A 57,069-nucleotide genomic window follows, 5' to 3' on the forward strand; every position below is an offset into this window, starting at 1 on the left:
AGAATGGTCTGGGAATGCCGAAACGGGGCCACGACTGTGTCGTGACCCCGTTTCGGGAATGATGTCCGGCGGCGTCCTACTCTCCCACCCAGTCCCCCGGGCAGTACCATCGGCGCTGAGAGGCTTAGCTTCCGGGTTCGGAATGAGACCGGGCGTTTCCCTCTCGCCATGACCGCCGTAACGCTGTGAAAGTTTCCACCCACACACCCGGTCAAAGGGGTGTGGGGCGGGGGAATGCTGGTTCCGCACTTTCAGAACCGCACAGTGGACGCGAGACAGTAGATCAATCAAAGCAAGATGTGTTGGTCAAGTCCTCGGCCTATTAGTACCGGTCAGCTGCACACCTTGCGGTGCTTCCACTTCCGGCCTATCAACCCGCTGGTCTGGGCGGGGGCCTTACCCGGTCAACCCGGTGAGAGACCTCATCTTGAAGCGAGCTTCCCGCTTAGATGCTTTCAGCGGTTATCCCTGCCGAACGTAGCCAACCAGCAATGCTCCTGGCGGAACAACTGGCACACCAGAGGTTCGTCCGTCCCGGTCCTCTCGTACTAGGGACAGCTCTTCTCAAGTCTCTTACGCGCACGGCGGATAGGGACCGAACTGTCTCACGACGTTCTAAACCCAGCTCGCGTGCCGCTTTAATGGGCGAACAGCCCAACCCTTGGGACCTACTCCAGCCCCAGGATGCGACGAGCCGACATCGAGGTGCCAAACCATCCCGTCGATATGGACTCTTGGGGAAGATCAGCCTGTTATCCCCGGGGTACCTTTTATCCGTTGAGCGACACCGCTTCCACATGCCGGTGCCGGGTCACTAGTCCCAGCTTTCGCTCCTGCTCGACCCGTCGGTCTCACAGTCAAGCTCCCTTGTGCACTTGCACTCAACACCTGATTGCCAACCAGGCTGAGGGAACCTTTGGGCGCCTCCGTTACATTTTGGGAGGCAACCGCCCCAGTTAAACTACCCACCTGACACTGTCCCTGATCCGGATCACGGACCGAGGTTAGACATCCAATTCGACCAGAGTGGTATTTCAACGACGACTCCACGAACACTGGCGTGCCCGCTTCACAGTCTCCCACCTATCCTACACAAACCGAACCGAACACCAATATCAAGCTGTAGTGAAGGTCCCGGGGTCTTTCCGTCCTGCCGCGCGTAACGAGCATCTTTACTCGTAGTGCAATTTCGCCGAGCCTGTGGTTGAGACAGCTGAGAAGTCGTTACGCCATTCGTGCAGGTCGGAACTTACCCGACAAGGAATTTCGCTACCTTAGGATGGTTATAGTTACCACCGCCGTTTACTGGCGCTTGAGTTCTGAGCTTCGCCGTAAAGCTAACCCGTCCCCTTAACGTTCCAGCACCGGGCAGGCGTCAGTCCGTATACATCGTCTTTCGACTTCGCACGGACCTGTGTTTTTAGTAAACAGTCGCTTCTCACTGGTCTCTGCGGCCACCCACCGCTGCCCGAAGCAAGTTCGATGACAGTAGATGGCCCCCCTTCTCCCGAAGTTACGGGGGCATTTTGCCGAGTTCCTTAACCACAGTTCGCTCGATCGCCTTGGTATTCTCTACCTGACCACCTGAGTTGGTTTGGGGTACGGGCCGCTCAGAGCTCGCTAGAGGCTTTTCTCGGCAGCATAGGATCATCCAATTCGCCTCATTCGGCTATGCGTCAGGTCTCACCCTCATGGGATACGGATTTGCCTATATCCCGGGCCACACCCTTGCACCGGTACTACCACTCACCGGTAGGACTACCTTCCTGCGTCACCCCATCGCTTGCCTACTACCAGTCCGGGTCCCACGTTCCACCCACACGTCATCAACCCGAAGGTCAACGATCACGGAGCTTCAGATGGTTAGCATCGCTGGGTTCAGCATGGACGCTCTTTCGCGGGTACGGGAATATCAACCCGTTGTCCATCGACTACGCCTGTCGGCCTCGCCTTAGGTCCCGACTCACCCTGGGCGGATTARCCTGGCCCAGGAACCCTTGGTCATCCGGCGGGGGAGTTTCTCACTCCCCTTTCGCTACTCATGCCTGCATTCTCACTCGTGTGGCGTCCACGGCTGGATCACTCCGCCGCTTCCACCGCCACACGACGCTCCCCTACCCATCCACACACCTGGCCAACACTCCGTAGAGAGAAGGCAGGCTATTGCATGAATGCCAAAGCTTCGGCGGTGTGCTTGAGCCCCGCTACATTGTCGGCGCGGAATCACTTGACCAGTGAGCTATTACGCACTCTTTCAAGGGTGGCTGCTTCTAAGCCAACCTCCTGGTTGTCTCTGCGACTCCACATCCTTTTCCACTTAGCACACGCTTAGGGGCCTTAGCTGTTGATCTGGGCTGTTTCCCTCTCGACTACGAACCTTATCGCCCGCAGTCTCACTGCCACGCTCTCACTTACCGGCATTCGGAGTTTGGTTGATTTCAGTAACCTTGTGGGGCCCCTAGACCATCCAGTGCTCTACCTCCGGCAAGAAACACGTGACGCTGCACCTAAATGCATTTCGGGGAGAACCAGCTATCACCGAGTTTGATTGGCCTTTCACCCCTACCCACAGCTCATCCCCTCCATTTTCAACTGAAGTGGGTTCGGTCCTCCACGCCGTCTTACCGGCGCTTCAACCTGGCCATGGGTAGATCACTCGGCTTCGGGTCTAGAGCACGCGACTCAATCGCCCTATTCGGACTCGCTTTCGCTACGGCTACCCCACACGGGTTAACCTCGCCACGTACCGCTAACTCGCAGGCTCATTCTTCAAAAGGCACGCAGTCACCCCCACGTCCGAAGACGCATAAGGCTCCCACGGCTTGTAGGCACACGGTTTCAGGTACTATTTCACTCCCCTCCCGGGGTACTTTTCACCTTTCCCTCACGGTACTTGTCCGCTATCGGTCACCAGGGAGTATTTAGGCTTAGCGGGTGGTCCCGCCAGATTCACACCGGATTTCACGGGCCCGGTGCTACTTGGGATGAGCTCAAGAGAGAGTGCACGTTTTCGTGTACGGGGCTCTCACCCTCTATGGCGACCCCTTCCAGAGGCCTTCCACTAACGACACACTTTTCTGACTCTCCAGACCTTCGGCAGAAGATCTAAGAACGTCCCACGACCCCGACCACACAACGCCTGCCGGCTATCACATGTGATCGGTTTAGCCTCATCCGCTTTCGCTCGCCACTACTCACGGAATCACGGTTGTTTTCTCTTCCTGTGGGTACTGAGATGTTTCACTTCCCCACGTTCCCTCCACACGCCCTATGTGTTCAGGCGTGGGTCACACCACATGACTGGTGCGGGGTTCCCCCATTCGGAAATCCTCGGATCAACGCTCGGTTGACAGCTCCCCGAGGCTTATCGCAGCCTCCTACGTCCTTCATCGGCTCCTGGTGCCAAGGCATCCACCGTGTGCCCTTACTAACTTGAACACACACAAACCCACACCCACCACGACGAACCCCACCACCGCCACCAGAAGGCAACGACAACAAGACCACGCCGACGATCRGTGCAGGAGTCTTTGTTTCCTACAAGATGCTCGCGTCCACTGTGCAGTTCTCAAAGTGCGGGAAGTCGACCACCCCACTGCCGCCACCAGACCCCGCCCACCAAAGGGACAGACGATGTGACGAACAGGTGATCGCCCCGAGAAGGAGACACACCACCACCCCGACCCGACACCCCACACCCACCTCGCGGTGGCTCATGACGCGCCCGATCCGGGCAGACGATGTTCCGCTCCCTCAGGACCCAACAGCGTGCCTACGACCTCCACCCTCACACCATCCCCGTTCCCACCCTGAACCCCCACCGAAGCGAGGAGAGCTGTACTAGGAGCCGGCATGCGGCTTCAACCGAACTGGTCAGTGTTCCACCCGTGAGCGACACCCCAGACACCCGCAGCCACCCACAACTGGGCGACCATCACGGCCTGAGCGTGACTCTGGACCAACCACCGAGGAACTACCCCCAGACATGGCCGGCCAGTGCTCCTTAGAAAGGAGGTGATCCAGCCGCACCTTCCGGTACGGCTACCTTGTTACGACTTCGTCCCAATCGCCGATCCCGCCTTCGACGGCTCCCTCCCRCAAGGGGTTGGGCCACCGGCTTCGGGCGTTACCGACTTTCGTGACGTGACGGGCGGTGTGTACAAGGCCCGGGAACGTATTCACCGCAGCGTTGCTGATCTGCGATTACTAGCGACTCCAACTTCATGGGGTCGAGTTGCAGACCCCAATCCGAACTGAGACCGGCTTTTTGGGATTCGCTCCACCTCGCGGTATCGCAGCCCTTTGTACCGGCCATTGTAGCATGTTTGCAGCCCTAGACATAAGGGGCATGATGATTTGACGTCATCCCCACCTTCCTCCGAGTTGACCCCGGCAGTCTCCTATGAGTCCCCGCCATCACGCGCTGGCAACATAGAACGAGGGTTGCGCTCGTTGCGGGACTTAACCCAACATCTCACGACACGAGCTGACGACAACCATGCACCACCTGTGTGCGACCCTTACGGACCCACCATCTCTGGAGGATTTCCGCACATGTCAAGCCTAGGTAAGGTTCTTCGCGTTGCATCGAATTAAGCAACATGCTCCGCCGCTTGTGCGGGCCCCCGTCAATTCCTTTGAGTTTTAGCCTTGCGGCCGTACTCCCCAGGCGGGGCGCTTAATGCGTTAGCTGCGGCACAGAGACCGTGGAATGGCCCCCACACCTAGCGCCCACCGTTTACGGCGTGGACTACCAGGGTATCTAATCCTGTTCGCTCCCCACGCTTTCGCTCCTCAGCGTCAGTTGTTGCCCAGAGACCCGCCTTCGCCACCGGTGTTCCTCCTGATATCTGCGCATTTCACCGCTACACCAGGAATTCCAGTCTCCCCTGCAACACTCTAGTCTGCCCGTATCGACTGCAGACCCGGAGTTGAGCTCCGGGCTTTCACAGCCGACGCGACAAACCGCCTACGAGCTCTTTACGCCCAATAATTCCGGACAACGCTTGCACCCTACGTATTACCGCGGCTGCTGGCACGTAGTTGGCCGGTGCTTCTTCTGCAGGTACCGTCACTTTCGCTTCGTCCCTGCTGAAAGAGGTTTACAACCCGAAGGCCGTCATCCCTCACGCGGCGTCGCTGCGTCAGGCTTCCGCCCATTGCGCAATATTCCCCACTGCTGCCTCCCGTAGGAGTCTGGGCCGTGTCTCAGTCCCAGTGTGGCCGGTCACCCTCTCAGGCCGGCTACCCGTCGTCGCCTTGGTAGGCCATCACCCCACCAACAAGCTGATAGGCCGCGGGCCCATCCTCAGCCGATRAATCTTTCCACCACCAGACCATGCGGTCGGAAGTCGTATCCGGTATTAGCACCAATTTCTTGGAGTTATCCCAGAGCTGAGGGCAGGTTGCCCACGTGTTACTCACCCGTTCGCCGCTAGGGCACCACCCCGAAGAGTGGGCCTCGCTCGACTTGCATGTGTTAAGCACGCCGCCAGCGTTCGTCCTGAGCCAGGATCAAACTCTCCGTAGATGATTTGATCACGGCTGAGAACCAAGAGTTGGCACTCTCGATGTCAATCAACCAAAGGAACCCATCACGGCAAACCCGAAGGCACCCCGTGACTGGGGTTGAACATATGGCACTGACTTTCGGCACGCTGTTGAGTTCTCAAGGAGCGGACGCGCAAGAGCCCCGAGAGCGCAGTCTTGCTGGCGACGAAGGCGACTGCAGCCGTCGTGACCGCGGCGCCCAGNTCAACCAAAGGAACCCATCACGGCAAACCCGAAGGCACCCCGTGACTGGGGTTGAACATATGGCACTGACTTTCGGCACGCTGTTGAGTTCTCAAGGAGCGGACGCGCTCGAACCCCGGCCCTGTGGGCCTTCGATGTCGAGGCTGGTTTGTCCTGCTCGCGCCGGGCTCCGCATCTGGACTGACTTCGTGAGTCTGTCCGGCGGCCGTTTCCGTGTCGCTCGGCGCAAAGAGAAAGTTACGTGCCCGGACACCTCCCGTCAAACAGCTCGCCACCCCGATCGGGGCATCCAGTGCCGTAGAGCGACCAGGAAGCAGTGAAACCGCTGGTCAGCGAGTTGCGAGTCTGACCATTCTGCGAGGCAGGTCACGTGTCGGCCGTGTGTCAGCCCGGTGTGTCCCGCCCCAGGGACCTCACGCGCCACACCCGCACCGCCCGGGAACGGGCGAGAGACGGCCGCGGCCCGGCCGCGCACCTCGAGAGGGCGGGGCCGGGCCGGGAAGACGACGGGTCAGGGGGTCAGGAGGAGGGGTGTCAGAGACCCAGGAGGGAGTCGATCCCGATGGTGAGCCCAGGACGGCGGGACACCTCTCGCACCGCGAGCAGGACACCGGGCATGAACGAGGCACGGTCGTAGGAGTCGTGGCGCAGGGTCAGCGTCTCCCCCGGCGAACCCATCAGGACCTCCTCGTGCGCGACCAGCCCGGCCAGGCGCACCGAGTGGACGGGCACCCCCTCCACGTCGGCACCCCGGGCACCCGGGAGGGACGACCCCTCCTCCGTGGCGTCGGGAGCCGGCGCCATGCCGGCGGCGCGGCGGGCCTCGGCGACCAGGCGGGCGGTGCGGGCCGCCGTCCCGGAGGGGGCGTCCACCTTGGCCGGGTGGTGCAGTTCCACGACCTCCACCGAGGGGAAGAACCGCGCGGCCTCGGCGGCGAAGCGCATGAGGAGCACTGCGCCGATGCCGAAGTTGGGCGCGATGACCACACCGAGCTCGGGCTTGGGGGCCAGCCACTCCCGGACGGTCGCGATCTTGTCCTCGTCGAAGCCCGTCGTCCCGACCACGCAGTGGATGTTCTGGTCGATGCAGAACCGGATGTTCTCCATGACCGACTCGGGACGGGTGAAGTCGACCGCCACGTCCGCGCCACCGTCGGCGACGTTGAACAGCCACTCGCTGCCCTCGACCATCGCGACCAGCTCGAGGTCGTCGGCGTCGTTCACGGCCTTGCACACCTCCACGCCCATCCGGCCGCGGGCCCCGAGGACGGCGACAGAGGTCAGGGGTTCCTCGGGGGTGGGGACCGGAGTGAGGGACGAGGTGCTGGTGGTCATGCCCGGCACTCTCACCAACGCAGGACCGGGATGCAAGCCGGTCAGCGTGCCGGGGCGACCCGGGTGGCCAGCCGCCACAGCAGCAGGCCCACCAGGAGTCCGCCCACGTCGGCGAGCCAGTCCCCCACCGAGGCGTCACGGCCCACCAGTGCCGTCCCCTGGACGACCTCGGACCCGGCGGCGTAGACGACCAGGGCGACGGCCACGACCCGTTCGCGGATCCCGGCCCAACGGCTGCTGAACGCCAGTGCGGCGAAGAGCACTGCGTGGACGACCTTGTCCACGCCGGGCGGGGAGGGAGGGACGTCCGAGGGCGGCGCGAAGAGCACGGCGAGCGACACCAGCACCACGACGACGAACGCGCCGCGGGCCAACGCCCCGTGCTCGACGAACCACTCCCTCATCCGGCCAGCCGCTCCAGGTCCTTCGCGCGGTACGGGCCGACGACCGCCAGCGCGGTGTCACGGGCGAAGAGGTCCGCGGCCACCGCCCGCACGGCAGCGGCGTCGACGGCGTCGAGACGGGCGAGGACGTGAGGCACCGGCGTGTACTCCCCGTAGGAGAGCTCGCTCTTGCCCAGTCGGGACATCCGGGACCCGGTGTCCTCCAGGCCCAGCACCAGACCGCCCTTGAGCTGGCCGATGCCGCGGGCCACCTCCTCGTCGGTGATGCCGTCAGCGGCGACCTCGGCGAGGGACTCACGGATCAGCCGGAGCACCTCGGGCACGCGCTTGGGCGAGCAGCCGGCGTACACCGAGAAGACACCGGTGCCGGCGTAGTGCGTGAGGGAGGAACCGACGCTGTAGACCAGACCGCGCTTCTCCCGCACCTCCTGGAAGAGCCTGGAGCTCATACCCCCACCGACGGCGGCGTCCAGGACGGCCGCGGCGTAGCGGGCCTCGTCGAGCCGGCCCATGCCGATGCTGCCCAGCAGCAGGTGGGTCTGCTCGGTCCTACGGTGGATGAGCCCGGTCCGGTTCGCCGGTGAGGTGAGGGGGACGTCGTCGCCGGAGCGGAGCGGGTCGGGGCGGGCTCCCCCGGCCAACCGGTCACCGAAGGCGCGGCGCACCAGCTCCAGCACCTGGCCGTGGTCCACCCGTCCAGCGGCCGAGACCACGATGGAGGGGGTGGCGTAGCGGCCCCGGTACCAACCGTCGACGTCGTCCCGGGTCAGGGACTCGATCGACTCCACGGTGCCCAGGACCGATCGGCCCAGCGGCGTGTCCCCGAAGAGGGTCTCGGCGAAGAGGTCGTGCACGGCGTCGGCGGGCTCGTCGTCGCGCATCGCGATCTCCTCGAGCACGACCGTCCGCTCGGACTCCAGGTCCGGCGCGGTGTTCAGCGCGTCGGTGACCAGGTCGCCCAGCAGTGTCACGGCCAGCGGGAGGTCGCTGGCGAGCACGTTGGCGTAGTAGCAGGTGTGCTCCTTCGCGGTGAAGGCGTTCATCTCACCGCCCACGGCGTCCATGGCCGTGGCGATCTCCAACGCGGTCCGGCTGCGGGTGCCCTTGAAGAGCAGGTGCTCCAGGAAGTGCGAGCTCCCGGCCAGCCCCGGCGTCTCGTCCCGGGAACCGACGCCGACCCAGATGCCGACCGTCGCCGACAGCACGCCGGGCATCAGCTCGGTGACGACCCGCAGGCCCCCGGGCAGCTCGGTGCGCTCCACGCGGCCGCCGAACTCGTCGACGTCGAGCAGTTCGGTGTGCCCGACGGCCACCGGGGTGGGCGCGGCCTCAGCCACGCCCACCCCGGGGCCGTTCGAGCTGGTGTCAGCCGTGGTCACTCACCCGCGGGTGCAGCGGCCTCGGCCGGCGCCTCTTCGGAGGCACCGCCCTCGACGACCGGGACCAGGCTGATCTTGCCGCGGGCGTCGATGTCGGTGATCTCGACCTGCAGCTTGTCGCCGACGTTGGCGACGTCCTCGACCTTGGCGATCCGCTTGCCGTTGCCCAGCTTGCTGATGTGCACCAGGCCGTCCCGGCCGGGCAGCAACGAGACGAAGGCACCGAAGGCGGTGGTCTTCACGACCGTGCCCAGGAACCGCTCGCCGACCTTGGGCAGGGTCGGGTTGGCGATCGCGTTGATCCGGTCCACGGCGGCCTGGGCCGAGGGCCCGTCGGAGGCACCGACGTAGATCGTGCCGTCGTCCTCGATGGTGATGTCGGCGCCGGTCTCGTCCTGGATCGCGTTGATCATCTGGCCCTTGGGCCCGATGACCGCGCCGATCTTGTCGACGGGGATGCGGACCGTGGTCACCCGGGGGGCGAACGGGCTCATCTCGTCGGGGCCGTCGATCGCCTCGAGCATGACGTCGAGGATGTGCAGCCGGGCCGCGCGGGCCTGGGTCAGCGCACCGGCGAGGACGTCGGAGGGGATGCCGTCCAGCTTGGTGTCCAGCTGGAGCGCCGTCACGAAGTCCTTGGTGCCGGCGACCTTGAAGTCCATGTCACCGAAGGCGTCCTCGGCACCGAGGATGTCGGTCAGCGCGACGTACTCCGTCTTGCCGTCGACCTCGTCGGAGACCAGGCCCATGGCGATGCCCGCGACCGGGGCGCGCAGCGGCACACCGGCGTTGAGCAGCGACAGGGTGGAGGCGCAGACCGAGCCCATCGAGGTCGAGCCGTTGGAGCCCAGCGCCTCGGAGACCTGGCGGATCGCGTAGGGGAACTCCTCGCGGTCGGGCAGCACGGGCAGCAGCGCCCGCTCGGCCAGCGCGCCGTGGCCGATCTCGCGGCGCTTGGGCGAACCCACGCGGCCGGTCTCACCGGTGGAGTACGGCGGGAAGTTGTAGTTGTGCATGTAGCGCTTGCGGGTCACCGGGTTCAGGGTGTCCAGCTGCTGCTCCATGCGGAGCATGTTCAGCGTGGTGACGCCCATGATCTGGGTCTCGCCACGCTCGAACAGGGCCGAGCCGTGCACCCGCGGGAGGACCTCGACCTCGGCGGACAGCGGCCGGATGTCGGTGACGCCGCGGCCGTCGATGCGGACCTTGTCGCGCAGGATGCGCTGGCGGACGACCTTCTTGGTCACCGCGCGGAAGGCACCGGAGACCTCCTTCTCGCGCCCCTCGAACTGCTCGGCCAGCGCGGCCTTGACCTCGTCCTTGAGGGCGTCGGTGGCGTCGTCGCGCTCGGCCTTGCCCGGGATGGCCTGGGTGGCAGCCAGCTTCTCGGCGGCCTGGGCCTCGACAGCGGCGTAGACGTCGTCCTGGTAGTCCAGGAAGCGGGGGAAGTGCGCCTCGGGCTTGGCGGCCTTGCCGGCCAGCGCCGACTGTGCGTCGCACAGGGCCTTGATGAAGGGCTTGGCGGCCTCGAGGCCCTGGGCCACGACCTCCTCGGTCGGGGCGGTCGCGCCACCGGCGATGAGCTCGATCGTCTTCTCGGTGGCCTCGGCCTCGACCATCATGATCGCGACGTCGCCGTCGGGCAGGACCCGGCCGGCCACGACCATGTCGAAGACGGCGTCCTCGAGCTCGGTGTGCGTCGGGAAGCCGACCCACTGGCCACCGATGAGGGCGACGCGGGTGGCGCCGACCGGGCCGGAGAAGGGCAGGCCCGACAGCTGGGTCGACGCGGAGGCCCCGTTGATCGCCAGCACGTCGTAGAGGTGGTCGGGGTCCAGCGACAGCACGCTGATGACGACCTGGACCTCGTTGCGCAGGCCCTTGGCGAAGGTCGGGCGCAGCGGGCGGTCGATCAGGCGGCAGGTGAGGATCGCGTCCTCGGAGGGACGCCCCTCACGGCGGAAGAACGAGCCGGGGATCTTCCCGATCGCGTACATCCGCTCCTCGACGTCCACCGTCAGGGGGAAGAAGTCGAAGTGGTCCTTGGGCTGGCGGCCGGCCGTGGTGGCCGACAGCAGCGTGGTGTCGCCCATGGTGGCGACGACGGAGCCGGCGGCCTGCTTGGCCAGCCGGCCGGTCTCGAAGGTGACGGTGCGCTGACCGCGCGCGCCGTTGTCGATCACCGCGGAGGCGGTGTAGACGCCGTCCTCGGCGTCGTAGTCGACGGTGTCGTTCGTGGGTGCGGACATCGGGGTCCTCTTCCTGCGCCGCATGCGGCGGCGCCCTCTTGGTTCGGCGGCTGTGCGCCGGTGGTCTGGGGAGACCGGTCTTCGATCGAAGCCCTCGGGTCGCGTCGTCCGCGGTCGGTCTGACCGGCGGCGGCGTCCCGGGGGCCACTACCGAGGACCGGGCCTGGGCGTCGGGTTCGACGCCGGGGCCACCGGTGGCTGGCCGCCTGTGGGGTGGTGCCGGGGTCGTGCTCTGGTGCTGTCGTGCTCTGGTGCCGTCGTGCCGTGGTGGAGCTGCCCCGACCCGGTGGGGGCCGGACGAGAGAGGGGACCGACTCCGCGGTGCGGAGCGGTCCCCTCGTCTGGCTAGCGGCGCAGGCCGAGCCGCTCGATGAGCGAGCGGTACCGGTTGATGTCGGTCTTCGCCAGGTAGTTCAGCAGCCGGCGACGCCGGCCGACCAGCAGGAGCAGGCCCCGCCGGCTGTGGTGGTCGTGCTTGTGCATCTTCAGGTGCTCGGTCAGGTCGCTGATCCGTCGGGTCAGCATCGCGACCTGCACCTCGGGGGAACCGGTGTCACCCTCGACCGTCGCGTACTCGGTCATGATCTGCTTCTTCGTCGCGCTCTCGAGCGCCATGTGGGCCTCCTGGGCAGGTCACGTGTGGCCCCCGGTCGGTGTCACGGGGGCAGCATGCACACGCGTCGGTCTCCCGACGCTGTGCCCAGGTTACACGGCGACGCCCGGGGCCCACACGGCGAGCGTGCTGGTGGGGACCACGCCGATCGGCGGGAGGACCCCCGGGGTCAGAGCCCGAGCACGGCCCGGGTGGCGACGACGTCGGCGTCCATCTGGGTGATCAGGGCCTCGATGCCGTCGAAGGTGGTCATCGGCCGCAGCCGCTCGACGAACTCGACGCCCACGTGCTCGCCGTAGAGGTCCCCCGACCAGTCCAGGCAGAAGGCCTCGACGGTGCGCCGGGTGCCCTGGAAGGTGGGGTTGGTGCCCACCGAGACAGCGGCCGGACGACGGTCCCGGCTGCGGCCGGCGGAGTCGCGCAGCACCAGGGTGCCGGCGTACACGCCGTCGGCGGGGACGGCGGTGTGCGCGGGGGACTCGACGTTGGCCGTCGGGTAGCCCAGCTCGCGCCCGCGCTGGTCACCGCGGACGACGATGCCGTCGACCCGGTGCGGGCGGCCCAGCGCGCGGGCCGCCGATCGGAGGTCCCCGGCGGCCACGCAGGCCCGGATGTAGGTGGAGGAGATGGTGACCTCTCCCCCGTCGGCGGCGTCGGCGGCCAGCGCCAGCCCCTCGACGGAGAACCCGAACCGCTTCCCCTCCCGGGTCAACGAGGCGACGTCACCGGCTCCGCGGTGGCCGTAGGAGAAGTTCTCGCCCACCACGACCGACGCCGCGTGCAGGTGCTCGACGAGCACGGTGTGCGTGAAGCCCTCCGGGGAGAGCCGGCTGAACTCGGCGGTGAAGGGCAGGACGCACATCGCGTCCACACCGAGCGCAGCGACCAGCTCGGCCTTGCGGTCCGGTGAGGTCAGGATGGCCGGGTGCGACCCGGGCCGCACGACCTCGGCCGGGTGCGGGTCGAACGTCAGCAGCAGGGCGGGGCGGCCCAGGGCGTGCGCCCGGGCCACCGCGGTACCGATGAGCTGCTGGTGCCCACGGTGCACCCCGTCGTACATGCCGACGGTGACCACCGTGCGACCCAGATCGCCCGGAGTCGACTCCAGGCCACGCCAGCGCAGCACGTCAGCCGGCTGCGACCGTGTGCCGCCAGCCGCGGTCGTCGGGGACCCGGCCGTGCTGCAGGTCCAGGAGCCGCTCACGCAACGCCATGGTGACGGCGCCGGGAGTGCCGTCACCCACGGTGAAGTCACCGGTGCGTGCCTTGACCTCGCCGACGGGGGTGATCACCGCAGCGGTGCCGCAGGCGAAGGTCTCGGTGACCGTGCCGTCGGCGACTCCGGCCCGCCACTCCTCGACGGTGAAGCGGCGCTCGGTGACCCGGTGGCCCGTCTCCTCGGCCACGGTGATCAGCGAGTCGCGGGTGATGCCGGGGAGCAGGGTGCCGGTGAGCTCGGGGGTGACCAGTTCGGCGTCGCTGCCCGTGCCCAGGACGAAGAACAGGTTCATCCCGCCCATCTCCTCGACGTACTTCTTCTCCGTCGCGTCCAGCCACACGACCTGGTCGCAACCGGCCGCGATGGCCTGCTCCTGGGCCAGCAGGCTCGCCGCGTAGTTGCCTGCGCACTTGACGTCGCCGGTGCCGCCGGGGGCGGCCCGGATGTAGTCCTCGGAGAGGTAGACCGACACCGGCTGGACGCCGCGCGGGAAGTACGCACCGGCCGGGCTGGCGATGACGACGAAGAGGTACTCCGAGGCCGGCCGGACGCCGAGGAAGGGCTCCACGGCCAGCTGGTAGGGCCGGATGTAGAGGGTCTGGTCCGGGCCGGTCGGCACCCAGTCGCGGTCGGCGTCGACGAGGGCGTCGACGGCGTTCACGAAGCCCTCGGCCGGGACCGGGGGCATCGCCATCCGGACGGCGCCACGGGCCATCCGGGCCGCGTTCTGCTCGGGCCGGAACACCGAGACCGAGCCGTCGGGCTGCGCGTAGGCCTTGAGGCCCTCGAAGATCGACTGTGCGTAGTGCAGGGCCGCGGTCGAGGGGTCCAGCTGCAGCGGCGCGTAGCCGGTCAGCGTGGCCTCGGTCCAGCCCTTCCCGGCGACGTAGCGGGCCACGACCATGTGGTCGGTGAAGACCTTGCCGAAGCCGGGGTCGGCCAGCAGCTGCTCCCGCTCGGCGGCCGGACGGCGGGGCGCGTCCTCCACCACGAGCGGCACACCCTCGGCGAAGGACCGGGAGGAGGTGCGGCTGTCGGCGAGCGTGTCGGTCATGGCTCCCACTTGCGTCTGAGGGGTGGTCCGCGGGCGCGTGCCCACGCCTGCACCCTAGCCGCGGCGGCCGGACCCCGGACGGCGCGGACCCACACCCCTCCCCCGACCCCGGGGTCGCCGTGTCAGGTCGCGTCGGTCTTCGGCGACGCCTGCGTCACGACCTCGAAGGACCACACGTTCGAGCCGGTGGCCGCCGGTGCCATCCCGGAGCCGCCGCCGGAGTGCCCGCGCGCGAAGTCCTGCCCGGACTGCCAGGCCTCGAAGTCTGCCTCGCTGCGCCAGCGGGTGTAGACGAGGTAGTCGTCGGTCCCCTCCACGGGGCGCAGCAGCTCGAACCACTCGAACCCGTCGGAGGCCTCCACGGACCCGGCGCGGTTGCTGAACCGCTCCTCCAGGCGCTCCCGGGCCTCGGCCGGCACGGTCAGGACGTTGATCTTCACGACGCTCATGCCCCCACCCTGCCCGACGCAGGCGGGGACGACACGGGGAGGACGACACGGGGAGGACGACACTGGCCGGGTGAGCACAGACCGGACCCACGACGTCGGCGTCGCGCGCCTGGACGTCGACCGCGAGGCCCGCACCGGCACCCCGGAGGTGGTCTATGCCGAGGGGAAGACCGCCGCCCAGACGGTGGCGTGCCTGGCCGGGCTGCTCGACGCCGGAGCCCCGCTGGCCTGGGCGACCCGGGTGCCGGCGGGCACCGTCGCCGCGGTGCGGGAGCGGTGGCCCGACGCGCACGTCGACGAGGCCGCCCGGGTGGTGTGGGTGGGCACGGTCGCCCCGCCGGTGGGTGAGGTGCTGGTGCTGACCGCCGGGACGTCGGACGACGCGGTGGCCGCCGAGGTGGCGGCGACGCTGGCCGCCAGCGGGGTCGGCTGCCGGCGGGTCGACGACGTCGGGGTGGCCGGGGTGCACCGGGTGCTGGCCGTGGCACCCGACCTGGCCCGTGCCGATGCCGTCGTGGTCGTCGCCGGCATGGACGGCGCGCTGCCCAGCGTCGTGGCCGGTCTGACCGACCGGCTGGTCGTCGCCGTCCCCACGTCGGTGGGGTACGGCGCCGCGTTCGAGGGCCTGGCCGCGCTGCTGACCATGCTGACGTCCTGCGCTCCCGGGGTGCTGGTGGTCAACATCGACAACGGGTTCGGCGCCGGGGTGGCCGCGGCCCGGATCGTGCGCTCGGCTCAGCGGTAGCGCACGGGGTCGGGCAGCAGCTCGTTCATCGACCCGGACCGGAAGCCCCGGGGGTCCAGCTCGACGTCGTCCCAGCCGCGGACGGCGGCCAGCAGCTCGGGTCCGACCCGCGGGACCAGCGCGGCGTCGACCTCGACCCGGGCCCGGTCGCCGAGGTCGCGCACCCGCAGGTCCCGCACCGGTAGACCGGCGGCGGCGAGAGCGCCCCGCAGCGCCACCTCGGCGGCCTCCACCCGGGCCAGCCGCTCCGCCGACACCGGCACGCCGTAGGCGATCCGGCTGGACAGGCAGGCGGCGGCCGGCTTGTCGGCCAGCGCGAGTCCCCAGGCCCGGGCGGCGGCCCGGACGTCGGCCTTGGTCATCCCGGCGTCGGCCAGTGGGGTGCGGGCGCCGCGCTCGGCGGCGGCCCGGATCCCGGGGCGGAAGCCGGCGAGCCGGTCGTCGGCGTTGGTGCCGGTGGCCACCGCGGCGATGCCCAGCCGGGCGGCGAGCGGGCCCAGGGTGTCCAGCAGCTCGGCCTTGCAGGAGAAGCACCGGGCACCGTCGTTGGCGACGTAGCCGGGCCGGGCGAGCTCGTGGGTGACCGGCTGCTCGTGCCGGACCCCCAGGTCCAGCGCGAAGGCGTGCGCGGCCTCCCGCTCCGCGGCCGGCAGCGAGGGCGACACCGCCGTGGCGGCGACCACCCGGTCGACCCCGAGCGCGCGGACGGCGGCAGCCAGCACCACCCCGGAGTCCACCCCGCCGGAGAAGGCGACCAGCACGGCGGGGAGGCCGGCCAGGTCGGCGTGCAGGACCGCGACCCGCTCGGCCGTGGTGGACGCCAGCACCTCGCTCATGTCACCGAGGGTGGCACAGCGCACACCGCTCAGGCAGGGAAGCCGACGCCGACCCGGGCGGTGGGACCGGCGTCCTCGACCAGGGCCACGAGCCGGCCGTCGGGGTCCACGGCCGCCTGCAGGCCCGGTCTGCCGCTGGCGGCGACGCGCTTGCCGTGCCCCAGGTCGACGGCCTCCTCGGCGGTGACCCGGCGCTCGGGGAACACGGCCGTGGCCGCGGTGGTCAGCGGCACGAAGCCCGGTCCCGCGCCGGCCAGCAACGCCTCAGCCGCCTCGGCGACCGGCCGGGCGTCGGCCTCGTCGAAGGGACCCGACCGGGTGCGGCGCAGCGCCGTGAGGTGCCCGCCGACAGCGAGGGCCGCGCCGGCGTCCCGGGCGATGGCCCGGACGTAGGTGCCCGTCGAGCAGGTGACGGTGACGTCGACGTCGACGACGTCGGGGGTGGACCGGTCGATGCGGTGCACGTCCAGGGCGCGCACGACGACCGACCGGGCGACCAGCTCGAACTCCTCACCGGCCCGCACCCGGTCGTAGGACCGGACGCCGTCGACCTTCACCGCACTCACCGAGGACGGCACCTGCTGCAGCGGCCCGGTCTGGGCGGCGAACGCGGCACGCACCTGCTCGTCGGTCAGGTGCCCCGCGGGGGTGCTCGTCAGCACGTCACCCTCCCGGTCGTCGGTGACGGTGGTGGCACCCAGCCGGACGGTGGCGGCGTAGGTCTTGTCGTTGCCCGACAGGTGGCCCAGCAGCCGGGTGGCGGCGCCGACCCCGAGCACCAGGACCCCGGTGGCCATCGGGTCCAGGGTGCCGGCGTGGCCGACCTTGCGGACGCTCAGCGCGCGCCGGGCGAGGGCGACCACGTCGTGGGAGGTCATGCCGGGGCCCTTGTCCACCAGCAGCAGACCGGGGGGCACGTCGGCGTCGACTCGCTTGGGGCTCACCGGGACACCGTGACAGACGCCGTCGTCCACCTGTCCCCCGCCACCCGGACCAGGACAGCCACCAGCCGCAGGGCGATGAAGAGCGTCAGCCCGGTCCACACCCCGGCCAGCCCCCAGCCCAGCGGCCCGGACAGCAGCGAGAGGGGGACGAAACCGACCAGCGCCGAGCCGATCGTGACCGTCCGCAGGTAGCCGACGTCCCCGGCGCCCATGAGCACGCCGTCCAGGGCGAAGACGACGCCGGCCAGCGGCTGCATCAGCGCCAGGAACCACCAGACGACCCCGGCCTGGGCCAGCACGGCCGGGTCGTCGGTGAACAGCCCGGGCAGCACCGGGCGCAGTGCCAGCAGGACGGCGGCGACCAGCAGCCCGGTGCCCAGCCCCCAGGCCGCGACCCGCCTCACCACCGCACGTGCGTCGTCGACCCGGCCGGCACCCAGGGCCTGGCCGACCAGGGTCTGCGCGGCGATGGCGTAGGCGTCGAGCACCAGGGCCAGGAACAGCCACAGCTGCAGGGCGATCTGGTGGGCACCCAGCTCGGCCGTCCCCGACCGGGCGACCACCCCGGCGGCCACGACGAACGCGGCCTGCAGCACGAAGGCCCGCAGCAGCAGGTCCCGGCCGATCACGAGCTGGCTGCCGATGGCGGTCCAGCGGGGACGCCAGGCCACCCGCTCGGAGGCCAGCGTGCGCAGGAAGAGCAGCGCGGTCACCGACTGGCCGGCGACGTTGGCCCAGGCCGAGCCGACCAGGCCCAGCTCGGCGGTGTAGACCAGCAGCGGGTTGAGCAGCAGGGACAGCAGGCTGCCGGCGACGACGTAGACCACCGGCCGCCGCAGCTCGGCGACCCCGCGCAGCCAGCCGTTGCCGGCCAGGGACACCAGCAGCAGCGGGACCCCCAGGCTGGCCACCCGCAGCCACTGCTCCCCCGCCGCGGCGACCGGGCCGGCACCCCCGGCCAGCGCCCGGGTCAACGGCCCGGCCAGCGCCTGGAAGGCCAGCGTGACCACCAGGCCCAGGCCCAGTGCCAGCCAGGTCGCCTGCACGCCCTCCCCCACGGCGCCGGTCCGGTCACCGGCCCCGGCGCGACGGGCGGCCCGGGCGGTGGTGCCGTAGGCCAGGAAGTTCAGCAGCGCCGCGGCCCAGGCCAGCAGTCCTCCACCGACGGCGAGCCCGCCCAGCGCCGTCGTCCCCAGGTTGCCGACGACGGCCGTGTCGACCAGCAGGTAGAGCGGTTCGGCGGCCAGCACCACCAGCGCGGGCAGTGCCAGCCCGGGGATGCTGCGCGTGGCCGGGGCGGTCACAGCAGCTCGCGGACGGCCGCGATGGTCCCCTCACGGTCGCGGTGCGAGGTGAAGCCGGCGGCCATCCGGTGACCGCCGCCGCCCAGCGCCTGCGCCACGGCGGACACGTCGGTGCTTCCGCGGGACCGCAGCGAGACCGACCAGCTGCCGTCGTCGGCGCCCTTGAGGACACACGCCACGTCGGCCTCCTGGGCCGCGCGGACGACGTCGACCAGGGCCTCCAGGTGGTCGGGGGCCAGGCCGTGCGCGGCGGCCTCGGACGTGGTCGCCCAGGTCCAGACCAGGCCGGCACCGGTGGCCGGCTCCAGGACGGCCCGGCCGGTGGCCGCGGACAGCAGACCCAGCCAGCCGAAGGGCGCGCTGTCGAACAGGCGCTGGCTGATCCGGGCGTGGTCGATCCCCGTCTCCAGGAGCCGGGCGGCGAGCAGGTGGGTGCCGGGCGCGGTGTTGCCGAAGCGGAAGGAGCCGGTGTCCGCGGCGAGCCCGGCGTAGAGGCAGGTGGCCAGCGTGCCATCGAGCGGCACGCCCAGGCCCTCGAGCAGGTCCGCGACCAGCGCCACGGTCGCCGCGGCGTCGGGGTCGATGAGCTGCACCGTGCCGAAGCCTGGGTTGGAGGCGTGGTGGTCGACCACCAGCGAGACGGGGGCGGATTCCAGCACCGCCGCGACGTCACCCAGCCGCCGGGTGTCCGCGGCGTCCAGGCTGACCACCAGGGCCGGGTCGGCGGGGAGCCGGTCGCTGGACACCAGTGCCCCGGCACCGGGCAACCAGGCCAGGGACTCCGGCAGCACGAACGGCCCCGGGAACGTCGCGGTGACCCGCGCGCCCCGGCGGCGGAGCCCCTCGGCCAACGCCAGGGTGCTGCCCAGGGCGTCCGCGTCGGGCTGGACGTGCCCGGAGAGCACCACCGTGGCGCCGTCGTCGGCCGCCCGGGCGAGGACGGCGACGGCGGCCTCGAGCGCGCCCACCGGGGCCACCGGGGTCAGCTGTCGCTGGGGCCGGGGTCGGCCACCGGCACCTCGTCGGGCTCCTCGCCCGGCCGACCGCCGGCGACCGGGATCGCCGGCCCGCCGTCGGAGGGCATGTCGGCGGCGATGGAGGCCGCGTTGGCGTCGGTCGCGGGGTCCGCGTCACCGGCCTGGCCCTGGCGACCACCGGCGGTGGGGTCGGCGTCGCCGGGGGTGCCGGCCTGGTCGCCGGGGACGGTGCGCCCGCCCAGGGTCGACTCCGGCTGGCCCTCGGCGGGCACGTTCGGGTCGGGGTCCACGGCCTCGGTGCCGGGCCGGTCGGTCTGCTCGGTCACGGGGCGCTCCTGGGGGCTGTGCTGTGGGCCTGGGGGTCGTGCTCGTCGTCGTCGGCGTCGGGGTCGGCGAACCGGGTGGCCCGACCGCCGTCCCCGTCGCCGGTGGCGTCGCTGTCGTCCTCGTCGAGGACGGGCTTCTTGTACGGGTCGGGCTCGCCGGCGTAGGCGGCGCCCTCCCGGGCCCGGGCCAGCTCGGCGTCGGCCTCGCGGGCCCGCTCCAGGGCCTCCTCGAGCTCGCGCGCGGTGTCCGGGACGATGTCGGCGATGAACTCCAGGGTCGGCACGAACTTGATGCCGGTCTGCTTGCCCACGGTGGAGCGCAGCACCCCGGTCGCGCTGGCCAGCGCGACGGCGGAGTCGGCGACGGCCTGGGCGTCGCCGTAGACGGTGTAGAACAGCGTGGCCTCGCGGAGGTCACTGGTCACCCGTGCGTCGGTCAGGGTCACCATCCCGAGGCGCGGGTCCTTGATCTGCGTCTCGATGGTGGCGGAGCAGATCTGGCGGATGCGCACTGCGAGCTTGCGCGCCCGTGCCGGGTCGGCCATCGGGTTCTCCTAAGTGAGGTCCTGGAACGGCCCCGTCGCGGGATCCCGGCCGGCGCGGAGCGCAGGACGGGGGGCGACGGGGTCCTTCTCAATCGGTGTCGCTGGTGAGCTGCCGGTGGGTGGACAACAGCGTCACCTCGGGGCGCTCGGCCAGCAACCGCTCGCAGGCGTCGAGCACGTCGGTGACCTGCCCGGCCTCGCCGGCGACGGTGGCGACCCCGACCTGCACGCGGCGGTGCAGGTCCTGGTCGCCGACCTCCGCGGCGGCGACCGCGTAGCGGCGCCGCAGTTCGGCCACGATCGGCTTCACCACGGCGCGCTTGCCCTTGAGCGAGTGCACGTCCCCCAGGAGCAGGTCAGCGGTCAGCGAACCCGTGAACACGTGCGCACCTCCCGCCGACCCGCTCGCTCAGGACTGGAACGGCCCCGCTGCCCCCGAGCCGTGCAGAGCACGGCGCTGGGGCAGCGGGGTCCTCGTTCAGTCGCGCGGCTTCTCGCGCAGCTCGAAGGTCTCGATGACGTCCTCGGGCTTGATGTCGTTGAACGACCCCAGCCCGATGCCGCACTCGTAGCCCTCGCGGACCTCGGTCGCGTCGTCCTTGAAGCGGCGCAGCGAGTCCACCGACAGGTTGTCGGCGACGACTGCACCGTCGCGGATGAGCCGGGCCTTGCTGTTGCGAACGATCGTGCCGCTGCGCACCAGCGAACCCGCGACGTTGCCGATCTTGGGCACCCGGAAGACCTCGCGGACCTCCGCGCGGCCCAGCTGGACCTCCTCGTAGATCGGCTTGAGCATGCCCTTGAGAGCGGCCTCGATCTCCTCGATGGCCTGGTAGATGACCGAGTAGTACCGGACGTCCACGCCTTCGCGGTTGGCGAGCTCGGTGGCCTGGCCCTCGGCCCGGACGTTGAAGCCCAGGACGATGACGTCGTCGGCCAGCGCCAGGTCGATGTCGCTCTTGGTGATGCCGCCGACGCCGCGGTGGATGACCCGCAGCGACAGGTCGTCGTCGACCTCGATCTTCATCAGCGCCTCTTCCAGCGCCTCGACGGTGCCGGAGTTGTCGCCCTTGATGATCAGGTTGAGCTCGCGGCTCTCCTTGAGGGCCGCGTCCAGGTCCTCGAGGCTGATCCGCTTGCGCGCCGAGGCGTTCTGCGCGTTGCGGATGCGGGCCTGACGGCGGTCGGCGATCTGCCGGGCCGTCCGGTCCTCCTCGACGACGAGGAACGTGTCGCCGGCGCGGGGCACAGAGGTGAGACCCACGACCTGCACGGGGCGGGCCGGCAGGGCCTCCTTGAGCTTGTTGCCGTGCTCGTCGAGCAGCGACCGCACACGCCCGTAGGCGTCACCGGCCACGATCGAGTCACCGACACGCAGCGTGCCGCGCTGGACCAGCACGGTGGCGACGGGGCCACGGCCCTTGTCCAGCTTGCCCTCGATGACGACACCCTGCGGGTCCTGCTCGGTGTTCGCGCGCAGGTCCAGCGAGGCATCGGCGGTCAGCAGCACCGCGGCCTCGAGCTCCTCGAGGCCCTGGCGCGTGGTGGCCGAGACGTCGACGAACATCGTCTCGCCGCCGTACTCCTCGGCGACCAGGCCGTACTCGGTGAGCTGCTGGCGGATCTTGGCGGGGTTGGCCCCCTCCTTGTCCACCTTGTTCACCGCGACCACGATCGGCACCTGGGCGGCCTGGGCGTGGTTGAGCGCCTCGATGGTCTGGGGCATGACGCCGTCGTCGGCGGCCACGACCAGCACCACGATGTCGGTCACCTTCGCGCCACGGGCACGCATCGCGGTGAACGACTCGTGACCCGGGGTGTCGATGAAGGTGATCGGACGCTCGTTGCCGTCCAGCTCGGTGACGATCTGGTAGGCGCCGATGTGCTGGGTGATGCCACCGGCCTCCTTCGCCACGACGTTCGTGTGGCGGAGGGCGTCCAGCAGCTTGGTCTTGCCGTGGTCGACGTGACCCATGACGGTGACGACCGGCGGACGCCAGTCCCAGTCGCTCTCGTCGCCCTCTTCATCACCGAAGGTGAGGTCGAAGGTCTCGAGCAGCTCGCGGTCCTCGTCCTCGGGGCTGACGACCTGGATGACCCAGTCGATCTCGGCACCGAGGAGCTGCAGCGTCTCGTCGTTGACCGACTGCGTGGCGGTGACCATCTCGCCCAGGTGGAACAGGGCGGTCACCAGCGCGGCCGGCTGGGCGTTGATGCGCTCGGCGAGGTCGGTCAGCGAGGCGCCGCGGGGCAGCCGGACGGTCTGTCCGTTGCCACGGGGCAGGCTGACGCCACCCATCGAGGGCGCCGCCATGGAGTCGAACTCCTGACGCCTCTGCTTCTTGCTCTTGCGCCCACGGACCGGACCGCGACCACCGGGACGCCCGAAGGCACCCGCGGTACCCGCACCGGAACCACCGCGACCACGGCCACGACCGCCGCCACCGCGGAAGCCGCCAGCCGGTGCGCCGCCACCGGCACCACCGGGGCGGAAACCGCCACCGGCACCACCGGGGCCACCGGGGCCGCCACCGGGACGGCCACGGCCGCCGGGAGCACCCGGACGACCGCCACCGGCAGCGCGGCCGGGCATCATGCCCGGGCTCGGGCGCTGCGGCATCATGCCCGGGTTGGGGCGGGGCCCACCAGGACCGGCAGCGGGACGGGGCCCACCGGGACCGGCCGCGGGACGCGGGCCACCGGCGCCCGGCGCGGGACGGGGACCGCCCGGACCGGGAGCACCCTGACCCGGGGCGCCGGCGCCGGGAGCGGCACCGCCGGGAGCCGCGCCGCCGGGACGGCCGGCGGCCGGACGGGGAGCGCTGCTGAAGGGGTTGTTGCCCGGCCGCGGGGCCGGGCGGGGGCCGGGACGCGGCGCGGCGCCACCGGGACGCGGGGCGCCCTGGGACGGAGCGGCCGAGCCACCGGCGGGCTGGCCCGGACGCGGGGCGCCCGGACGGGGCGCGCCCTGACCGGGACGGGCCTGGGTCGGGGCACCGGCCGAGGCGGCGGGGGCCTGGGCCGCCGGAGCCTGGGCGGCCGGCGCCTGGGCCGCCGGTGCCTGGGCCGCGGGGGCCTGGGCAGCCGGTGCCTGGGGCGCGGGGGCAGGCGTCTGCCGCGGACCCGGACGCGGGCCGGGAGCGGCCGCGGGACGGGACGGGGCACTCGGGGCGGCCGCTGCCGGGGAGGGCGCGGACTGCACCGAGGGGCTCGGGGTGGGCGTCGACGCCGGGGCGCTGGCGGCCGGGGCCTGCGGGGCAGGCGCGGCCGGACGGGGCCCGGGGCGCGGGCCGGGCGTCGGGGCACCGCTGCCGCTGCCGGTGGACCCGTAGGCCTCACGCAGGCGGCGGGCCACGGGGGCCTCGACGGTGGACGATGCGGACTTCACGAACTCGCCCTGCTCCTTGAGCTTGGCGAGTACGGCCTTGCTGTCGACACCGAGCTCTTTAGCGAGCTCGTGGACGCGGGCTTTGCCTGGCACGGGTCTCCTCAGTGGTGAGGCCGGCGGCTGGCCCGCTCGACCTCGGTATCAGTTGTGCATTGTCTTCTGCTCAGTCACAGGTGCGACTTCACGGGTGGGTCATCCGAGGACGTCCTGCTCTCGACGAGCGGACCGACCGGGTGTCGGTCCGACGGTGGTGCTGGTCTGCTCCGGTGCGGCTCATGCCCTGGCGCTGTCGGGTGACAGCGCCTGGACGTGGCTCTCGAGCAGGTCGGTCTCCAGCGGAGCGCTGCGTCGCAGTGCGCGCGGGAAGGCCCGACGACGGTCCGCGGCACGCAGGCACTCGGGGGTGGGGTGCACGGAGGCACCCCGGCCCGGGAGCCGGCGAGCGGGGTCCGGCGTGAGCCGGGACTCCCGCACGACGACGCGCAGCAGGTCCGTGACCGGAGCGCGTCGCCGGCACCCCACACAGGTGCGGACCGGGATCGGCGTTTCGGCCATCGCAGAGTCTAGCGCGCCGAGGGCCCGCGGTGTTCCGGGCGACGGACGACGGGGCGCTGACCACCCCGGGCGGGTCCCCCGCGGGGGGCGCCGGGCCCGCCGCGACCGGGCAGGCCGCCGGTCTCGCCGGCCGGACGGGGGGCCGAGCGCAGCGGCGCGCGACCGACGCCCGGGGAGACGGTGTCCTCGGACTCGGGCTGGGCGTCGCTGCGGATGTCGATGCGGCAGCCGGTGAGCCGGGCGGCCAAGCGGGCGTTCTGGCCCTCCTTGCCGATGGCCAGCGACAGCTGGTAGTCCGGCACGACGACCCGGACGGCGCGGGCGGCGGGGTCCACGACGCGCGCGCTGGTGACCCGCGCCGGGGAGAGGGCCGACGCCACGAACGTGGCCTCGTCGTCCGACCAGTCGACGATGTCGATCTTCTCGCCGTGCAGCTCGCTCATCACGTTGCGCACCCGCTGGCCCATCGGGCCGATGCAGGAGCCCTTGGCGTTCAGCCCGGGCACCGAGGTGCGGACGGCGATCTTGGAGCGGTGACCGGCCTCGCGGGCCACGGCGACGATCTCCACGCTGCCGTCGGCGATCTCGGGGACCTCGAGGGCGAAGAGCTTGCGCACCAGGTTGGGGTGCGAACGCGAGACGGTGACCTGCGGGCCGCGGAAGGTGCGGGCGACCGACACCACGTAGGCCTTCAGCCGGCTGCCGTGCGGGTACTCCTCGCCGGGGACCTGCTCGGCCGGGGGCAGGTTCGCCTCGACCTTGCCGATGTCCAGCAGCACGGTGCCCTCGCTGTTGCGGCGTTCGTGGGCCTGGACGACGCCGCCGACGACGTCGCCCTCCTTGCCGATGTACTCACCGAACGTCTGCTCGTGCTCGGCGTCGCGCAGCCGCTGCACGATGACCTGCTTGGCGGTGCTGGCCGCGATCCGGCCGAAGTCGGTGGGGGTGTCGTCGTACTCGTGCACGACCTCGCCGTCCTCGCCCAGCTCCTGGGCCAGCACGGCGACCTCGCCGCTCTTGCGGTCGATCTGCACGCGGACGTGCTTGGCGGCGCCGTCGGCGTGCCGGTAGGCGGTGACCAGGGCGCTCTCGATGGCCTGGAGCACCGTGTCGGCGGGGATGCCCTTCTCCCGCTCGACCGCCTTGAGGGCGGTCACGTCGATGTTCACTGGTCTCCTCTGTCCTGGACGCCGGCCGGGGTGGCCTGGCCGTCCTCGTGCTGGTCGTCCTCGTGCTGGTCGGGCTCGATCGCGTCGGTGCCGTCGAGCTCGTCGTCGACGTCGTCGGCGGTGAGCTCGGAGTCGTCGTCGGTGTCGTCCTCGGGGAACTCGGGCACCAGGCCCGCGTCCCGGTGGCCCTCGGGGCGGTTGAACTCCACCTGCACCCGGCCCTCGCCGACCTCGGCCCAGGTCAGCGTCCGGTCGCCGGCGGCCTTGCGGACCTGGCCCTTCTTGGCCCCGCCCTTCTCCACGGCCAGGGTGACGCCGTCCTCGTCGACGGAGAGCACCCGGCCGATCAGGTCGGCGCCGCCCACGGTCGCGGTGACCAGGCGCCCCACGTTGCGCCGCCAGTGCCGCGGCAGAGTCAGCGGGCGGTCGACCCCGGGGCTGGTGACCTCCAGGACGTAGGGCGTGGTGTCCGGGTCGTCGTCCTCGGTGTCGAGCACGTCGGACAGCGCGCGGCTGACCTCGGCGACGTCGTCCAGGCTGACCCCGCTGTCCCGGTCGACGACGACCCGGACGACGGAGCGGTTGCCCGCGGCCCGGACGACGAGCTCCTCGAGGTCGTACCCGGCGGCGTGCACGACGGGGGTGAACCAGCCGGTGAGCCGGTCGGTCGCGGCCGGGCCGGTACGCGGTCCTGTGCTGGACACCTGGTGCCTCCTCGGGCTGCGGTCGGTGGTGGTGCGGTGGGACGGGTGGCGGTCGGCGGCCGGGTCGGACACGGCCGTGCGCCGGCCGTGGCGCCCGTCGCGACGGCGGCGCGGCCGCGGCGGACGGGTGGCGGGAGGGGACTCGCCGCACCGGAGGGGCCCACGGTACCGCCCGCAGGGGGACGACGGCGCCCCGCCGGACGTGCCCACCGCCACGCCCGCAGGGCGGTGGGCTGCCAGGATGGGCCCGATGTCCGCGCCGGCCCCCCTCCCCCGCCCCGCCGGTGCCCTCACCCGGCGCACCGTGCTGACCGCGCTCGGGGTGGCTCCGGTGCTGCTCGCCGTCGGCTGTTCGGCCGACGAGCCGGCCGGTGCCGACGCCGTCACCCCGGCCCAGGTCGACCAGCTGGCCGGCCAGGTCGCGGTGCAGGAGGAGCTGGTCGCGGCCTACGAGGTCGCCCTGGTCTCGGCCCCCGAGGTCGCCGCTCTGGCCGACCAGGCCCGCGCGCAGCTGACCCGGCTCCGGGCGGCCGCGCCCTCGGCGTCGGGATCCCCGCCGTCCGGGGCCCCGTCTCCAGGGGCGTCGTCAGGGCCGTCGTCAGGGCCGTCCCCGGCTCCGGCAGCCGTTGCCGGGGACGCGGTGGCCGCCCGGGCGACGCTGCGCACCCAGGTCGCCACCGCAGCCACCTCGCACGCCACTGCGTGCGTGGGCTTCAGCGGTGCCCGGGCGGCCCTGCTCGGGAGCATCGCCGCGGGCCTGCGCGGCCAGGACGGACAGCTGACGTGACGGGCCCCGGCGACTCGACGGGCACACCGGCCACGACCTCCCCCACGACCTCCGCCGAGGCCGGGTCCGCGCGGGCCGAGGACGCGGCACTGCAGGACGCCCTGGCCGCCGAGCACGCCGCGGTCTGGGGCTACGGCACGGTCGGCGCGGCGCTCACCCCGGGGACCCGGGGCGAGGTCGTCGCGGCGCAGGAGGCGCACCGGGACCTGCGGGACCGGGTCGGCGCCCTCCTGCTGGACCGGGGGGCCGAGCCCGTCGCGGCGCGACCGGCCTACGCGCTGCCCTTCCCGCTGCTCTCCGAGGTCGACGCCTGCCGACTGGCCGCCGTGCTGGAGGAGGGCACGACCGCCGCCTGGGTCTGGGTGCTCGACCAGGCCGCGCAGCGCACCACCCGTGAGCTGGCGGTCGTCGAGGCCTCGGCCGCCGAGGTGCGCGCCGTCACCTGGCGGGCCCGCGCAGGGCTGAGCCCGGTCACCGCGGCCACCCCCGGCCTGCCCGCCTGAGGCACCCGCGGGCCACGACCTGCGAGAGGGCTGTGCGCCGTCCAGGATCGGCTGCATGTCCGCACGAGACGACGTCGGTCCCGCCGACCCACCCGCCGAGTCCGCCGCCGACCCGCTGGCCGCGCAGGAACCCGGGCGCACCTTCCCCACCGCCGGTGGCCGGCTGCCGATGCCCGGCACCGCCGACCTGCCCGAGCCCCGGCCGCTGCGCAAGGTGCTGGGTCCCGGCGTCATCGGTGCCGGGATCGGGCTGGCGTCGGGTGAGTTCGTGCTCTACCCCTACATCGCCAGCGAGGTGGGGCTGTCGTTCCTGTGGGCGGCGTTCGTGGGGGTCACCCTGCAGCTGTTCATCAACATGGAGATCGAGCGCTACACCCTGGCCACCGGGGAGACCGCGCTCACCGGGTTCTCCCGGCTGTGGCGGCACTGGGGCCTGGTCTTCGGGCTGTTGACGATCCTGGCCAACCTGTGGCCCGGGTGGGCGACCAGCTCGGCCACCGTGCTGACCTACGCCGTCGGCGGCGGTGACGTCACCCTCATCGCGCTGCTGATGCTCGGCTCGATCGGGCTGGTGCTGACCCTGTCCCCGGTGGTCTACACCGCAGTCGAGCGCATCGAGTTCGTCAAGGTGGGCGCGGTGCTGGCGTTCATCGTCATCGCCTTCGTCGCCGTCGTCGGCGCGGACGACGTCGCCGAGACCCGCCGGGTGGTGACCGACTTCGGCTCGGTGCCCAGCCAGCTCGGCCTGGCCCTGGTGCTGGGTGCGCTGGCCTTCGCCGGCGGTGGCGGCGGGCAGAACCTGGTGCAGAGCAACTGGATCAGGGACAAGGGCTTCGGCATGGGTGCCCGCATCCCGCGGCTGGTGTCCCCGGTGACCGGGGAGGACCAGGCCGAGCCCTCCACCGGGTTCCTCTTCCCGCCCACCCCGGACAACCTGCGCCGGTGGAAGGGCTGGTGGCGGGTCGCCAACACCGAGCAGATGGTCAGCTTCTGGTTCCTCACCTGGCTCACCATCTCGGCCACGTCCGTCATCGCCTACGCCACCGTCTTCGGTGCCGACACCCCCGGCAACGACATCAGCTTCCTGCAGACCGAGGGCCAGGTGCTGGCCGACACGGTGGGCAGCTGGTTCGGCACGTTCTTCTGGTGGATCGGGGCCGTGTCGCTCTACGCGGCCGCGCTGGGCATCTGCGACTACACCGCCCGACTGGTCGCCGACACCGTCAAGGTGACCTACCTGGCCGGCTCGGAGCGCTGGAGCGAGAGCCGCATCTACTCGACGGTCGTCTGGGGCCTGCTGGTGGTGGGCGCCGTCGTCCTGCTGTCCGGGTTCGACCAGCCACTGGTGCTGCTGGTGATCAGCTCCGTGGTCGGCGGCTTCATGATGTTCGTCTACTCGATCCTGCTCATCCGGCTCAACCGGACCGCCCTGCCCCAGGCCATCCGGGTCCGCGGCTACCGGCTGGTCGTCATGGTGGTCGCGATGCTGGTGTTCGGCGGGATCTCCGCGGTGATCATCGGCAACCAGGTGCTCAACCCCGGCGGCTGAGGGACCTCACTGGCCGAGGCCGGCCAGGAAGGCGTCGGCGACGCCGACCGCGACGCTGCTGGACTGGCCGGCCTCCACCAGGACCGCGAAGGCGAGGTCGCCCTGCGGGCCGCCGAGCTGGTACCCGACGAACCAGCCGTGCGAGTCCGGCGGGACGGCGGTGCCGAACTCGGCGGTCCCGGTCTTGCCGTAGACCTCGCCCCGGCCCGTCAGTGCAGTGGCTGTACCGGACAGCACCACCTCGCGCATCATCGGCCGGAGCTGGTCGAGCACCGCCTGCCCGGGGCCCGCGGGCGCCGCACCGGCGGGCTCGGCGCCGACCACCTCGACCGGCGCGGCCGGGGTGCCGCTGGCGATGCCGGCGGCGACGAGCGCCATCTGCGCGGGGCTCATCAGGACCTGGCCCTGGCCGATGGCGTCGGCGGCCTTGGTCGTCCCGGTGCTGGTGGCCGGGACCGTGCCGGAGAAGACCCCGACCGGCAGCTGCCACTCGGTGCCCACGCCGTAGGACGCCGCGGCCGCGGACAGCCCGTCGTCGGGCAGCGTCAGCCCCTGCTCGATGAAGGTCGTGTTGCAGGACTGGGCGAAGGCCTGCGTGAAGGGCACCGTGCCCAGGTCGAACTGGTCCTCGTTCTCGAACTCCCGCCCGTCGACGACGGTGGTGCCCGGGCAGGGCACGGCGGTGTCCGGGGTGAGCGTGCCCGCCGACAGCAGCGCGGTGGCGGTGATGGTCTTCATGCTCGACCCGGGCGGGAACTGCCCGGTGAGCGCGTTGGCGGCGTTGGCCGCCTCGTTGGAGCTGACCGCCAGCACCTCCCCGGTGCCGGGCCGGACGACGACCAGGTGGGTGGCCAGTGACTGGCCGGCGACGGCGGCGTCGGCCGCGCTCTGCACGGCGGGCACCAGCGGGGTCTGCACGGGGGTGCCGGGCACCGGGTCGACCGAGCCGACGACCGAACCGGTGTCCCCGGTGCTCTCGTCCAGGCTGATGACGGCGACGGTGAAGCCCGCCGTCCCGGTCAGCTGCTGCTGGTAGGCGCGCTGCAGGCCCGACAGCCCCAGTCGGTCGCCGGCGGCGTACAGCGGCCGGCCGTCCTCCTCGGTGGTCTCCTCGAGGACCTCCGCGGTGCCGTCACCCACCCGACCCAGCAGAGCGGCACCGAAACGCGCGGTGGGTGCCAGCAACCGGGTGCTGGTGGGGAACACCGCCCCGGGCAGGTCGAAGACCTGGGCCCGGACCGCCTCGAAGTCGGGACGGCGCAGGGTGATGACCGGGACGAACTGGCCGCTGGGCGCGGCCTGCACGTCAGCGGTGATCTCCTCGGCCGACACCCCGGTGGCCGCGGACAGCCCGGCGGCCAGGGCCGCCAGGTCGGTCACCTGGGCGGTGTCCACCCCGACGTCCACGACCTCGGTCTCGGTGAACAGCGGGGCGCCGGCCGCGTCGGTGATCGCGGCGCGCTCGGGGAGCGCCCGGGTCAGCTGCAGGTGCTGTCCCGTGGCGAGCTCGGGGTGCACGACCGTGGGTGCCGCGACCACCTGCCAGCTCGCGTCGTCCCCCTCGCCGGAACGGCGGAGGTCCAGGGTGGCGGTGTAGGTCCAGTCCGGGGCCGCGGCCAGGTCCCAGGTCGCGGTCCACCCGGCGGTGGCCGCGGCCTCGTCGGAGGCGGTGACCTCGACGTCGCCCAGTTCCGCGGCCAGGGTCGCCTCGGGCAGGTCGGTGGCGGTCTGCTCCAGCAGCGTCGTGGTGGCCGCGGCGTCCGTGGTCCCGCCGGCCGCGGCGGCCAGGTCGCCCCCGCTCCAGTCCTCCAGGAACGCCTGTGCGGCGTCCCGGGCCCCGTCCGCCGGGTCAGCCGAGGACGTGCAGGCCGCCAGCACCGGGCCACCCAGCAGGGCCGTCGTCACCAGCAGGACCGTTCCCCGTCGTCTGCGCACACCCCCACCCTGGCAGACGCCCCCGACGGTCCAGGGCGGACACGGGGCACGACAGGGGGTGGACCCCGCAGCTCAGAAGAGGATCGAGGCGTACGTGCCGACGTCGCGGAACCCGACCCGGGCGTAGGCCGCCCGGGCCGCGGTGTTGAAGTCGTTGACGTAGAGGCTGACCACGGGGGCGATGGCCCGCCGGGCGTACTCGACCACGGCCGCCGTCCCCGCCTGGCCGATGCCGCGGCCCCGGTGGCGGGGTGCGACCCAGACGCCCTGCACCTGACAGGCGGCCCGGGACACGGCGCCGACCTCGGCCTTGAAGACCACCTCGCCGTGCTCGATCCAGGCCAGCGACTGGCCGGCCCGGACCAGCTCGGTCACCCGGGCCCGGTAGCCGGCCCCGCCGTCCACCCGCAGCGGGCTGACGCCCACCTCCTCGGTGAACATCGCGATCGCCGCGGGCAGCAGGGTCTCCAGCTGGGCGAGCCGGACCGGCTGCACCCTCGGCTCGGCCGGCACCGACGGAGGCCCGTCGATGGCCAGCAGCGGCTGGTTGACCCGCTCGTCGCGGGCCGGGCCCCAGTGCGGGCGCAGGCGTTCCCACAGCGGCGCCACCGAGGCCGCCGGCCCGACGATCGTCGAGCACCGCCGTCCCCCACGCCGAGCGCGGTCGGCGAAGGCGCGGGCGGCCTCGGCCTCGGCACCGGCCCGGGCGAAGGGGATCAGGTTCGCCCCGGCCAGGCAGACGGCGTCCAGCCGCCCCCCGGTGCCCAGCCCCCACAGCGGGGCCCCGAGGGTGGCGACGGCGACCCCGTGGGTCTCGATGCGCCCGGCGAGCATGCACGCCGCGACCGGGTCGGTGTCCAGCAGTGCCCGCACCGCGGGCTCGTCCGAGGCGTCCAGCACCCGGGCGGGGAGCGCGCGCAGCACGGCCGGAGTCGGGAGGAGACGGATCAGGAGACGCTGACGACGGGCGCCCCGGAGGCCACCCCGTCGTCGGCCTGCTGCTCGGCGATCTTGAAGGCCTCCTCGATGAGGGTCTCCACGATCATCGACTCCGGCACGGTCTTGACCACCTCGCCCTTGACGAAGATCTGGCCCTTGCCGTTGCCCGAGGCGACCCCGAGGTCGGCTTCGCGGGCCTCCCCCGGCCCGTTGACGACGCAGCCCATGACGGCGACGCGCAGCGGGATCTCCATGCCCTCCAGGCCCGCGGTGACCTCGTCGGCCAGCTTGTAGACGTCGACCTGGGCACGCCCGCAGGAGGGGCAGGACACGATCTCCAGGCCGCGCTGCTTGAGGTTCAGCGACTCCAGGATCTGCAGGCCGACCTTGACCTCCTCGACCGGCGGGGCCGACAGGGAGACCCGGATCGTGTCACCGATGCCGCGGGAGAGCAGCGCGCCGAAGGCCACGGCGGACTTGATGGTCCCCTGGAACTGCGGGCCGGCTTCGGTGACGCCCAGGTGCAGCGGGTAGTCGCACTGCTCGGCCAGCAGCTCGTAGGCGCGGACCATGACCACCGGGTCGTTGTGCTTCACCGAGATCTTGATGTCGCGGAAGTCGTGCTCCTCGAACAGCGAGCACTCCCACAGCGCGGACTCGACCAGCGCCTCGGGGGTGGCCTTGCCGTACTTGGCCAGCAGTCGCTTGTCCAGCGAGCCGGCGTTGACGCCGATGCGGATCGGGGTGCCGTGCTCCTTGGCCGCCTTGGCGATGTCGCCGACCTTGTCGTCGAACTTCTTGATGTTGCCCGGGTTGACCCGGACCGCGGCACAGCCGGCCTCGATCGCGGCGAACACGTAGCGCGGCTGGAAGTGGATGTCGGCGATCACCGGGATCTGCGACTTGGTCGCGATCGCCTTGAGCGCCTCGGCGTCGTCGGTGTCCGGGACGGCGACCCGCACGATCTGGCAACCCGATGCGGTGAGCTCAGCGATCTGCTGCAGCGTGGCGTTGATGTCGGCGGTCTTGGTGGTGCACATCGACTGCACGCTGACCGGGGAGTCACTGCCGACACCGACGGTGCCGACCTGCAGCTGGCGGGTCTTGCGGCGGGGGGCGAGCACGGGCGGCGGCGGCATGGGCATGCCGAGAGCGACGGTCACGGGTCCAGTGTCCTCTTACTGCAGCGTGATGGGGTTGACGATGTCGGCGACGAGCAGCAGCCCGGACAACACGATGAACAGGCCGGCGACGACGTAGGCCACCGGCATCAACCTGGCGATGTCGAAGGGCCCCGGGTCGGGCCGCCCGCGGAGGCGGGCGACGCTGGAGCGGGCCTTCTCGTAGAGCGCGCCGGCGACGTGCCCGCCGTCCAGCGGGTAGATCGGCAGCAGGTTGAACAGGAAGAGCACCAGGTTGACGCTGGCCAGCAGGGAGAGGAAGAAGCTCAGCTTCTCCAGCCCGCTGAAGTCGGTGAGGGCGAACACCTCACCGGAGATCCGACCGACCCCGACGATGCCGATGGGGCCGTTCTCGTCCCGCTCGTCACCCAGGAAGGCGGCCCCGAACAGCGCCGGGACCCGCTCGGGGATGCCCAGCAGGCGCTCCACGGACTGGCTCACGGTGTTGGCGAAGTACCCGGGCAGCTCGGTGATCGACTGCCGGGCGAAGCCGTAGACCGGGCTCACACCCAGGTAACCGGCGGTGATGACGTCCTCGGCGGTCTGGTCCTCGTAGACGGTGTTCGGGATCGGGGTGACCGTGAGGTCCTGCCGGTCCCCGTCGCGCTCGATGGTCAGCGACAGCGCCTGGTCGGGGTGGCTGCGGATGGCCTGCTGGACGGTGGTCCAGCTGTCCCAGCCGGTGGGCTCCACGGTCTGGCCGTCGATGGCCACGATCGTGTCCCCCGGCCGCAGGCCCGCCTCGGCCGCCGGGCTGGCCAGCGGCAGGGCGCAGTCAGCACTGCCCTCTTCGCACACCCGGCCGGCGTCCGCACCCGAGGTGACGATCGGGACCGAGCAGGGGTCGGTCTCCTCGGGGTCCAGGGTCGCGGTCTCGGCATTGGCCGGCAGCACGCAGGCCGGGACGCTCTCCAACTGGGTGGTGATCACGTTGGTGCCCAGGGCGGTGAGCGTCAGGGTGAAGAACACCAGCGCCAGCACGAGGTTGTTCAGCGGCCCGGCGGCCATCACGATCACCCGCTGCCACCACGGCTTGGCGTAGAACACCCGCCCGCCGTCGGTGGGCAGCACGTCGTTGAGAGCGGCACCGCGGACCTCGGCGATGAAGCTGCGCATCCGGGTGGCGCGCTTGCTCTCGTTGGCCTCGGCCGGCGGGATCATCCCGACGATGCGGATGTAGCCGCCCAGCGGGATGGCCTTGATGCCGTACTCGGTCTCCCCGCGGCGGCGGGAGAACACCGTCGGCCCGAAGCCGACCATGAACTGCGGCACGCGCATGCCGAACTTGCGGGCCCAGAAGAAGTGCCCGAACTCGTGGAAGCCGATCGAGGCCAGCAGTCCGACGAAGAACGCGACGATCCCCAGGACGGTCAGCAGGATCCCGCTCAGCTCAGCCTCCGGCGATCGCGCCGCGCGCGTGCTCCCGGGCCCAGGTCTCCGCGGCCAGCACGTCGTCGACGCAGGTGGGTACGCCGAGGTCCGGCGCCTCGTCGAGGGTACGCGCGATGGTCTGGACGATCCCTGGGAACGACAGCCGACCCGCCAGGAACGCCGCGACCGCCTCCTCGTTGGCCGCGTTGAACACCGCCGGGACGACGCCGCCGGCCTCTCCCGCGGCCCGGGCCAGCCGCACCGCGGGGAACGCCTCCTCGTCCAGCGGGGCGAACTCCCAGGCCGAGGCCGTGGACCAGTCCAGCGCGGGCTGCACGTGCGGCAGCCGGTCGGGCCACGCCAGGGCGAGGGCGATGGGCAGCCGCATGTCCGGCGGGCTGGCCTGCGCGATGGTCGCGCCGTCGGCGAACGTGACCATCGAGTGCACGATCGACTGCGGGTGGACCACGACGTCGACGTCGGCGTACGGCACGTCGAAGAGCAGGTGCGCCTCGATGAGCTCCAGGCCCTTGTTGACCAGGGTCGCGCTGTTGACCGTGACGACGGGACCCATGGCCCAGGTGGGGTGTGCGAGGGCCTGCTCGACGGTGACCCCGGCCAGCTCACCGGCGCTGCGCCCCCGGAAGGGCCCGCCGCTGGCGGTCAGCACCATCCGGGCCACCTCCCCCCGGGCACCACCGCGCAGGCACTGCGCGAGCGCCGAGTGCTCGGAGTCGACGGGGACCAGCTGGCCCGGCGCGGCGGCGGCGGTGACCAGCGCACCTCCGGCGACCAGGGACTCCTTGTTGGCCAGCGCCACGGTGCGCCCGGCGCCCAGCGCCGCCAGGGTCGGTCCCAGCCCGATCGAACCGCTGATCCCGTTGAGGACGACGTCGGCCGGCCGGGCGGCCAGCTCCTCGGCGGCCCGCGGCCCGGCCAGGATCTCCGGCAGCCGGTACTGGCCCTGCGACCAGCCGCGCTGCTGCGCGGCGGCGTAGAAGGCCAGCTGCAGGTCCTGCGCCGCGGTCGCGCGGGCCACGGCGACGGTGTCGACCTGCAGGGTCAGCGCCTGCTCGGCCAGCAGGGCGACGTCGGAGCCGCCGGCCGCCAGGCCGGTGACGCGCAACCGGTCGGGGTTGGCCCGCGCCACCTCGATGGCCTGGGTGCCGATCGACCCGGTCGACCCCAGCAGGGTGACCGTGCGGGGGGTGCTCACGTCGTCGGCCTCGTCGTGCGGCTGGTCCTCACGACGCCATCCTCGCCGACCCGTGGCGCGGGCGTGTGGGGCAGGGGCGGGCCTGCCATGATGGAGGGGTGAGCGGACGCGACCACCTCGGCCAGCAGACCAGCGCGACCGTCGTCGCCCAGTCCAACCGCGAGGAGGCGATCGTGCGGGCCGGCAGCGAGCCGGTGCACGACACCGACCGCCCGGAGGACTGGGGCTGGCACGGCACCACCGGCAAGAAGGGCCGCATCGGCGTCGTCATCGCCGCGCTGGTGCTGTTCTCCATGCAGTTCACCAACCACGAGGGCAACGTCGAGAACATCTGGCTCAACGCCCTCGTCGTCATCCTGCTGGTGATCCTGGTGTGGGACTGGCGTCGCCGGAAGAACGCCTGGCGCTCGGAGTAGTCCCCGCGGCTGCGCCCACGGGCCGGTAGCCCAGCAGCGACGAGGCCGGTCTCCCTGCGGGGAGACCGGCCTCGTGCCGTCGTGCCGGGGGGCGGTCAGTCCTGCTCGGCGCCCAGCTCCACGGTGTCCTCGAGCTGCGGCTGGGGCAGCGCCACCGACGGGATGCCCGCGGACTCCGCGAGGTCGGCGGCGGCCAGCTGACCGCAGGCGCCGTCGATGTCCTGACCCCGGGTGTCGCGGACCGTCGTCGCCACGCCGTGGGCCCGCAGCCGGTCCACGAACTCGCGCTGGGCGGGAAGCGGGCTGGCATCCCACTTGCTGCCCGGGGTCGGGTTCAGCGGGATCAGGTTCACGTGCGCCAGCCGCTTGGCCAGCCGCTGACCGAGCAGGTCCGCGCGGAAGGGCTGGTCGTTGACGTCGCGGATGAGCGCGTACTCGATCGAGTACCGGCGGCCCGTCCGGCGGGCGTACGCGTCGGCCGCCTCCAGCACCTCGGTGACGTTCCACCGGGTGTTGACCGGGACCAGGGTGTTGCGCAGCTCGTCGTCGGGGGCGTGCAGGCTGACCGCCAGGGTGACGTTGAGGCCCTCCTCGGTCAGCCGGTTGATCGCCGGCACCAGCCCGACCGTGGACACGGTGACCGAGCGCTGGCCCAGCCCCAGGCCGTACGGCGATGGGGTCAGCAGCGCGTCGAGGGTCTTGCGGACCCGGGCGTAGTTGGCCAACGGCTCCCCCATGCCCATGAAGACCACGTTGGACAGCCGGCCCGGCCCACCGGGGATCTCCCCCGCCGCCATGGACGCCGCCGCGGCGACCGCCTGGCCGATGATCTCCGCCGCCGACAGGTTGCGGGTCAGCCCACCCTGGCCGGTCGCGCAGAACGGGCAGGCCATGCCGCAGCCGGCCTGGCTGGAGATGCACACGGTCGCCCGGCCGGGGTAGCGCATCAGCACGCTCTCCACGAGCGCACCGTCGTGCAGGCGCCACAGGGTCTTGCGGGTGCGCCCGCCGTCGGCGCTCTGGTGCCGGACGACCGTGAGCAGGCCGGGCAGCAGGGCGTCGGCCAGGTCGGCGCGCGCGGCGGCCGGCAGGTCGGTCATCGCCGCGGTGTCGGTGACACCGCCGTAGTAGTGCCGGGCCAGCTGGTCGGCGCGGAACGCGGGGTGCCCCAGCTCGGAGACGGCCTCACGCGCCTGCTCACGGGTCAGGTCGGCGAGGTGGCGCGGCGGCTTGGTGGCGCGGCGCGGGGCGTCGAAGACCAGGGGCAGGGACACGGGTGCGGTCGAGGGCTCAACAGTCATGGCATCCACCACTGTCCCACCCCCGGGCCCCCGGTGGCTGACCTGCGGGGGTGAGATCCCTCCCGGACGGGCGGTTCAGGCGCCGGCCGGGGTCTCCGGATCCGGCCCCGGGGTGGGGGCGGACGGCGACGTCGGGGTCGTCGGCGTCGTGGGGGTCGTGGGGTCCACCGGGGTCACCGACGTCGAGGGGGTCGTCGGGGTGTCCGTCGGCAGCGGTGCCGGCGGGGTCGGCGTCGGCCCGGTGTCGAGCGCCTCCGTCGGCGACGGCGTGGCCCCGGACACCGGGACGGTGCCGACCGCCAGGGCACCCACCTCCGCGGTGGCCACCGGCGCTGCGCTGCCGGTCGCCGCGGGGTCCCCCGCTGTCGGCGCGGGGGTGGCCGCCGGAGGCAGCACGGCAGGACCGGCTGTCGGTGGGGGCGGCGTCGGCGGGGTGCCGGGCAGCGGGGACACCCGCCCCGGGCCCGTGCCGGCGGTCCGCGGCGGCGCCTCGTCGACCGGGCTCTGCACGGCCGCCGTCCCCACGGCTGAGGGGGGCGCCGTCGTCGGGACGCCGGTGGCCAGCGGGACGACCGCGGGCGGGGAGTCGACGGCGGCCGGGGTGCCGATCGAGGCCGACGCCGTCGCCGGGCCCGGGGCACCCGGCCCGGTGGAGGCGAGCAGCGCACCCAGGACGACGACGCCGGCCGCGAGCAACGCGGCGAGCACCCGACCGGTCACCGGGGTCCTCGGTGGCACCTCCGGCGCGCGGACGGCGCGGGCCGGCTCGTCGCCGCTGACCCACTCCGGGAGCCAGGAGGCGTCCCAGCCGGTCTCCTCGCGGACGTCCACGGCGGCCTCCTCGGGGGTCGCGGTGGGCGGCGGGCGCCGGACCCGGCAGCGCACCGGGCCATGGTGCCCAGCGGGGGCCGGCGACACCGGCAGGCCGGGCGGGGACGGGTTGCCGAGCCCCGGACGCCGCGCCTGTCAGCTCTCGCCCGCCGGTCCGACCGGGGTGGCGTGCCGACGCACCCAGCCGTGCATCGCGATGCCCGCAGCGACACCGGCGTTCAGCGAGCGGGTCGACCCGTACTGGCTGATGGACACCGTCAGGTCAGCGCCGTCCCGCGCCTGCGCCGTGAGCCCGGGGCCCTCCTCGCCGAAGACGAGCACGCACCGCTCGGGCAGGTCCACCGTCTCCAGGGGCACCGCCCCGGGTCCGTTGTCCACCGCGACGACCGTCAGGCCGGCCCCGGCGGCGAAGGCCAGCAGCCCGCCGACGTCCGCGTGGTGGCGCAGGTGCTGGTAGCGGTCGGTGACCATGGCACCCCGGCGGTTCCAGCGCCGTCGGCCGACCACGTGCACCTCGGCGGCCAGGAAGGCGTTCGCGGTCCGGACGACGGTCCCGATGTTGAGGTCGTGCCCGAAGTTCTCGATGGCGACGTGGAAGGGGTGCCGCCGGGTGTCCAGGTCGGCCACGACCGCCGCCATCGACCAGTACCGGTAGCGGTCCACCACGTTGCGCCGGTCACCCGCAGCCAGCAGCTCACGGTCGTAGCGCGGGTCCTCGGGCCAGGGACCCACCCACGGCCCGACCCCGACCGAGGTGCCCCACTCGGTGGGTCCCGCGGCCTCGTCGAGCGGTCGGTCCGCCGGGTCAGCCTCCACGCCACCAGCCTGGCACGGGTGGACAGGCGCGGGGTGGACAGGTGGGGGTAGACACGGACCGTGCTGCTCCACCTCGCCACCCCGTCCGACTGGTCCGCCGCGCAGGCCGCCGGTGCCGTGCACCCGCTGCCCGCCGTCGGCTTCGTGCACCTGTCGACCCCCGAGCAGGTGCACCTGCCGGCCCAGCGGCTCTTCGACCACACCGACGACCTGCTGCTGCTGGTCCTGGACCCCGACCGGCTCGGGGCTCCGGTCCGGTGGGAGCCCGGCGTGCCCGGTGACCCGGCCAGCATGGTGTTCCCGCACCTGTACGGACCGCTGCCCGTGTCGGCGGTGACGACCGTCGTGCCGTGGCCCCGACCGCGGGGGCCACAGGACCTGCCGGCCCTGGACTAGGCCGGGACGATCGCGGTCAGCAGCAGGTAGGACACCACCGCGGCCGGCAGCAGGGAGTCCATCCGGTCCATCAGGCCGCCGTGCCCGGGCAACAGGGTGCCCATGTCCTTGATGCCCAGGTCGCGCTTGAGCAGGGACTCCCCCAGGTCGCCCAGGGTGGCCGTCAGGGCCATGGCCACACCGAAGACGACGCCACCCCACCAGGGACCGTGGAAGGTCAGCGTCACCAGCAGCACACCGGCCAGCACGCAGGCCGCGACCGACCCGGCCAGCCCCTCCCAGGACTTCTTCGGGCTGACCGAGGGCGCCATCGGGTGCTTGCCGAACAGCACGCCCGCGGCGAACCCGCCGACGTCGCTGCAGACGACGGTGACGATGAAGGCCAGCACCCGGGCGACGCCGTCCTCGGGCACCAGCAGCAGCACCGCGAACCCGGCCAGCAACGGCACGTAGAGCGCCACGAACACCGCCGCGGACGCGTCGCGCAGGTAGCCGCTCGGGCCGTCACCCAGCCGCCACAGCAGCACCGCGAGGGCGGTGAGCAGGAAGCCGACGACCAGCCCGGAGGGCCCACGGGTCCAGGCCAGCCCGATCATCAGCAGGCCCCCGACCAGCACCGGCGGCAGCGGCGGGCGGTGCCCACCGGCGTCCAGGGCCCGGGTCAGCTCGGTGACGCTGACGACCACCGCCAGCGCGATGACGACCAGGAACGCCGGCCGGTAGAGGAACAGGGTGGCCAGCACCACGGCGCCCAGGCCCAGACCCACGCCGACGGCCGAGGCCATGTCGCGACCGGCCCGGCCGGCGCGCGGGGCACCCGAGGGCGTGTCCCGCGGGGCGGCACCGGTGGCCTCCGCGCCGAGCGCGCCGGGCAGCGCGGTCAGCGGCGGCTCGTCGACGTCGTCGGTGACCGGGGTGGCCGGGGGCGGCACCTCGGGGAGGTCCCCGGTCCGGGCCACCGGCTCGTCCCCGGGACCCGGTGCCGGGAGGCCGCCGTCGGCGCCGTGCCCCCGGTCGCCCGGTGCGGGGTCGGGCTCGCGGCCTGGGCCGTCGGTCACGCGGTCGACCTCCTGCAGGGCGATCAGCGGCATGGGGCCGGTGTCCCCGGGCTCGGCGTAGCCCGCCCGGCGACCGCTGCCCGCCCCCCGGCGCGCAGGACTCCCCGGGCCGGGGTCGAGCGGGTCGGGCGGGCTGGCAGGCATGGTGGCGCGTCCCTCGGGGTGGGTCGACTCAGACGTCGAGCAGCTCGGTCTCTTTGTTCTTCATGGCCTCGTCGATGCCCGCGACGTGCTGGGCGGTCAGGTCGTCGAGCTCCTTCTCCGCGCGACGGACCTCGTCCTCGCCGGCCTCGCCGTCCTTGTTTATCCGGTCCAGCTCCTCCTTGGCCCGGCGACGGACGTTGCGGATGGCGACCTTGGCGTCCTCGCCCTTGCTGCGGGCCTGCTTGACCAGGTCCCGGCGACGCTCCTCGGTCAGCTGCGGGAACACGACCCGGATCAGCTGCCCGTCGTTGGTCGGGTTCACCCCGAGGTCGGAGTTGCGCACGGCCTTCTCGATGGCCTGCAGCTGGCCTGCGTCGTAGGGCTTGATGACGGCCATCCGCGCCTCGGGGATGGTGATGGAGGCCATCTGCGGCACCGGGGTCATCGCGCCGTAGTAGTCCACGGCGATCCGGTTGAACATCGACGGGGCGGCGCGCCCGGTGCGCACCGATCCGAGGTCCTCGCGGGCGACCGACAGGGCCTTGTCCATCCGCTCCTCGGCGTCGAGCAGGGTGTCGTCGATCACGGTGTTCTCCTCCTGGGGGCCGGCGGGCCGGCCCGGTGGTACGAGCGGGTGGTCAGCGTGCGGGACGTCCTACCCCGGAACGCTCCGGGTCAGGCGGGACGACTGATCAGCGTGCCGATCTTCTCACCCGCCACCGCACGGGCGATGTTGCCGTCGCGGAGCAGGTTGAAGACCACGATGGGCATGCGGTTGTCCATGCACAGGCTGATCGCGGTGGCGTCGGCGACGGCGAGCTGGTCGGTGAGCACCTTCGCGTAGTCCAGGTCGGTGTACATCGTGGCGGAGGGGGTCGTCCGCGGGTCGGCGTCGTAGACGCCGTCGACGCCGTTCTTGCCCATCAGCAGCACCTGGCACTCGATCTCCAGGGCGCGCTGGGCGGCAACGGTGTCGGTGGAGAAGTACGGCATCCCGGCCCCGGCCCCGAAGATGACCAGCCGCCCCTTCTCCAGGTGCCGCATCGCCTTGCGCGGGATGTAGGGCTCGGCGACCTGGCCCATGGTGATCGCGGTCTGCACCCGGGTCTCGATGCCGGCCTTCTCGCAGAAGTCCTGCAGGGCCAGGCAGTTCATGACCGTGCCGAGCATGCCCATGTAGTCGGCGTGCCCCCGGTCCATCCCGGCCTGGGAGAGCTCGGCACCCCGGAAGAAGTTCCCGCCGCCGACCACGATGGCCACCTGGGTCCCCCGGGCGACCACGACGGCCAGCTGCTCGGCGATGTCCCGGATGATCACCGGGTCCACCCCGACCTTGCCACCCCCGAAGGCCTCACCGGAGAGCTTGAGCAGCACCCGGTCGTAGCCCCCGACGTCGGCGGCACGGAAGGCGGTGGGCGCCGAGAGGGGCGGGGTCTGGGTCACGGGGGTCCTCGTCTGTGGTGCCGTGGGGTTCTGGACGATCCTGCCGCACGGCTCGGTGCCGGTGCGGCCGGTGGTGCCGGACAGACCACCGGCCCCGTCCCTGGGCAGGGGCGGGGCCGGTGGCTGCGTCCGGGTGTGGCTCAGGCCTGGCCGACCTCGAACCGGGCGAACCGGTCGACGGTCAGACCGGCCTCGTCGATGACCTGCTTCACCGTGCGCTTGGGCTCGGTGATGGAGGGCTGCTCCAGGAGGACGAAGTCCTTGTAGTAGGCGTTGACCCGACCCTCGACGATCTTGACGATCGCCTGCTCGGGCTTGCCCTCCTCCTTCGCGGTCTGCTCGGCGACGCGACGCTCGGTCTCGACCGTCTCGGCCGGGACCTCGTCGCGGGTGAGGAAGCGCGGGCGGGCGGCGGCGATGTGCATCGCCAGCGACCGGGCGGCCTCCTCGGTGCCGGCCGAGTACTGCACCGCGACACCGATGGCCGGGGGCAGGTCGGTGGCCCGCTTGTGCAGGTAGACCGCGGTCGGGCCCTCGAAGACGACGAAGCGCGAGAGCACGAGCTTCTCGCCGATCCGGGCGGACTCGCCCTCGACCAGCTTCTCGACCGTCTGGCCGTCGACCTCGGTGGCCAGCAGCGCGGCGGCATCCGCCGGCTTGCTCTGCAGCGCGATGTCGAGCAGTCGCTCGGCCAGCGCGGCGAAGTCGGTGTTCTTGGCGACGAAGTCGGTCTCGCAGTCGAGCTCGAGCAGCGCGCCGTCGCGGGTGACGACGAGGCCGTTGGTCGTCGAGCGCTCCAGGCGCTTGCCGACGTCCTTGGCGCCCTTGACGCGCAGGATCTCGATGGCCTTGTCGTAGTCGCCGTCGGACTCCGTCAGGGCCTTCTTGCAGTCCATCATGCCGGCGCCGGTGGCGTCGCGCAGACGCTTGACGTCGGTCGCTGTGACAGCAGCCATGTCACTTCCTCTTCTGTGCGGTGCTGGGGGCGGCCCCGTCCGTCCGGCGCGGCGAGCGCGCGGGGCCGGGGCCCTTCGGGGGTGCTGGGGACGTGCGGCGGCGCCGCCCCCCGGTCCGGTGATGGACAGGGGGACGGCGCCGTCGTGTCACGCCTGGGTGGTGCCGGACTCCGCGGTGGCCTCGGCGGCGGGCTCGCCCGCGTTGGGGGCCTGCTCGGAGGGGGTGACGACGGCGTCGGCAGCGGGGGCGTCGGCAGCCGGTGCGGCAGCGTCGGCCGGGACCGAGCTGTCGGCCGGGGCAGCGGCGTCGGCGCCCTGACCGCCGGTCAGCAGCTCCTTCTCCCAGTCGGCCAGCGGCTCGGCCGCGGGGGTGCCCGCCTGGGCGTCCTCGCCACGACCTGCGTTGGCCTGTGCGGCCGAACGGGCCATCAGGCCCTCGGCGACGGCGTCGGCGATGACCCGGGTGAGCAGGGCGGCGCTGCGGATGGCGTCGTCGTTGCCCGGGATCTTGTAGTCGACCTCGTCGGGGTCGCAGTTGGTGTCGAGGATCGCGACGACGGGGATGCCCAGCTTGCGGGCCTCGCCGACGGCGATGTGCTCCTTCTTGGTGTCGACGACCCAGACCGCGCTCGGGACCTTCTTCATGTCCCGGATGCCGCCGAGCGAGCGCTCGAGCTTGGCCTTCTCACGCGAGAGGAGCAGCTGCTCCTTCTTGGAGAGGCTGACCAGCGAACCGGTCTGCTCCAGGTCCTCGAGCTCCTTGAGGCGCTCGAGCCGCTTGTAGACGGTCTGGAAGTTGGTGAGCATGCCGCCCAGCCAGCGCTGGTTCACGTAGGGCATGCCGACGCGGGTCGCCTGCTCGGCGATGACCTCCTGCGCCTGGCGCTTGGTCCCGATGAACATGATCGAACCGCCGTGGGCGACGGTCTGCTTCACGAACTCGTAGGCCTGGTCGATGTAACCCAGCGTCTGCTGGATGTCGATGATGTAGATGCCGTTGCGCTCGGTGAAGATGAAGCGCTTCATCTTCGGGTTCCAGCGACGGGTCTGGTGCCCGAAGTGGACCCCGCTGTCGAGCAGGTTCTTCATGGTGACGACTGCCACGGGGCGCCGCCTCTCTGTGTGCGTGCGCAGCCCCCGGCCCTCCGGCCGGTCGACCGCACTCTCGGTTGACGCGGGCACCTCGTGGTGCACCGCCCTGGCGTCCCGGCGGGCCACTCCCCCGACGAACGGGACCGAGGTGACGACCGCCCCACCGCGTGGCGGTGGGATGGGGACGCGCGAAGTCGACCGGTCCGGAGACCGGTCGCGTCCCTCAGCATACGCCCTCGGAGGTCGCGCTCCCCGCCGGTCCTCCACAGGCCGACCCGCCGTCCACAGGTTCGACGCTCGGCGTCCCGGCGACCGGGGGCGGGCGAGGCTGCCGGGGTGTCCCCCGACCCGCTCCTCCCCCCACGGACCGCGGTCGGCCGACCGGTGTCGCTGCTCGCCCTGACGCTGCTGGCCGTCCTCCTGGTGGGTCCCGGGTCACCGGGACCCGCCCGTGCCGGCCCCGCCGTCGTCCCGGCGCCGGCCGGGCTGTACGGATGGCCGCTGAGCGGCACCCCGCCGGTGGTGCGGGCCTTCGACCCGTCGGTGACGCGCTACGGCCCGGGCCACCGCGGTGCCGACCTCGGTGGTGCCGACGGGGCGTCCGTGCTGGCCGCCGGCGCCGGCACCGTGGCCTTCGCCGGGATGGTCGCCGGTCGGCCGGTCGTCAGCGTGGACCACCCCGGCGGGCTGCGTACCACCTACGAACCGGTCACCCCGCTCGTCTCGGCGGGCCAGACCGTCGTCCGCGGCTCGCCGCTGGGCACCCTGGTGGCCGGTCACGAGGGCTGCCCGGCCGCGGCCTGCCTGCACTGGGGCCTCCGGCGGGGCGAGGTGTACCTGGACCCGGTGATGCTGCTGGTGCCCCCGAGGGTCCGGCTCCTCCCGTGGGAGGGCCCGGGACGGTCAGTCGCGGTGCCAGTGCGCGAAGCCGGCCGCCGAGGTGGCCAGGACCAGCAGGGACAGCACGGCGCTGCGCGTCCTCGTGTCCCCGCCCCGGGTGGCGACGAGCACGGCGGCCGCGTCGACGCCGGTGAGCAGCAGCGTCACCTCGGTGGTGCGCTGCGCCTGCGGCGGGGGGCTGACCAGCAACGCCGCACCCATCGCGATGTTGCGCGCGGCGACCAGCCGGACGAGCAGGGGCAGAGCGCGGTCCTCGTGGGTGGCCCGGGCGTCCACGCCGAGCAGGCGGGCCATCCGGCGAGGGGCGAACAGCGCGACGGTGCCCAACCACATCGACAGCGAACCGATGGACAGGCGGGTGGTCACCCAGGGGTCGGTCATGCCGGGGCCCTTCCCCGGTCGCCGGGGGCTCCAACTGCCGAGGCGGGGCCCCGCCCGGCGGCGAGCACCAGCACGACGGCCAGGAACGGCAACGTCACCGCGCTGGCGGCCACGTCGCTCACCGCCGCGACGGAGAAGGCACCCACCGAGGGTGCCTCCAGCGGCCCCAGCACCCGGCCGACCCCGAGCGCGGCCACCGAGGCCGGCACGGTCAGCAGCGCGGAGACCGCACCGCCGGCCAGCACACCGGCCAGCACCGTCCCCGGCGCCCGCCGGACGGCGTCCCACCCCGCACGGGTCCCCCGGACCAGGGCGCCCGACCACCGGCTGCCGCCACCCACCCCCAGCACCCGGACCGCCACCCCGGTCACCCACAGCTGGGCCACGGTCGCCGTCAGCACCCCGACGACGTCCACGGCGAGGGCCGCTCCCCGACCGGGGACGTCCCAGACCAGGACCTGGCGCAGCACGTCGGGCACCGTGTTGACCAGCGTCGCGACGAGGGCCGCCGTGTAGAGCGCGCCTGCGTGCCGGCGCACCAGGCCCAGCGCGACAGGAAGGACACGGCCCGGCGGCCGGGACGGCGCAGCCAAGGTCACCGGCGGGTCGCCACGCCCAGCAGCCAGCAGCCCCCGGCCCGGCTGCGGTGCCGACGGGCGGGGACGTCGAACCCGGCGCCCTCCAGGGCGGCGAGCAGCTCGTCCTCGGTGAAGCGGTCCGCCGGGTGGCGCGAGACCGCACGCAGCACCGGGTTGTCCACGAACCGGGCCGTCATCTCCGCGTAGGCCAGCTGCCCGCCGGGGCGGAGGACCCGGGCGTACTCGGCGACCGCAGCCGGCCAGTCGACGACGTGGTGCAGCGTGTGCAGGGAGACGACCAGGTCCACCGCGTCGTCGGCCACCGGCAGCGCAGTGGCGTCGGCGCGCTCCACCCGCACCCGGTCACCCAGGTCGGCGAGCGCCCGGCGGGAGGACTCGACCGAGGCCTGGTGCAGGTCGAACGCCCGGACGTCGTCGGCCCCCAACCGGGTCACCGCGACCCGCGCCCCCAGCCCCCGCCGTCCGGTGCCGACGTCCAGTGCGGTCGTCCCGCGGGCACCCAGCTCGGACAGCACCCGCCCCTCGACCCCGAGGCCGATCCGGAACCGCAGCCGGGAGTCGACCCAGACCCGGTTGGCGTCCACGTACGTCGGCGGCGGGGTGCGTCGGGGGCGGTCCGGGACACCCGGGGACGGTGTGGGGCGCGGGGTCGTCGTGCGGGCGGTCTCGGACGCGGTCACCTGCGCACCGCTACCCGGGACCCCCGGGCCGACACACCTCGGGGCGGCTCCCGGCCGGGACCCGCCCCGAGGTCGGCGGTTGGTGCGGGAGCTCAGGTGCGGGAGCTCAGGTGCGGTGGGCTCAGGTGCGGTGGGCTCAGGCGATGTCGGCGAGCTTGGTCCGCAGGTGCAGCACGGCCTTGGTGTGCAGCTGGCAGATCCGGCTCTCGGTGACGCCGAGGACGCGGCCGATCTCGGCCAGGGTGAGCCCCTCGAAGTAGTAGAGGCTGACCACGACCTTCTCCCGGTCGGGCAGCTGCTCGACCGCACGGGCCAGCAGCTGACGCGCCTCGCCGTGCTCGGCCATCGCCTGCGGGTCCAGCGCCGAGGAGTCCTGCAGGGTGTCGACCAGCCGGGGGGCGCTGCCGTCGTCGTCGCCGAGCAGCTCGTCCAGGGCCACGACGTTGACCAGCGACAGCTGCCCGAGGAACTTGCGGATCTCCTCGACCTCGACGCCCATCTCCGCGGCGACCTCGCTGTCGGTGGGGCTGCGCTGGAGCTTGGTCTCCAGCGAGGCGACGGTCCGCTCGAACTCCCGGGCCCGCATCCGCACCGAACGCGGGATCCAGTCGGTGGAGCGCAGCTCGTCGATGATCGCGCCCCGGATGCGGGCCATCGCGTAGCTCTCGAACTTGACCTCGCGGGAGGGCTCGTACCGGGTGATCGCGTCGATGAGGCCGAAGGTCCCGTAGGACACCAGGTCGGCCTGCTCGACGTGCGCGGGCAGACCACTGCCCACCCGGCCTGCGACGTACTTGACCAGCGGCGCGTAGTGCAGGATCAGCCGGTCCCGCAGGCCGGAGTCCCGGCCCGCGACGTAGCGCGCCCACAGGTCGGCCAGCGCGGCGTCGGCCGGGTCGATCGTCTTCTGCGCCGCGGCGGCCGGCTGGCCCTCCGCGGTCGCGTCGTCGGCGCCGAGGCGGCGCACCGGTGCCTCAGGCACGGACCCGCCCCCGCGCGGTCGTGCTGTGCCGACTCATCCCCGTCACTCCGTCGTCCCCCTCAGGCTCGTGGGTGTGCTCGCGCGTGGACCGCCCGGAGCCGTTCGACCGTCACGTGCGTGTACACCTGCGTCGTCGCGAGGCTAGCGTGGCCGAGCAGCTCCTGGACCGACCGGAGGTCGGCGCCCCCCTCCAGGACGTGGGTGGCGGCCGAGTGACGGAGCCCGTGCGGGCCCACGTCGGGGGCCCCGGGCACGGCCGCGACCGCGGTGTGCACCACCCGGCGGGCCTCCCGCGGGTCGAGCCGGCCGCCGCGCACCCCCAGCAGCAACGCGGGACCACTGGTGGGCCGGGCCAGCACGGGGCGCCCCGAGCTCAGCCAGGCGTCCAGCGCGGCACCGGCGGGCAGGCCGTAGGGCACCGACCGCTCCTTGCGCCCCTTGCCCAGCACGCGCAGCAGCCGGCGGCCGCGGTCGACGTCGTCGACGTCGAGGCCGACGAGCTCACCGACCCGGACGCCGCTGGCGTAGAGCAGTTCCACCACCAGCGTGTCGCGCAGCGCGACGGCGGCCACCTCGGGTCCAGCACCGGCGTCGGCGGGCGGCTCGGGCCGGTGGTCGAGGACGGCGCGGGCCTGGTCGGCACCGAGCACCTCGGGCAGCGTCCGGTGCGCCTTGGGGCTGGCCAGCCGCAGCCCGACGTCGTCGGGGGTCAGGCCGGTGCGCCGGAGGTGGGCGGTGAACGACCGCGCCGAGGCCGCCCGGCGGGCGGTGGTGGTCCGCCCGTCGCCGCGCGTACGCCCCAGCGCCAGCCAGCTGCGCAGCACGGCCAGGTCCAGGTCCCCGACCCCCCGGCCCCCACGTCGGGTGAGGTGGTCCAGCAGGGACACCACGTCGCCGGTGTAGGCCCGCACGGTGTGCTCGGACAGGTCGCGCTCCAGGCGGAGGTGGTCGGCCCAGGCGTCCAGCGGCTCGGTGAGCGCCGGGGGCAGGGCCGCGCGCAGCGTCGCGGTCCGACTGGTCACCGGTCGAGCCTGCGCCGCGCCCGGGGCCGGGTCAACCAGCCGCGCCGCCCACCGCGGCGTCCCGGGTCACCCGCCACCCGGTCCCGGTCCACTCGACGAGGCCGGTCAGCTCCAGGGCGGGCAGCACCCGCAGCACGTCCAGCTCGCTGCAGCCGGCCGCGACGGCCAACCGCTCCGGGGGCACCCCCACCCGCACCGGGCAGGCGTCCAGCACCCGCCGGGCGATGTCGGACAGCTCGTCCCGCGGGCCGGTCGAGGTCACCGCGACCGCGGCCAGGTCGGTGCCCAGGTCACCGACCGCCTCGACGACGTCGGCCGCGGAGGTGACCAGCAGGGCCGGCTGCTCCCCCGCCCGCATCAGCTGGTGGCACCCCACGCTCAGGGCGCTGGTGACCGGCCCGGGCACGGCCATGAGCACCTTGCCCAGCGACCGGGCCCGGTGGGCCGTGGCCTGCGCCCCCGAGCGGGCGGCCGCCTCGACGACGACGGTGCCCCGGGTGAGCGCGGCGATGAGCCTGTTGCGGACCAGGAACCGATGACGCAGCGGGGCACAGCCCGGGGGCCACTCGCTGACCAGCAGGCCGTCCTCCAGGACCCGGTCGAAGAGGCGGGCGTGGCCGGCCGGGTAGGGCCGGTCCACCCCGCAGGCGAGGACGACGACGGTCGGCCCGCCGGCGGCGACCGCACCCCGGTGGGCCGCGGCGTCGATGCCGAACGCCCCGCCGGACACGGTGGTGAACCCCCGGCCGGTGAGGCCGTGCGCGAGATCGCCGGCCACGTGCTCGCCGTAGGCGGTGCTCGCCCGGGACCCCACGAGGGCCACCGAGCGGTCGACGAGGGCGTCCAGCCGGGCCGGACCCCGCACCCACAACGCCAGCGGGGGCACCAGGGCGGTGGTGCGGTCCACGCCGGCGGGCTGCCGGTCGGCGGCCAGGGTGAGGCTGTGCAGCGGGAGCGCGGGCCACTCGTCGTCCTCGGGGGTGACCAGCCGGGCGCCGAGCACGTCGGCCCGGCGCAGGTCCTCCACCGACCGGTCCTCCCCCGCCCGGGCACCGACCAACGCCTGCAGCCGGGACGGCGCGGTCTGCCCGGCCAGCGCCTGCGCGGCACCCACCGGACCGTGGTGCTCGACCCACCGCCACAGCTCGGTGCTGCCCGGCTCGACCGCCCGGGTCAGCCAGGCCCGCGCCCGACGGCGGAGCTCGGGGTCCGCGGGGTCGCCACGCAGTGCCGTCGCCAGGTCGGCGGTCATGCCGTCACCCGCTGCAGCCGCAGCCCCAGCGCCTCGGTGACCTCGTCGGTGCCCGGGACGTCACGGCCGGCCAGGTCGCTCAACGTCCAGGCGACCCGCAGCACCCGGTCGAAGCCGCGCAGGGACAGGGCCCCGCGCTCCAGGGCCCGCTCGGCGAGCACCAGAGCGGCCCGGGGCACCGGCCAGCGCTCGCGGAGCAGCCGGCCGGGCACCTCCCCCGTCGTCCGCAGGCCCGTGCCGGCCAGCCGTTGCGCGGCGACCGCCCGTGCCGCGGCGACCCGGGCCGCCACCACCGCGGTGGCCTCCGGGGCGGCGACGGCGTCCAGCCAGGCCGCGCGGGTGACCGGCGGCAGCTCCACCCGCAGGTCGATGCGGTCCAGCAGGGGCCCGGACAGCCGGGAGCCGTACCGGCGGCGTTCCAGCGAGCTGCAGGTGCAGGCGGTGTCCCCGGCGGCGCTGGCGCACGGGCAGGGGTTGGCCGCCAGCACCAGCTGCACCCGGCACGGGAACGTCGCCGACCCGTGCGCCCGGTGGATCGTCACCGACCCGCGCTCCAGCGGCTGGCGCAGCGTGTCGAGCACCGCGCGGGGGAACTCGGGCGCCTCGTCCAGGAACAGGACCCCGGCGTGGGCCCGGCTCAGCGCGCCCGGCCTGATCTGCCCGGACCCGCCGCCCACCAGCGAGACCGTCGTCGCCGAGTGGTGGGGGGCCTCGAAGGGCGGCCGGCTGACCAGCGGCGCGCCGCCGGGCAGCGTGCCGGCCACCGAGGCGATCGCGGTCACCTCGGTGGCCGTCGCCTCGTCCAGGGGCGGCAGGAGCCCGGGCAGCCGTTCGGCGAGCATCGTCTTGCCCGCCCCGGGCGGACCGGACAGGAGGAGGTGGTGCCCACCCGCCGCGGCGACCTCGACGGCCCGGCGGCCGGTGGCCTGCCCGACCACGTCGGCGAGGTCCGGGCCGGGCGGTACCGGAGGGCCGGGCGCCCGGACGTGCGCCGCGAGCCGCCGCTTGCCCGAGAGATGACCCAGGACCTGCCCGAGGTCGTCGACCGCGACCACCTCGGTGCCGGGCAGCAGCGCGGCCTCGTCGGCGTTCTCCGCCGGCACCACGACGCGCCGCCGACCGGCACGTGCAGCGGCGAGGACCGCCGGCAGCACCCCCCGGACCGCGCGGACCCCGCCGTCCAGCCCCAGCTCGCCGAGGAAGACGACGTCGTCCGCGCAGCCCTCGGGCAGGGTGCCGGACGCGGCGAGGACGGCGACCGCGATGGCCAGGTCGAAGCCGCTGCCCTGCTTGGGCATCGAGGCCGGGGACAGACCGATGGTGACCCGGCGCTGCGGGAAGTCCAGACCGGTGTTGCCCAGGGCCGCGCGGACGCGGTCCAGCGACTGGCGGACGACCGCGTCGGGCAGCCCGACCAGGACCGTGCCGGGCAGCCCGTTCGCGATGTCGACCTCGACCTCGACCAAGGCCCCGGTGACGCCGGCCAGCCCGACCGACCAGGTGCGGGCCAGCATCAGAACGCCGCCGGCAGGTGGGTGACCTCGGCCGGACGGCCCGGGCGGACCAGCACCGCCACCACGTCGAAGCGCAGCTCGCGGGCGTGGTGGTCGTGTGCGGCGAGCCACTGCAACGCCAGGGAGCGCAGCCGCTGCTGCTTCAGCGGGGTCACCGCGGCGGCGGGGAACCCGTACCCGGTGCCCCGGCGGGCCTTCACCTCGCAGAAGACAATCGCGTCGCCGTCCCGGGCCACCACGTCCAGCTCACCGTGCCGCGTCCGCCAGTTGCGGTCGAGCACGGTGAGCCCGCGGTCGGTCAGGTACCCGACGGCGAGCTGCTCCCCGAGGGCGCCCAGGGCGGCACGGGTGAGCGGGGGCGGGGGTCTGGTCTCGCTGCTGGCCACGCCGCGAGCCTGGGACCCCGGCGTCCCGCGCGGGGCGCCGTCCGCGGGTCTGTGGACGCGCCCCCCACGTGTGGACGACGGCGGGCGCGACCACCCGCGGTGTGCTCAGCGGGGGTCAGGTGATCCGGGGGTTCTCCGGCAGCTCGAGGTCGGGCTTGTCCAGCTCCTCGACGTTGACGTCCTTGAACGTCACGACCCGGACGTTCTTGACGAACCGGGCGGGGCGGTACATGTCCCACACCCACGCGTCGGACAGCTTCAGCTCGAAGTAGACCTCGCCGGCGGCGTCCCGGACCTGCAGGTCCACGCTGTTGGCCAGGTAGAACCGGCGCTCGGTCTCCACGACGTAGGAGAACTGCCGGACGATGTCCTTGTACTCGCGATAGAGCTGCAGCTCCATCTCGGTCTCGTACTTCTCGAGGTCCTCGGTGCTCATCGCAGGTGCTCCACGGGCGTCGGGGACTGGTCCACCGGCCCATCATCGTGCATGCCGGCGGCCGGTGGCACCCAGCGCCCGCGCGCGGCGTGTGCGTCGCGGGCCCGGACCACGTTGACGAAGCGGGACCGGTGCTCGGAGCAGGGGCCGTGCCGGTCCAGCGCGGCGGTGTGCAGGTCGGTCGTGTAGCCCTTGTGGACGTCGAAGTCGTACTGCGGGAAACGCTGGTGCAGGTCGACCATCATGCGGTCCCGGGTGACCTTGGCCAGCACGGACGCCGCGGCGACGCAGGCCGCGACCCGGTCGCCCTTCCACACCGCGAGGGTGGGCTGGGCCAGGCCGGTGACCGGGAAGCCGTCGGTCAGCACGTAGTCCGGGGTGAGCCCCAGGGTGGACACCGCCCGGCGCAGCGCCTCGATGTTGGTGACGTGCATGCCGCGCGCGTCCAGCTCGGGGACGTCGACGACCACCACCGACCAGGCGAGCGCCCGGTCGATGACCTCGTCGTACACCTTCTCGCGGGTGGCCGCGGTCAGCAGCTTGGAGTCGGCGAGCCCGGGGACCCGGCCGCGACGCCCGGCAGGCAGGACGCAGGCGGCAGCGACCAGCGGGCCGGCACACGCGCCGCGGCCGGCCTCGTCGGCACCGGCGATCGTGGTGAACCCGCGACGCCGCAGCGAGCCCTCCATCGACCAGAGCGCGTCGGTCCGGGCTGTGGAGGGGGCGGTGCGGGTCCGGGTGGCGTTCGGAGTGGCCATCGCCGACCGACCCTACGACGCACCACCGACACGGCGGCGGGCACCGCGTGGGGCACGGCGGGGGGCACGGCGGGGGCGAGGCCGGACGAGCCACGAGCCGGCCCGCGGGGGAACGGGGGCCGGCTCGTGGTCCTGGGTCGTCCGGCGTGCCGGACGAGGGTGGGCGGTCGGGCCGCCGAGGAGGCGGACGGCCCGGCCGCACCGGGGAGGGGGCTCAGACGGTCCCGGACGCGGCGGCGACGGCGGGGTCGACGTCGAGGGTGGCGCCGGGGGCCGACAGCGCGTGGCTGCCGCAGGAGCAGCCGGGGTTGCGGGCCGAGAGGACCAGCGAGACGGCGTGCGCCCGGTCGCGGGCACCCAGCTTGCGCAGGATGGCCTTGACGTGGGACTTGACGGTGTCCTCGCTGATGAACAGGTTGCGGCCGATGGCCCGGTTGCTCTGGCCCTGGATCAGCTCGTCGAGGACGTCGGACTCGCGACGGGTCAGCGGCACCGAGGGGGTGAGCTCCTTGACGGCCGGGGCGGTGGCGGACTCGGTGCGGCGGATCTGCGGGTCGACGACGGTGCGCCCGGCGCGGGCGGCCAGCACGGCCCAGCCCAGCAGGGTGGGCGAGGTGTTCATGAGCAGGTAGCCCCGGACACCGGCGGCCAGGGCCTCGTTGACCACGGCGGGGTCCTCGGAGGTGGCCAGCGCGACGATGGCGACGCGGGGGTAGCGGCGACGCAGGTCGCGGCAGGCGTTCAGGGTGGCGGCGCGGCCGGCGCCCAGCTCGACGATGACGGCGTCGGGGCGGGCGGACTCGACCAACGTCAGGGCCCGGCGCAGCTCGCCGGGGGTGCCGACGGCCTGCATGCCGGCCGTCTCGTTGACCATGCTGACCAGGCCACGGCGCAGGACCGGGGCGTCAGCGAGCAGGAGCACGCGGGTGACGCCGCGGGTGGTGCTGACCGTGGGGGTGGACATCGCTGACTCTCCGTTCGGGGATCGGTGACTCTCAGCTCTGTCATCGACCGGGTGAACGGAGTACTTGAACAACTTCTGCAGATCACTTTCTGCAACCCGCGCAGATCATGCCCAGGCTGCCGGACCCCACGGTCCGGTGACTCGTCCAGGTCGTCCGCGTGTCGGCTGGACGACCGGCGGCTCAGTCCTCCCGGTTGCGCCCCGGACGGGTCCGCGGCGCCGGCCGCAGCCGCCGCCAGCCGGTACCCGGCGGACGCCGCGAGGGCCCGGTGGCGACCACTCGTCGCCGGCGGGACCGCCGCCGGGCGGCGACCGGCACGGCACCGGCCAGCCCCAGCAGCAGGGGTGCCGCAGCCACCACGTCGGCCTGCACCCCGCTGACCACCGGTGCGCCGGCGGCCTGCTGCTGGATGTCGGGGCTGTCCAGGAAGGTGAAGCGGCTGACCGGCCACACGATGACCGAGGCCTTGCCGATGACGTCGTCGACGGCGATCGTGCCGCTGTACTGGTCGCTGACGTGCGACCGGGAGTCCGCGGAGGCGGAGCGGTGGTCCCCCATCACCCACAAGCGGCCCTCCGGGACGGTCACCGGACCGAAGGCCCGGGTCTCCAGGGGGGTGTTCTCGTAGATGTAGGGCTCGTCCAGGGGCTCGCCGTCCACCAGGATGCGGCCCTGGTCGTCACAGCACTGCACGGTCTGGCCGCCGACGGCGATGACCCGCTTGACGTAGTCGTCCTCGCTGGGCGGCGCGACACCGATCGCCCGGCCCAGGAACAGGGCCGCGGAGGAGAACCAGTTGCCCGGCTCCGCGACGTCGACCTCGGGGGTCCAGGTGTCCGGCCCCTCGAAGACGACGATGTCCCCGGGCTCGGGCTCGGAGAACCAGTACGGCGGCTTGGTCACCAGCACCCGGTCCCCGGTGCACCCCGTGCACCCGTGCAGCGTGGTCTCCATCGACCCCGACGGGATGAAGAACGCCTGCACCAGGAAGGTCTTCACGAGCAGGGCCAGCACGAAGGCGACCACCAGCAGGACCGGCAGCTCCTTGAGCAGCGAGCCCTTCTTCTGGTCCTCATCACGCGCCCGGCGGCGGGCTCGGCGGGAGGAACGGGGGTCGTCCGCGGCAGTGGACTCGTCCGCGTCGGCGGGCCCCGCGGGCCGGTCGGTGCTCATCGCGTCGAAGCGTACGTTCCCGGGCTGCCCACCCCGCACGACGCAGCACGGCCCGGCTGCGTGTCGCAGCCGGGCCGTGCTGGGTGGTGCTGGTGGAGCGGGAGAGCAGTCGTCAGCGGACGACGGCCTCGCGCTTCTCCTTGATCTTGGCGGCCTTGCCGCGCAGGTCGCGGAGGTAGTACAGCTTGGCGCGACGCACGTCACCGCGGGTCAGCACCTCGATCTGCTCGACGACGGGGGTGTGCACCGGGAAGGTGCGCTCCACGCCGACGCCGAAGCTGACCTTGCGGACGGTGAAGGTCTCGCGGATCCCGCCACCCTGGCGACGGATGACCGCGCCCTGGAAGACCTGGATGCGCGAGCGGGTGCCCTCGATGACCCGCACGTGCACCTTCACGGTGTCCCCGGGGCGGAAGGCGGGGATGTCGTCGCGCAGCGACTCGGCGTCGAGGGCGTCCAGGGTGTTCATCGCAGCAGTCCTCAGTCCTAGCGGTGTCGGTACTCGGGCTGCACTCACGCCAGGTGCGCGCAGCGTTCCCCGGTGGGTTTCCGATCCGGGGGGCCGCGGCTCCGTGGGAGCGGCAGCAGCAGCCCCCTACTGTGCCACAACCAGGTGGGCCGTGACGCAGCGGCCCTGTGATCTCAGGTGTCGACGACCCGTGGCGGCCCGGTCCAGGGTCCTGCCAGCAGCTCGGGCAGCAGGGTGGCGAGGTCACCCGGGGCGAAGGCGGCGGGTCCCGCCGCGACCTCCTCCACGCTCCACCAGCGGTGCGGCTCGTCGCCCAGCAGCTCCAGCTCGGTCCGCCCGGATGCGTCCACGACGTGCTCGACGTCGCGCAGGACGAAGAAGGTCTCGCGGCTGTCCACCACCCGGTCGCCGAAACTGCCCAGGTGCCGGCGCAGCCAGACCGGGCCCTCCAGCGCCGTCGGCTCGACCACCAGCCCGACCTCCTCGGCGAGCTCGCGGGCCGCGGCCACCCGCAGGGACTCGCCGGCCTCCACTCCCCCGCCCGGCGTGTACCAGAACAGCACGTCCCCGGGGACGGCGTCCGGGGCGGTCAGCCGGGCACCGAGCAGCAGCACGCGGCCCGCCGGGGAGAGCACCAGAACCCGGGCGGTCGGCCGCACCCAGGGCGGGGTCACGCGTCGGCGTCCAGCGCGGCGCGGTCGGCGGCGGACAGCTCGACCCCGGCCAGCAGGTCCGGCCGCCGGTCCGCGGTGCGCCGCAGGGACTCGGCCCGCCGCCAGCGCGCGATCGCGGCGTGGTCGCCGGACAGCAGCACCGGAGGGACGTCGTGGCCGGCCCAGGAGGCCGGACGGGTGTAGCTGGGGCCCTCGAGCAGACCGTCGGCGTGCGAGTCGAACTCCACGGACTCGTGGTTGCCGACGACGCCGGGGATCAGCCGGGTGACCGCCTCGACCATGACCAGGACGGCGGACTCCCCGCCGGCCAGCACGTAGTCCCCGATGGAGACCTCGGAGACCGGGCCCGCGTCGGCGGCCCAGTCGGCCACCCGCTGGTCGATGCCCTCGTAGCGCCCGCAGGCGAAGACCAGGCCGGGCTCGGTGGCCCACCGCGCCGCGACCGCCTGGGTGAAGGGCCGCCCCGCGGGGGTGGGGACGACGAGCCGGGTGCCGGGCGGGCGGACGTCGGTCAGCGCCCGGGCCCAGGGCTCGGGGCGCATGACCATGCCCGGCCCCCCGCCGTACGGGGAGTCGTCCACGGTGCGGTGCACGTCGTCGGTCCACTGCCGCAGGTCGTGCACGCCCACCGAGACCAGCCCGCGGGCCGCGGCCTTGCCCAGCAGCGACTGCCCGAGCGGGGCCAGGTACTCCGGGAAGATCGTGACGACGTCGACGCGGAAGGGCGCGCTCACAGCTCGAGCAGGCCCTCGGGCGGGGTGAGCACGACGTGGCCGGCGGCGAGGTCCACGGTCGGCACGATCGCCGACACGAAGGGGACCAGCAGCTCGCTCACCCCGGGCCGACGGACGACGAGCAGCTCGGTGCCCTCGTGCCGGACACCGGTCACGGTGCCCACGACGGTGCCGTCGGTGAGCTGGACGTCCAGGCCGACCAGCTGGTGGTCGTAGAAGGAGTCCGGGTCCTCGAGCTCGGGGAGGTCGGCGACCTCGACC

The 57,069-nt window shown here is 72.8% G+C and carries 54 protein-coding genes, 3 rRNA genes and 2 pseudogenes (1 of these 59 only partly in view); 7 read left to right on the plus strand and 52 right to left on the minus strand.

Going from position 1 to position 57,069, the window contains the following annotated elements:
• Positions 1-63 precede the first annotated feature (63 nt).
• From rrf to ASG41_RS00055, 11 genes are all read right to left on the minus strand, one after another.
• Positions 64-180, minus strand: a 5S ribosomal RNA gene (gene rrf / locus ASG41_RS00005).
• A 122-nt stretch (positions 181-302) separates the two neighbouring features.
• Positions 303-3,438, minus strand: a 23S ribosomal RNA gene (locus tag ASG41_RS00010).
• A gap of 569 nt (positions 3,439-4,007) precedes the next feature.
• A 16S ribosomal RNA gene (locus ASG41_RS00015) occupies positions 4,008-5,530 on the minus strand.
• The 16S, 23S and 5S rRNA genes sit together here, the layout of an rRNA operon.
• A gap of 758 nt (positions 5,531-6,288) precedes the next feature.
• Positions 6,289-7,089 (minus strand): 4-hydroxy-tetrahydrodipicolinate reductase, encoded by an 801-nt coding sequence (dapB, locus tag ASG41_RS00020; RefSeq protein WP_056287968.1) that lies wholly within the window; start codon positions 7,087-7,089, stop codon positions 6,289-6,291.
• A 41-nt stretch (positions 7,090-7,130) separates the two neighbouring features.
• Positions 7,131-7,493 (minus strand): VanZ family protein, encoded by a 363-nt coding sequence (locus ASG41_RS00025; protein ID WP_056287970.1) that lies wholly within the window; start codon positions 7,491-7,493, stop codon positions 7,131-7,133.
• A complete protein-coding gene (locus ASG41_RS00030; protein ID WP_235564227.1) occupies positions 7,490-8,830 on the minus strand; it encodes a pitrilysin family protein in 1,341 nt (446 codons plus the stop codon). The genes ASG41_RS00025 and ASG41_RS00030 overlap by 4 nt, the downstream gene beginning before the upstream one ends.
• Positions 8,831-8,868: 38 nt before the next feature.
• Positions 8,869-11,121, minus strand: coding sequence for a polyribonucleotide nucleotidyltransferase (locus ASG41_RS00035; protein WP_056287973.1), 2,253 nt, complete (start codon positions 11,119-11,121; stop codon positions 8,869-8,871).
• A 345-nt stretch (positions 11,122-11,466) separates the two neighbouring features.
• Positions 11,467-11,736 (minus strand): 30S ribosomal protein S15, encoded by a 270-nt coding sequence (gene rpsO, locus ASG41_RS00040; protein ID WP_056287976.1) that lies wholly within the window; start codon positions 11,734-11,736, stop codon positions 11,467-11,469.
• Between the two features lie 167 nt (positions 11,737-11,903).
• Positions 11,904-12,860: a bifunctional riboflavin kinase/FAD synthetase gene (locus ASG41_RS00045; protein WP_056289927.1), complete on the minus strand. Its 957-nt coding sequence runs from the start codon at positions 12,858-12,860 to the stop codon at positions 11,904-11,906.
• Position 12,861: 1 nt separating this feature from the next.
• Positions 12,862-14,007: a branched-chain amino acid aminotransferase gene (locus ASG41_RS00050; RefSeq protein ID WP_056287979.1), complete on the minus strand. Its 1,146-nt coding sequence runs from the start codon at positions 14,005-14,007 to the stop codon at positions 12,862-12,864.
• 122 nt (positions 14,008-14,129) lie between these two features.
• Positions 14,130-14,456, minus strand: coding sequence for an antibiotic biosynthesis monooxygenase (locus tag ASG41_RS00055; protein WP_056287982.1), 327 nt, complete (start codon positions 14,454-14,456; stop codon positions 14,130-14,132).
• A gap of 70 nt (positions 14,457-14,526) precedes the next feature.
• On the opposite strand from ASG41_RS00055, the gene larB reads away from it, so the two are divergent.
• Positions 14,527-15,201 (plus strand): nickel pincer cofactor biosynthesis protein LarB, encoded by a 675-nt coding sequence (larB, locus tag ASG41_RS00060; RefSeq protein ID WP_056287985.1) that lies wholly within the window; start codon positions 14,527-14,529, stop codon positions 15,199-15,201.
• Here the strand turns inward: larB and larE are convergent.
• From larE to rimP, 12 genes and pseudogenes are all read right to left on the minus strand, one after another.
• Positions 15,192-16,037: an ATP-dependent sacrificial sulfur transferase LarE gene (larE, locus tag ASG41_RS00065; RefSeq protein ID WP_056287988.1), complete on the minus strand. Its 846-nt coding sequence runs from the start codon at positions 16,035-16,037 to the stop codon at positions 15,192-15,194. The two genes, larB and larE, sit on opposite strands and share 10 nt — an antisense overlap.
• 29 nt (positions 16,038-16,066) lie before the next feature.
• A complete protein-coding gene (gene truB / locus ASG41_RS00070) occupies positions 16,067-16,981 on the minus strand; it encodes a tRNA pseudouridine(55) synthase TruB (protein ID WP_082556508.1) in 915 nt (304 codons plus the stop codon).
• Positions 16,978-18,285 carry an MATE family efflux transporter gene (locus ASG41_RS00075; RefSeq protein ID WP_056287991.1) on the minus strand — a complete coding sequence of 436 codons (1,308 nt, stop codon included), beginning with the start codon at positions 18,283-18,285 and terminating at the stop codon, positions 16,978-16,980. The genes truB and ASG41_RS00075 overlap by 4 nt, the downstream gene beginning before the upstream one ends.
• On the minus strand, positions 18,282-19,253 hold the full coding sequence (locus ASG41_RS00080; protein WP_235564234.1) for a bifunctional oligoribonuclease/PAP phosphatase NrnA: 972 nt from the start codon (positions 19,251-19,253) through the stop codon (positions 18,282-18,284). Before ASG41_RS00080 ends, ASG41_RS00075 begins: the two co-directional genes overlap by 4 nt.
• 14 nt (positions 19,254-19,267) lie before the next feature.
• Positions 19,268-19,588 carry a hypothetical protein gene (locus ASG41_RS00085; RefSeq protein ID WP_056287999.1) on the minus strand — a complete coding sequence of 107 codons (321 nt, stop codon included), beginning with the start codon at positions 19,586-19,588 and terminating at the stop codon, positions 19,268-19,270.
• The gene (gene rbfA / locus ASG41_RS00090) at positions 19,585-20,133 is read right to left on the minus strand and encodes a 30S ribosome-binding factor RbfA (RefSeq protein WP_082556420.1); all 549 of its coding nucleotides are present in this window, start codon (positions 20,131-20,133) and stop codon (positions 19,585-19,587) included. Before rbfA ends, ASG41_RS00085 begins: the two co-directional genes overlap by 4 nt.
• An 88-nt stretch (positions 20,134-20,221) precedes the next feature.
• Positions 20,222-20,515: a DUF503 domain-containing protein gene (locus ASG41_RS00095; protein ID WP_056288002.1), complete on the minus strand. Its 294-nt coding sequence runs from the start codon at positions 20,513-20,515 to the stop codon at positions 20,222-20,224.
• A gap of 96 nt (positions 20,516-20,611) precedes the next feature.
• On the minus strand, positions 20,612-22,447 hold the full coding sequence (infB, locus tag ASG41_RS24390; protein ID WP_235564441.1) for a translation initiation factor IF-2: 1,836 nt from the start codon (positions 22,445-22,447) through the stop codon (positions 20,612-20,614).
• Positions 22,448-23,470: 1,023 nt separating this feature from the next.
• Positions 23,471-23,614: pseudogene (locus tag ASG41_RS24405) on the minus strand (translation initiation factor IF-2 N-terminal domain-containing protein); the annotation flags it as partial.
• 180 nt (positions 23,615-23,794) lie between these two features.
• Positions 23,795-24,076 (minus strand): YlxR family protein, encoded by a 282-nt coding sequence (locus tag ASG41_RS00105; RefSeq protein WP_082556421.1) that lies wholly within the window; start codon positions 24,074-24,076, stop codon positions 23,795-23,797.
• Positions 24,077-24,084: 8 nt separating this feature from the next.
• The gene (gene nusA / locus ASG41_RS00110) at positions 24,085-25,245 is read right to left on the minus strand and encodes a transcription termination factor NusA (RefSeq protein ID WP_056288013.1); all 1,161 of its coding nucleotides are present in this window, start codon (positions 25,243-25,245) and stop codon (positions 24,085-24,087) included.
• A complete protein-coding gene (gene rimP / locus ASG41_RS00115) occupies positions 25,242-25,949 on the minus strand; it encodes a ribosome maturation factor RimP (RefSeq protein WP_200938662.1) in 708 nt (235 codons plus the stop codon). The genes nusA and rimP overlap by 4 nt, the downstream gene beginning before the upstream one ends.
• Positions 25,950-26,199: 250 nt before the next feature.
• Between rimP and ASG41_RS00120 the strand changes: the two genes are divergently transcribed.
• Genes ASG41_RS00120 through ASG41_RS00130 form a run of 3 tightly spaced genes read left to right on the plus strand, consistent with a single transcriptional unit; the run spans position 26,200 to position 28,788 of the window.
• Positions 26,200-26,736: a hypothetical protein gene (locus tag ASG41_RS00120; protein ID WP_056288015.1), complete on the plus strand. Its 537-nt coding sequence runs from the start codon at positions 26,200-26,202 to the stop codon at positions 26,734-26,736.
• On the plus strand, positions 26,733-27,239 hold the full coding sequence (locus ASG41_RS00125) for a ferritin-like domain-containing protein (protein WP_082556424.1): 507 nt from the start codon (positions 26,733-26,735) through the stop codon (positions 27,237-27,239). Before ASG41_RS00120 ends, ASG41_RS00125 begins: the two co-directional genes overlap by 4 nt.
• A 55-nt stretch (positions 27,240-27,294) precedes the next feature.
• Complete coding sequence (locus tag ASG41_RS00130; protein ID WP_235564236.1) at positions 27,295-28,788, plus strand: Nramp family divalent metal transporter; 1,494 nt, start codon at positions 27,295-27,297, stop codon at positions 28,786-28,788.
• 6 nt (positions 28,789-28,794) lie between these two features.
• Here the strand turns inward: ASG41_RS00130 and ASG41_RS00135 are convergent, their stop codons facing one another.
• From ASG41_RS00135 to dxr, 5 genes are all read right to left on the minus strand, one after another.
• On the minus strand, positions 28,795-30,693 hold the full coding sequence (locus tag ASG41_RS00135; protein WP_235564239.1) for a penicillin-binding transpeptidase domain-containing protein: 1,899 nt from the start codon (positions 30,691-30,693) through the stop codon (positions 28,795-28,797).
• 102 nt (positions 30,694-30,795) lie between these two features.
• Positions 30,796-31,647 carry a DUF4081 domain-containing GNAT family N-acetyltransferase gene (locus ASG41_RS00140; protein ID WP_056288022.1) on the minus strand — a complete coding sequence of 284 codons (852 nt, stop codon included), beginning with the start codon at positions 31,645-31,647 and terminating at the stop codon, positions 30,796-30,798.
• A 23-nt stretch (positions 31,648-31,670) separates the two neighbouring features.
• Positions 31,671-32,825: a flavodoxin-dependent (E)-4-hydroxy-3-methylbut-2-enyl-diphosphate synthase gene (gene ispG, locus ASG41_RS00145; protein ID WP_056288025.1), complete on the minus strand. Its 1,155-nt coding sequence runs from the start codon at positions 32,823-32,825 to the stop codon at positions 31,671-31,673.
• Between the two features lie 15 nt (positions 32,826-32,840).
• Complete coding sequence (locus tag ASG41_RS00150) at positions 32,841-34,232, minus strand: RIP metalloprotease (protein WP_369799968.1); 1,392 nt, start codon at positions 34,230-34,232, stop codon at positions 32,841-32,843.
• Between the two features lies 1 nt (position 34,233).
• On the minus strand, positions 34,234-35,430 hold the full coding sequence (gene dxr / locus ASG41_RS00155; RefSeq protein WP_056288033.1) for a 1-deoxy-D-xylulose-5-phosphate reductoisomerase: 1,197 nt from the start codon (positions 35,428-35,430) through the stop codon (positions 34,234-34,236).
• Positions 35,431-35,528: 98 nt separating this feature from the next.
• On the opposite strand from dxr, the gene ASG41_RS00160 reads away from it, so the two are divergent.
• On the plus strand, positions 35,529-35,846 hold the full coding sequence (locus tag ASG41_RS00160) for a DUF2631 domain-containing protein (RefSeq protein ID WP_056288036.1): 318 nt from the start codon (positions 35,529-35,531) through the stop codon (positions 35,844-35,846).
• A 95-nt stretch (positions 35,847-35,941) separates the two neighbouring features.
• On the opposite strand, the gene rlmN is transcribed toward ASG41_RS00160, so the two are convergent.
• The 3 genes from rlmN to ASG41_RS00175 all read right to left on the minus strand — a co-directional run bounded on the left by rlmN (position 35,942) and on the right by ASG41_RS00175 (position 38,794).
• Positions 35,942-37,147, minus strand: coding sequence for a 23S rRNA (adenine(2503)-C(2))-methyltransferase RlmN (gene rlmN, locus ASG41_RS00165; RefSeq protein ID WP_056288038.1), 1,206 nt, complete (start codon positions 37,145-37,147; stop codon positions 35,942-35,944).
• A gap of 75 nt (positions 37,148-37,222) precedes the next feature.
• Entirely contained in the window at positions 37,223-38,032 is an 810-nt protein-coding gene (locus ASG41_RS00170; RefSeq protein WP_056288041.1) for a hypothetical protein, read from the minus strand.
• An 81-nt stretch (positions 38,033-38,113) separates the two neighbouring features.
• Positions 38,114-38,794: an RNA methyltransferase gene (locus ASG41_RS00175; protein WP_056288044.1), complete on the minus strand. Its 681-nt coding sequence runs from the start codon at positions 38,792-38,794 to the stop codon at positions 38,114-38,116.
• 60 nt (positions 38,795-38,854) lie between these two features.
• Here ASG41_RS00175 and ASG41_RS00180 point away from each other — a divergent pair, with 60 nt between their 5' ends.
• Complete coding sequence (locus ASG41_RS00180) at positions 38,855-39,190, plus strand: DUF952 domain-containing protein (protein WP_056288047.1); 336 nt, start codon at positions 38,855-38,857, stop codon at positions 39,188-39,190.
• Here ASG41_RS00180 and ASG41_RS00185 read toward each other — a convergent pair.
• The 5 genes from ASG41_RS00185 to rpsB form a co-directional block, all read right to left on the minus strand.
• Entirely contained in the window at positions 39,187-40,392 is a 1,206-nt protein-coding gene (locus ASG41_RS00185; protein WP_082556425.1) for a phosphatidate cytidylyltransferase, read from the minus strand. The two genes, ASG41_RS00180 and ASG41_RS00185, sit on opposite strands and share 4 nt — an antisense overlap.
• A 28-nt stretch (positions 40,393-40,420) precedes the next feature.
• On the minus strand, positions 40,421-40,978 hold the full coding sequence (gene frr / locus ASG41_RS00190; RefSeq protein ID WP_056288050.1) for a ribosome recycling factor: 558 nt from the start codon (positions 40,976-40,978) through the stop codon (positions 40,421-40,423).
• Between the two features lie 89 nt (positions 40,979-41,067).
• Positions 41,068-41,835 (minus strand): UMP kinase, encoded by a 768-nt coding sequence (pyrH, locus tag ASG41_RS00195; RefSeq protein ID WP_056288055.1) that lies wholly within the window; start codon positions 41,833-41,835, stop codon positions 41,068-41,070.
• A gap of 140 nt (positions 41,836-41,975) precedes the next feature.
• Complete coding sequence (gene tsf / locus ASG41_RS00200; protein WP_056288058.1) at positions 41,976-42,791, minus strand: translation elongation factor Ts; 816 nt, start codon at positions 42,789-42,791, stop codon at positions 41,976-41,978.
• 147 nt (positions 42,792-42,938) lie between these two features.
• The gene (rpsB, locus tag ASG41_RS00205) at positions 42,939-43,895 is read right to left on the minus strand and encodes a 30S ribosomal protein S2 (RefSeq protein WP_056288060.1); all 957 of its coding nucleotides are present in this window, start codon (positions 43,893-43,895) and stop codon (positions 42,939-42,941) included.
• Positions 43,896-44,426: 531 nt separating this feature from the next.
• Between rpsB and ASG41_RS25015 the strand changes: the two are divergent.
• Positions 44,427-44,717, plus strand: a pseudogene (locus ASG41_RS25015) (peptidoglycan DD-metalloendopeptidase family protein); the annotation flags it as partial.
• Positions 44,718-44,786: 69 nt separating this feature from the next.
• On the opposite strand, the gene ASG41_RS23355 reads toward ASG41_RS25015, so the two are convergent.
• The 16 genes from ASG41_RS23355 to rimM all read right to left on the minus strand — a co-directional run.
• On the minus strand, positions 44,787-45,164 hold the full coding sequence (locus tag ASG41_RS23355) for a DUF4267 domain-containing protein (protein WP_056288064.1): 378 nt from the start codon (positions 45,162-45,164) through the stop codon (positions 44,787-44,789).
• Positions 45,161-45,703: a hypothetical protein gene (locus ASG41_RS23360; protein WP_056288067.1), complete on the minus strand. Its 543-nt coding sequence runs from the start codon at positions 45,701-45,703 to the stop codon at positions 45,161-45,163. The genes ASG41_RS23355 and ASG41_RS23360 overlap by 4 nt, the downstream gene beginning before the upstream one ends.
• A gap of 56 nt (positions 45,704-45,759) precedes the next feature.
• The gene (locus ASG41_RS00220) at positions 45,760-46,443 is read right to left on the minus strand and encodes a class I SAM-dependent methyltransferase (RefSeq protein ID WP_082556426.1); all 684 of its coding nucleotides are present in this window, start codon (positions 46,441-46,443) and stop codon (positions 45,760-45,762) included.
• A gap of 136 nt (positions 46,444-46,579) precedes the next feature.
• Positions 46,580-47,425, minus strand: a complete 846-nt coding sequence (whiG, locus tag ASG41_RS00225; protein ID WP_235564242.1) for an RNA polymerase sigma factor WhiG — start codon at positions 47,423-47,425, stop codon at positions 46,580-46,582.
• Between the two features lie 59 nt (positions 47,426-47,484).
• The gene (locus ASG41_RS00230; protein WP_082556427.1) at positions 47,485-48,447 is read right to left on the minus strand and encodes a tyrosine recombinase XerC; all 963 of its coding nucleotides are present in this window, start codon (positions 48,445-48,447) and stop codon (positions 47,485-47,487) included.
• A gap of 31 nt (positions 48,448-48,478) precedes the next feature.
• On the minus strand, positions 48,479-49,699 hold the full coding sequence (dprA, locus tag ASG41_RS00235; RefSeq protein ID WP_056288072.1) for a DNA-processing protein DprA: 1,221 nt from the start codon (positions 49,697-49,699) through the stop codon (positions 48,479-48,481).
• Positions 49,696-51,213: a YifB family Mg chelatase-like AAA ATPase gene (locus ASG41_RS00240; RefSeq protein ID WP_056288075.1), complete on the minus strand. Its 1,518-nt coding sequence runs from the start codon at positions 51,211-51,213 to the stop codon at positions 49,696-49,698. The genes dprA and ASG41_RS00240 overlap by 4 nt, the downstream gene beginning before the upstream one ends.
• Complete coding sequence (locus tag ASG41_RS00245; protein ID WP_056288078.1) at positions 51,213-51,599, minus strand: YraN family protein; 387 nt, start codon at positions 51,597-51,599, stop codon at positions 51,213-51,215. The genes ASG41_RS00240 and ASG41_RS00245 overlap by 1 nt, the downstream gene beginning before the upstream one ends.
• Before the next feature lie 115 nt (positions 51,600-51,714).
• Positions 51,715-52,035, minus strand: a complete 321-nt coding sequence (locus ASG41_RS00250) for a DUF2469 domain-containing protein (protein WP_056288081.1) — start codon at positions 52,033-52,035, stop codon at positions 51,715-51,717.
• Positions 52,032-52,793, minus strand: a complete 762-nt coding sequence (locus tag ASG41_RS00255) for a ribonuclease HII (RefSeq protein WP_056288084.1) — start codon at positions 52,791-52,793, stop codon at positions 52,032-52,034. The genes ASG41_RS00250 and ASG41_RS00255 overlap by 4 nt, the downstream gene beginning before the upstream one ends.
• Before the next feature lie 214 nt (positions 52,794-53,007).
• A complete protein-coding gene (locus ASG41_RS00260; protein ID WP_056288087.1) occupies positions 53,008-53,757 on the minus strand; it encodes a response regulator transcription factor in 750 nt (249 codons plus the stop codon).
• Positions 53,758-53,938: 181 nt separating this feature from the next.
• Positions 53,939-54,931, minus strand: coding sequence for a signal peptidase I (gene lepB / locus ASG41_RS00265; protein ID WP_056288090.1), 993 nt, complete (start codon positions 54,929-54,931; stop codon positions 53,939-53,941).
• Positions 54,932-55,043: 112 nt separating this feature from the next.
• Entirely contained in the window at positions 55,044-55,400 is a 357-nt protein-coding gene (gene rplS / locus ASG41_RS00270) for a 50S ribosomal protein L19 (RefSeq protein ID WP_056288094.1), read from the minus strand.
• 173 nt (positions 55,401-55,573) lie between these two features.
• A complete protein-coding gene (locus ASG41_RS00275) occupies positions 55,574-56,074 on the minus strand; it encodes an NUDIX hydrolase (protein WP_056288099.1) in 501 nt (166 codons plus the stop codon).
• A complete protein-coding gene (gene trmD / locus ASG41_RS00280; RefSeq protein ID WP_056288103.1) occupies positions 56,071-56,808 on the minus strand; it encodes a tRNA (guanosine(37)-N1)-methyltransferase TrmD in 738 nt (245 codons plus the stop codon). The genes ASG41_RS00275 and trmD overlap by 4 nt, the downstream gene beginning before the upstream one ends.
• Positions 56,805-57,069: the end of a ribosome maturation factor RimM gene (gene rimM / locus ASG41_RS00285; RefSeq protein WP_082556428.1), read on the minus strand. It continues 278 nt past the right edge of the window; 265 of the gene's 543 nt are visible here — the last part of the coding sequence; the start codon falls outside the window, past its right edge — the gene reads right to left on this strand; its stop codon occupies positions 56,805-56,807. The genes trmD and rimM overlap by 4 nt, the downstream gene beginning before the upstream one ends.

Origin of the sequence: Modestobacter sp. Leaf380, assembly GCF_001424485.1 — a bacterium.
Classification (GTDB): Bacteria; Actinomycetota; Actinomycetes; order Mycobacteriales; family Geodermatophilaceae; genus Klenkia.

Bases quoted from the DNA above. Each gene is read 5' to 3' on its own strand.
- ASG41_RS23355 (WP_056288064.1), bottom strand. From the start codon at position 45,164: ATGACCGACCCCTGGGTGACCACCCGCCTGTCCATCGGTTCGCTGTCG.
- ASG41_RS00260 (WP_056288087.1), bottom strand. From the start codon at position 53,757: ATGTCCACCCCCACGGTCAGCACCACCCGCGGCGTCACCCGCGTGCTC.
- ASG41_RS00105 (WP_082556421.1), bottom strand. From the start codon at position 24,076: ATGGCCGAAACGCCGATCCCGGTCCGCACCTGTGTGGGGTGCCGGCGA.
- rbfA (WP_082556420.1), bottom strand. From the start codon at position 20,133: ATGGCCGACCCGGCACGGGCGCGCAAGCTCGCAGTGCGCATCCGCCAG.
- dapB (WP_056287968.1), bottom strand. From the start codon at position 7,089: ATGACCACCAGCACCTCGTCCCTCACTCCGGTCCCCACCCCCGAGGAA.
- infB (WP_235564441.1), bottom strand. From the start codon at position 22,447: ATGGCGGCGCCCTCGATGGGTGGCGTCAGCCTGCCCCGTGGCAACGGA.
- ASG41_RS00035 (WP_056287973.1), bottom strand. From the start codon at position 11,121: ATGTCCGCACCCACGAACGACACCGTCGACTACGACGCCGAGGACGGC.
- larE (WP_056287988.1), bottom strand. From the start codon at position 16,037: ATGAGCGAGGTGCTGGCGTCCACCACGGCCGAGCGGGTCGCGGTCCTG.
- ASG41_RS00250 (WP_056288081.1), bottom strand. From the start codon at position 52,035: ATGAGCACCGAGGACCTCGAGAAGTACGAGACCGAGATGGAGCTGCAG.
- tsf (WP_056288058.1), bottom strand. From the start codon at position 42,791: ATGGCTGCTGTCACAGCGACCGACGTCAAGCGTCTGCGCGACGCCACC.
- rplS (WP_056288094.1), bottom strand. From the start codon at position 55,400: ATGAACACCCTGGACGCCCTCGACGCCGAGTCGCTGCGCGACGACATC.
- ASG41_RS00025 (WP_056287970.1), bottom strand. From the start codon at position 7,493: ATGAGGGAGTGGTTCGTCGAGCACGGGGCGTTGGCCCGCGGCGCGTTC.
- ASG41_RS00130 (WP_235564236.1), top strand. From the start codon at position 27,295: ATGTCCGCACGAGACGACGTCGGTCCCGCCGACCCACCCGCCGAGTCC.
- lepB (WP_056288090.1), bottom strand. From the start codon at position 54,931: ATGAGCACCGACCGGCCCGCGGGGCCCGCCGACGCGGACGAGTCCACT.
- ASG41_RS00050 (WP_056287979.1), bottom strand. From the start codon at position 14,007: ATGACCGACACGCTCGCCGACAGCCGCACCTCCTCCCGGTCCTTCGCC.
- ASG41_RS00055 (WP_056287982.1), bottom strand. From the start codon at position 14,456: ATGAGCGTCGTGAAGATCAACGTCCTGACCGTGCCGGCCGAGGCCCGG.
- ASG41_RS00240 (WP_056288075.1), bottom strand. From the start codon at position 51,213: ATGCTGGCCCGCACCTGGTCGGTCGGGCTGGCCGGCGTCACCGGGGCC.
- ASG41_RS00255 (WP_056288084.1), bottom strand. From the start codon at position 52,793: ATGGCCACTCCGAACGCCACCCGGACCCGCACCGCCCCCTCCACAGCC.
- dprA (WP_056288072.1), bottom strand. From the start codon at position 49,699: ATGACCGCCGACCTGGCGACGGCACTGCGTGGCGACCCCGCGGACCCC.
- rpsO (WP_056287976.1), bottom strand. From the start codon at position 11,736: ATGGCGCTCGAGAGCGCGACGAAGAAGCAGATCATGACCGAGTACGCG.
- ASG41_RS00185 (WP_082556425.1), bottom strand. From the start codon at position 40,392: ATGCCTGCCAGCCCGCCCGACCCGCTCGACCCCGGCCCGGGGAGTCCT.
- rlmN (WP_056288038.1), bottom strand. From the start codon at position 37,147: ATGACTGTTGAGCCCTCGACCGCACCCGTGTCCCTGCCCCTGGTCTTC.
- ASG41_RS00120 (WP_056288015.1), top strand. From the start codon at position 26,200: ATGTCCGCGCCGGCCCCCCTCCCCCGCCCCGCCGGTGCCCTCACCCGG.